Here is a 57,671-nt window from a genome sequence, read left to right as displayed (position 1 = left end):
CCAAACGGGCAGGGAGTCGAACAGGGCCGCCCCCTGAAACAGCATCCCGAACCGCGCCAGAAAGGCGTCCCGATCTCCGGTCTGGCTGACATCCTGCCCATCAACCGTGATCGTGCCTTTTTCGGGCGTGACAAGGCCAAGGATCGTCTTGATCGCGATGGACTTGCCGGTGCCGGAGCCGCCAATGATCACCATCGACGTGCCGCGCGCGACATGCAGATCAACACCGCGCAGAACGTGGTTGTCGCCAAAGCTTTTATGGATGTTGTCGAGTGTGATCATCTGGCGGGGCCTGTGACGGACAAGGAAGAGGGCGCGTTCTGGGTCATACGGAAAAGAACACCCCCGTGAGCACGAAGTTGGCGGCCAGAATCAGCACTGCAGCGGCCTCGACCGACCCCTTGGTCGCCCGGCCCACGCCCTGCGCACCCCGGCCTGAGTTCATGCCGAAGTAGCATCCCATCAAGGCGGCGATGCAGCCGAACACCGCGCCTTTCACAAGGCTGGATGTAATATCCCGCATTTGCAGGAAATCGACCGTGTTCTGGATGTACGCCGCTGCGTTGAAGCCCAACGTGCCCGTGGCGACCGCATAACCACCAAAGATGCCAATCACATCGCCAACGGCCACCAACAGCGGCACAACCAGTGTCGCAGCCAGCACGCGCGGCACTGTCAGGTATTTCATGGGATGGGTCGACAGCGTGACCAGCGCATCGATCTGCTCGGTCACTTTCATCGTCGCAATCTCGGCCGCGATAGAGGAGGTGACGCGTGCGGCGATCATCAGCCCGACAAGCACCGGACCCAGTTCGCGCACCATGCCTATGGCAACGATCTGGGGCACCACAGCCTCGGCATTGAAGCGCGCGCCGCCGGCATAGATTTGCAGCGCCAGTGCGCCGCCCGTGAAAATGGCCGTCAACCCGACGACAGGCAGGGACAACCACCCGATATTCAGCAGGGCCAGGGCCAGCTCGCGTGGATAAAACGGGGGCCGCAACAGGTGGGTGACCGACGTGCCAAAGAACATGGCCACACGGCCCATGGCGGCCAAAAGGCCCAGCGTGGCCCGTCCAAGTGCTGCGATCCAGCTCATCCCACAAGGCTCCGTTGATAGCGCAGGCCAAGCGAGGTCAGGATTTCATAACCAATGGTGCCGGCTGCATCAGCCACCGTGTCGACAGATTGATGACGCCCCATAAGCTGCAATTCGGTGGGATCATGATCCAGTGTCGTAACGTCCGCCGTGATCAGATCCATGGACACACGGCCCACCACGGGGCAGGGCGTGTCGCTTGCAAAAAGCGTCGCCTTGGGACCCATCGCGCGGATCAGCCCGTCTGCATAGCCGCCGGAGACCGTCGCGATGCGGCTGTCCCGCGGGGCAGTCCAAGTGTTGCCGTAGCCGACGCTTTCACCCTGCACGACGTCCCGAACCTGAATGACGGGCAGATCAAGCGTGACCACCGGGGCCGCATCGGCAAAGGGCAGACCGCCATAGAGGCCGATACCCGGACGCGTCATGTCAAAGTGATAGTCCGGGCCAAGTATGGTGCCGCCGGTGGCAGCAAGAGAGCGGGGAATGTCCAAACCGTCAGTCATCGCACGGAACTCGGACAATTGCCTTACATTCATCGGGTGATCAGGCTCATCCGCACAGGCCAGATGCGACATGATCAGCGCTGGACCTTGGGCAATTGCAATGTCGCGTACAGCAGACCATTCGGCGGGCTCCATGCCCAGACGGTTCATCCCGCTGTCCAGTTGAATGCCGAAGGGCGCACCCGGCAACGCCTCGACATGGCGCAGCATCTGGTCAACGGAGTTAAGCAGCGGGGTTAACGCCGCTTCGCGGATCGCGTTGGTATCGCCAACCATGTGCCCGGAAAAGACGTAGATCGCTGGCCCTTGACCAATCGCCCCGCGCAGCGTGTTGCCTTCTTCGGCTGTGGCCACAAAAAAGCTGCGCACGCCAGCGCGTACAAGGGCGCGGCCCACGACAGGCGCACCCAGACCATAGCCATTGGCTTTGACCACCGCACCGGTTTCGCACGCGCTGAGTGCATCAAGGGATTGCCAATTGCGCACAAGCGCGCCGAGGTCGATAGAGAGGGTCGCAGATGTCATGACCGGCTGTTTGGCAGGACGACGCGCATTGGTGAAGAGGAAAATGCGATATGGGCTTAAGGCAGCGCAAAGATGTCGCGATTGCGTTCCCAGATTTCCTCTCCGATCAGGCAGTTATAGGGTGCTGTGGCTTGGGCACGCCACAGACGCGCGGACTGTCCGGCAATTTCAAGGACCAGTTTGCGCCGCACCGCATCCTCAAATTCCGCCCAATCCGTAACGGGCACGACAAAGGCACCGGTGCCGCCAATGACACATGCGGTGTAGTAGGCATCAAGATCGGGAATATTCCACCGGGACGTAAATCCGTCATCTTGGGTCATCAATGGCAGTCCGTTGATCGTGATGCCCCGCGCTAGAACGGCATCTCGGGCCAGGGTGACGGGACGCCCCATGTTGTTCGGGCCGTCCCCTGACACGTCAATAACCCTGCGCAAGCCATCAAATGCGTTCCGGTCAATGCTTTCAGCGGCATGCATCAACGCGCCTGAAATCGAAGTGCGGCGCATCGCATCGTCAAAATGGGCTGTGATCTGACCTGCAATTGCGACTGCATCTTCCGGCGTGGCCAAAACGGTCCAAGGTACAATGATGCGCTGATCATGTGTCCCGGCCCATTCAACATAGGTGATCGCTATGCGTCCGAGAAAACCGCTATTGATGGCGGCCTGTACCTCAGGCGACTGTAAGGCGGTTGCATAACCACGCCGCTGGATTTCAAGCTCGTAAGGCTGCATCGAGCGGCTCACATCAACGGCGAGGAACAGCTCGACATCAACCTCGATCCGCTCCTGCGCATGCACGACCGAGCCAAAACACACCAACAAACCAAGAAGCAAGCGCATGCTGTCACTGTGACGGGCAAGCGTGACTCTGTCCAATCACAACCCGGCCATACAGCTTCTTCTGGCTAAAAATACCTCGGGGACGCCGAAGGCGGGGGCAGAGCCCCTAGAACATTGGTGTCGCGCGCAGCGCGTCCTTGTGATCAGAACCCGGTGTCGCCACCGCCGCCCTGTTGCCAGGGCTGCACAAGGTTGCCGAAACGGGTAAAGCGCCCTTCGAAGCTCAGATCGACGGTGCCGATGGGTCCGTGGCGCTGCTTGCCGATGATGACTTCGGCGCGACCATGCAGGCGCTCCATCTCTTCCTGCCACTTGGCCATCGCTTCCAGATCGTGATCGCCGGGCTTCTCACGTTCCTTGTAGTACTCTTCGCGGAACACGAACATGACGACGTCGGCGTCTTGCTCAATCGATCCCGATTCCCGAAGGTCTGACAGCTGCGGGCGCTTGTCCTCCCGGTTTTCGACCTGACGCGAAAGCTGCGACAGCGCGATGACGGGGATGTTCAGCTCTTTGGCGATGGCCTTGAGGCCCATGGATATCTCGCCGATCTCCTGTACACGGTTTTCGGACACACCGCGCACCAGTTGCAGGTAGTCAACAATCAGCACATCCAGCCCGTGCGTCCGCTTCAGCCGGCGCGCGCGCGCGGACAGCTGGGCAATCGGGATCGCGGCAGTGTCGTCAATATAGAGCGGGCAGGCTTCGAGCTGTTTGGCTGCGTCCACGAAGCGCCGGAACTCGGCCTCGGTCATGTCACCACGACGAATGTTTTCCGAGGGCACTTCGGCAGCCTCGGACAGGATACGCGCCGCGAGCTGCTCCGCGCTCATCTCGAGCGAATAGAAGCCCACAACGCCGCCTTCAATCGCGCCTTCGGCGCCGTCGGGTTTCAGGCCTTTCTTGTAGGCCTTGGCAATGTTGAAGGCGATGTTGGTGGCGAGCGAGGTTTTCCCCATCGACGGACGGCCCGCAAGGATCAGAAGGTCAGACGGGTGCAGACCCCCCAGCTTCTTGTCCATATCGATCAGGCCAGTTGAGATACCCGCAAGTCCGCCTTCCCGCTGATACGCGGCATTGGCGACATTAACTGCATCCGTTACAGCTTTGAGAAAACTTTGAAATCCACCCTCTGATGTGCCCTGTTCCGCCAGCTTGTAAAGCGCCTGTTCGGCCTCTACGATCTGCTCCTTGGGCTCCGAGGCGACATCGACCTTGGCGGCCTTGGCGCTGATGTCGCGCCCCAGTTGGATCAGGTCGCGGCGTACGGCAAGATCATAAATCATCTGCGCATAGTCGCGTACGGCAAAGGCGCTGATGGCGGCCCCGGCAAGGCGGGCAAGGTAGGCCGGACCGCCCAGCTCTTTCAGCCCCTCATCTTCCTCCATGAACGCCTTGAGCGTCACAGGAGAGGCAAGGTTGTTCTTTGCGATCCGAGCCGCCGAAATCTCGAAGATGCGGGCGTGCACCGGGTCATAGAAATGGGTCGGATTGATGATCGATGCGACGCGGTCATAAATGTCGTTGTTGGTCAGGATCGCGCCCAGCAATTGCTGCTCGGCCTCGATCGAGTGGGGCATGGTCTCGGCATCCTGAACCGCAACCCCTGTCGGATTGATTGCTGCAATCTCGTTCATCGCCCCACTCTCTGCTCGTTGTTTTATTGTCCCCGCGTTCCGGGTGTCTTGCCACAAGCGCATAGGCGTTGAAAACCCGGAGCAAGTCTGTGGAAAACCCGGTGGATTCTCCACAATCGTGGTTTACACTTTCCCACATATGGCAATGGCGTCCTGCACGCATACCACATCTGTCCGGCGCCGTGCAAAAGAATCATGGTTTTGCACACTGTTCCACAGCCAGACACCATGTAGAAAAGCTACAAACGGAGCCGTATCGGCAAAGTTCCGTTACGTCCGGGCTGCCTGCCAGCCGCGCGGGTCGTTCAGGAAGTCCTCGACACCGCCCAAAGTCGCCGCATCAAACGCGCCGGACGCCTTGGCCTCGGCCAACACATCCCACCATGTGCACAGGTGATGCAGCGTCACGCCATGATCACCCAATACCTTCTCGGTCTCTGGGAAAATCCCGTAGTAAAAGATAACAGCTGTGTGCGCGCAGGTGGCCCCAGCATCACGGATGGCATCCACAAAGCTCAGCTTTGATCCACCATCGGTCGTCAGATCCTCGACCAGCAAAACGCGCTGACCATCTGTCATGTCCCCTTCGATCCGGGCGCCCTTGCCATATCCCTTGGGCTTTTTTCGAACATAGGTCATCGGCAGGGCCATCCGCTCGGCCACGAAGGCAGCAAAAGGGATGCCCGCCGTTTCGCCACCCGCGATGTTGTCGAACGCTTCAAACCCCGCATTGCGCATAACGGTGACAGTGAGAAAATCCATCAGCGTCGACCGGATGCGCGGGTAAGAGATCAGCTTGCGACAGTCGATATAGGTCGGGCTTGGCAGGCCCGAAGCCAGCGTGAACGGCTCTGCCGCATTGAAATGCACGGCCTTGATTTCCAGCAGCATGCGGGCCGTCAGACGGGCCATTTCTTCGGATGTGGGGTAGCTTGTTGGGATCATGGCGCTTTGCTTTCGGGCTTTGTGCTGCGTGGAGGGGGCGGGAGCCTCCGGCGGGGATTTTCTTGAAACAGGGAAGTTACTGGACGGACCACGTCAGATCGAAACCGGGATCAAAGACGGTGACCGGGCCATCGTCAGTGTCAATTTGGTCAGGCAGCGTAGGGGCGGATTTGGTGAGGGCAATGGTGTCTTCGTTGGCGGGTAGCCCATAGAAGGCTGGGCCGTTGCGCGATGTGAAGCCTTCGAGCTTGTCCAGCGCATCCTCTTCCTCAAACACCTGTGCGAGTATGGGCAGCGTGTTGGGGGCTGTGAAGCAACCCGCACAGCCACATGGCAACAGCTTGTTCTCATCGGTGTGCGGCGCGCTGTCGGTACCCAGAAAGAACCGCGCCTCGCCACTGGTTGCGGCTGCACGCAGCGCCAGTCGGTGCTCCTCCCGTTTGGCAACAGGCAGGCAGTAGTAGTGCGGCTTGATACCCCCGGCCAAGATGTGGTTGCGGTTGATCACCAGGTGATGCGTCGTGATCGTGGCCCCAAGGCTCTCATCCTGTGCGCGGGCGTAGTCGACCGCGTTCGACGTGGTGATGTGTTCCATGACAACGCGCAAGCCGGGTGTGGTGCGTCGGATTGGGTCGAGAACCCGGTCGATGAACACCGCTTCACGGTCGAAGATGTCGATATCATGGTCAGTGACCTCACCATGCACGCACAGTGGCAGGCCAATCTCGGCTATGCGCTCCAGCACCGGGCGCACCTTGTCGAAGTTTGCGACGCCCGAAGCGGAATTGGTGGTTGCCCCGGCCGGATAGAGTTTGACGGCTTTGACCAAACCACTTGCGTGCGCAGCGGCCACGTCATCCGCATCCGTGTCTTCGGTCAGGTACAGCGTCATCAGCGGATTAAAGTCCATGCCGTCGGGAAGGGCGGACAGGATGCGATCGCGATAGGCAGCAGCTTGAGCACCTGTAACAACCGGAGGCACGAGGTTGGGCATGATTATGGCGCGGGCAAAATGTTGCGCGGTCCATGGCAGCACGGCGCGCATCATTGCGCCGTCACGCAGATGCAGGTGCCAATCGTCGGGGCGGGCGATGGTAAGTGTGGTCATGCGCCGCCGTTAGCATGGGCATGACATGGGTTTCTAGTCCTCGGGCTCGGCACTTCTGGCATTTGCGACATTGCGCAGTGCGTCAATCTCGGCCAGGCGGCGCTGGAACCGGGGTGCCCGCTTCATACGCGACACCACGTTGCGCGCCATCATGTAGGTCAGCTCGGTCCGTTCGTTGCGGTCGAGGGCAGCCAGAACACGACGCAGATAGCCCGGATAGGTGCGGCGCGCGCGATAGATCTTGGCGAATTGCAGATCATCCAGCGTGCCTTCGGCGGCCATTTCAAGCAGGTCAGGCAGCACGTTCATGGCCATTAAGTCGCTCTGGATCGTGTCGCCCATATTGCGAAGGCGATATTGGGTTACACCGGCGCGGGTGAACAGGGCGGCGTGCATGGCGTCCAGCCTTTCAACCGGATCGTACAGCACATAGGCTTGCGTACAGGCGTCCAGCATGTCTGGCGCGTAGCCGTAGCGCGATGTGAAGTCGGTGCGCCGCATCTCGATAAATCGGTCGTCCCATTCCGTCACACGCGGATCAAGCGTGGCTTGGGGTTGGATCAAAAGCACCTGCGCCCCCGGTGCGGCTACGGAATAGGCAGCGGCGGCATATCCACATGGACCGGCCCCATAGAACAGCACCGTTTCGAAGTCGTCGAAAAAACCGTCATCGACCAGCTGATCGAACAGACCAATCACGTGCCGGTCGCGAAACCACGTGTCACCGTCCGACGCGATACACAGGTGCGACCAGTCATTGTCGCGCACCATGGACCAGCCCAAAGGCTCGGCCCGCTCTGATAGGGCGCGCATACCCTGTACCGATTCGAAGGTCACGACCAACGTGTCGCCGCGCCGAATGTGCGCTGCGAAATGCTTGCGCCCCAGGGGCTTAAAAAATCCTTGGTCTTCAGCGGCTTGCATCAGGCGTGACAGCCACTCAGCTTTCGGCAGATCGGCCAGATCCGGCTCGAACGGAATCTCTTGGTCCTGCATTGCTCTATCCTCACATCCCGCCTTTGAACCGCGGGTTGAGGATGAGGTACCGCCGCAATGGGGCGAAAATGGGGAAAATTTGAGCGACTATTGCGCCGAGCGACGCGCCTGGTTGGCGTATTGGATCATGAATTGCGCGGCTTTTGGCGGTACGGGGCGTGTGGGTGGCGTCATCAGCAGGCGGCCAAACAGCGCGCGAAACGGTTCTTGTTGCATCAATTCATCGAACCTTGATTTGCGCCACGCTACGGCGTCGTCGTGCAGTTGTGCAAGCACACTGTCAGCCTTCAGGTCGGCCAGATGCGCATCGCGCCGTTCCGCATACCGGCTGATCGTTCGGTCCTCATCCGTACAGAAGTTCCGCTCAACCCAGTAATCGACGCCCAGCAGATCGTCGGAATGCACGGCGCGGCCCCGGTCGGCTTTCAGAACATAGCTTTCCATCGCTCCCAGCGGGTAGTGATTGAGCTGCGCCAACCCGTAATTCGGCTGCCCGTAGTTGGAAAACAGGCGGCGGGTTTTGAACTGTTCCGGCAACGCGCGTCCATGGCTGTCGAACCAATTGGCCTGCGCAAGCTTGCTGCCATCCGCATCGCGCGGGCGATGCACGCCGGGTTTGCGATACGTACCGTCATTCGTATAGAGCGTCTTGAACATGGATGCGCGCCACGGCCAGTGCAGGATCTCTGGTGCAGCCATGGGAAAGGTATCCGTCACCGGTTGGTCCAGATATCGCACCTGACCATTGTTGCCAAAGAGCCGCCAAGTCAGCGTGATGGCCGTGGCCTCGGGCAAGGCAGCGTGCAGGGCGGCCAAGGATCCGTCTCCAGTATGAATGTTGACGAATTCGTCGATATCAAGCGGCAGGATCCAATCCGCTTGTCGGATCTGATCCATCTTGGCGGCGGCCTTGAGAGCCGTGAACTGAATGCCGCCTTTGTCGTAGGGGCCGTCGTTGCGCACATGGCTCAGCCAGCCAAGTGCGGCCAGCCGATCCAGCATGGCATCGGTGCCATCGTCGCAATCATTTGAAAACACAAGGAAATCGTCAAAACCGACAGCCCGGTGATGGGCCAGCCATTCCAGAAGGAACGCAGCCTCGTTCCGGACCGTCAGAAGGGCAAGATGTGTCACTTCAGCGGCCAGGCCCTGCGGAAAGTGACGACTTTTTGCGTGGACAATTTGGGGTAATAGGCCAGACCGGCGCCCATCATTGCACCAAAGACCGCGTTCACACCTTCAGGGCCGATCCATTGCGGATGCAGTTCAATGACGGCGGCGCGCAGGGTGCTCAGGTCCATCTCGGGCAGCAGATCCGCCTCGTCTCCTTCGATGTCACACACCAGAACTGTGGGTTTGATTGCCTTGGTTTGTTGCCCCGCATTCACGACATCTACGGTCTCTGTGCGCACGATGCCCTCGCCATTTGTCTCTTCGACGGACGAAGCCAGGATATTGCCGCGCACATGGAAGTCCTTGGTCCCCTTGCGCTTGCCCAGTATGGCGTGATGCACAGTCGTATTCTCGATCCCATTGGCGTCGTGCACCTGGCGGATGTATGCGGCCAGTGTACTGTTCGCCTCGTAGACATGCACATGCGCCGCTTGGCTTTTCTTGGCCACAAGGGTCGAAATGAAACCAACCCCGCCGCCTAATTCCAGAACGACATCATCAGGCTGGATGACGCGCAACACCGCGTCACCTTCCTTCCTCTCATAAAGGCCGCGCCGCAAGCTGCCCGCAATGCGTGGCTTCAGCACATCCGTATGGCGCGGGAACAACAATCCCCGCGGTGTCGTGATCACGTCATGCTCGATCTGTGCACCATCCATCTCAACTCTCCATGTCGAGGGCGAGGGCATAGGCCACCCGCTCAGTCTCGGTCAGTTTGACCTTAAGGGCCTGATCATACAGGTCTTGGAACTCCGGATTGGCGTGGAGCTCGTCCGCCTTGGTCCGATGCCATGTCAGACCAAATTCGTGCCACTTGCGCAGTTCGGCATCCTGCATCAACGTCTCATATTCGGTGCGCATGCGGGGCAGGTTTCGTTTGATGGTGATGTCGCGGAAATCGGACCAATCCATACGGATCCAATAGTTGATCCCGATGGACCGATCCACGTGCAGCGCACGGCCACGCTGCCGCTTGATCAGAAAGCTTTCTGCGCTGCGCAGGGCATAGTGATTGAGCTGCAGAAGGTCATACCCAATTGATTTCTTTGAGCTTCTCCAGCCGTTTTCGGCGACTTCCTTGGTCATGTCCTTGCCCGAGCCATTCACCCAGTGCACTTTCTTGGCAAATTTGGGGTCCAGCTTGTTCGGCCGGTGGCAGCTGATCTTTTCGTAGGCACCGATGTTCTTGAACATCGTCTTGAAGCCCCAGACCGTGTGCGGCTTCGGGCAGTACTTTGGCGCACAATGATCGAACTGGTCGATGACGAACTCGTCTTTCAACTCGGTCACGCCGTTATGGCCGAACAACCGCCAAGTCATGGCAACATTCGTGGCATCCGGTACTGCGTCAAAGAAATCCTGCAACGTGCCGTTGCCGGTGCGCACATTCATGAACTCATCCACATCAATATGGATGATCCAATCCGCGTTCTTGATCAGAGGCTCTTTCAGTGACTGGTTCAGCGCGTATTGCTGGGGCGAATTGCCCTTCCAGTTGTCGTTGTTGCGGTGCTGGAGTACGCCCATGTCTTGCAAACGATCCAGGATTTCCGACGTGCCGTCTTCGCATCCGTTGGTGTAGATCAGGAAATTGTCGACGCCCATGGCACGATGATAGGCAACCCATTCGACGATATAGGGCGCCTCATTCTTCATGCAGCCGACAATGACATTGCCGGTCGACCCCTTGGGCAGATCGCGCTTGCCGATGGGTGGGTAGGCTGCGGCCAATTCCTCTTCGTTGACGGCGCCCAGCTTGTTGTGCGGTGCAAATGAGGACGTGCGCAGCTTTTCAAAGTTTTGCACGGCCAGCGGTGGCATCAAGGCGCGGGCCGTGTCTGTCAGGCCATCGCTTGGCACAGGGTTCGGCCTCGGTGGTGTGGGGGCAGGGGCTCCGTTCAGGCGGGCCAGATCAGCCGCCTTGGTCTTGCGTTCTTCCTGTGTCGCTTTGTCGATCCGCCACATGAAGCCCAACAGATATTGCGAAGCGCGGAAGCCGCGTGTCGGATCCGCCTCTTCCCAGGCCTTCTTTGCACGCGGTGCTTTGAACAGGCCTGCAGGCAGCCCGTGTGCCTTGGCAATGGCGGTGTTCTGCGTGGCAAAGGTTTTTGAGATGGCGGATAGCGATGCGGGATCAATGGGATCACCGTCCACCTTGATTTCATTCACAAAGGACCGCCACAACTGCCGGGGCAGAATGCGTTTCTCATTCGCCAGCACCTGCAGGATCAGGTCGTTCAACTGCCGACCGCGCGCCAACCACGCCGCAGATGGTTCGAAAGGCACATCCGCCTTCGCAGCCTTGCCAATGGCCGGTTTGATCTGAAATGCCTCACGTATTTCTTCGGTCACCGTTTCGGTGGCAAAGACCTCTGCATCATAGGCCCGGAACGTGAGGGCGCCCTCGCCAAACACAGCGTTCCAGTGCCGTTCCAGGGCGCTGTAGTCCAGCCAGCATGGGGCAGCCTGGCTTTCGATGAACACACCCGCCTGCGGATTGATCCGGGGCGCGGCCGCCAGTGCGTCGGCCCACCATGTCTTACTGCCCGCCAGCTCCAGTTCCTGGGTAAGCGCGACGCCGCGCCCCTCCATGATCTGTTCCCGGTAGTGGCGGGCCAGCAGGTGCGCAGGTTCATCGATATGCGCGATGACGCGAATGTCCTCGGACAAGGGCGCAAGCAGGGCCTTCAATCGCTCAAGTTCGGATTTGGACACCAGGCTCACACCCAGTTGCGACGCGGACAGGATCAGGTGATCGGGTGAAAACTGCGCGACTTCCTTGGCCAGATCAGCCGCGACCGTGTCGTGCAGAACTTTCTGTTTGTCAGCGGTGATATAGCCGCGGTTGTAACGCAATGGATCGACATGGGCGGTCTCTGTCACCGCCATGTATAGGCGTGTGTGGTTCTTGTTTCCGGGGCTGCGCGCATAAAGCACGCCCTTGGTGATCATCTGGTCCCGTTTGGCGGCCAGCACGTTCTGCAGGCGGTCTGCGCCCACCTGTTCCAACCCGATATGCAGGTGGATTCGCATCAGGCAACCTCGTTCAACTTGTTCACATTGGTCCGACCCCACCAGTTCACCGGCAACTCGATGAAACCGCTGATCAGGTCTTTCGCTTCGGGGTCGGCCACGTCGTATTCCAGAAAATCATCATCATCGCGAAAGATCGCACGAAGATGGGCGTAATGCGCTTCGATCCACTGCATCCGCTGGATGCTCGTCTCTCCAAACCCTTCCGGCAGGCCTGGGATGTTGTTGGCGGGCAGGCGCGACGTGCCCAGATCGGACCACGCCAACATGGATTGCGACATCTCGAAAGGATCGCGGTTCGAAGCAAGGAACTTGACGCCGGGATTGTGCTTGCGGATCGCCATGATCAGCCCGAAATCCATTTGTGGCCACAGCGACCGTCCCGCGCGCAGCACACTCATCTCTGAAATCGCGTCGAATTCGGCAAAATACGCGCCCGGATCACCTGTCTCGAAATATCCACGATAAAAAAGATCGGCGACAAATTCATTGTGCAGCTGCGTATTGTTGGTTTGGCGCGGCCGCACGCGATGGTCCGCCACATGCAGCCCCGCCCGACGCAGGGCACGGGCCAGCGTCGTGGTGCCGGTCTTGGGCAGACCAAGGTTCACAACGCGCAAACTCATGCCGCAGGTTCCATCAATCCCAGGTCGATCAACATCGCTTCTTCCTGCGGCGGCAGGGTCGAGGCGCCATGCAACTGTGCCTGCATTGCCTGGTATTCCGGCATTGCCAGCAACTCGTCCCGCTTGGCGATATGCCGCTGCACACAGTCGTCATGCAGCGCACTGATGTCTTTGTCTTTCTTCAGCTCCACCAACGCCTTTTTCAGATCAGGCAAATAGCGCTGAATGCTCTTGTCTTCCCAGGCGGGGTCATTCCGCTCCCGCCAATAAGTATCGTCAAAGGCGCGGTTTTCGCGGTTCACATCGCCCCGGTCATTCTTGACCAGATAGCTATCCAAAGACCGCAAAGCATAATGGTTCAAGGTCGCAAACTCCCGCGCGCCATGGGCAGGAAAGCGGCGAATGCGGCGTGGATTGGCGGCAACAAGGAACTTGTGCGGCACCTTGCGACCCGACCCATCGGTCCACGCAGGCTTGGCTTTGCCCTTCTGGAACGGGCGATGTGCGCCGTAGTACTGCAAGGGAAAGTCGTGACGCACCAGCGACTTGACCTCAATCGCGGCCTCTCCACACCAAAGGTCCGGATTGTGCGAGCGATGGAACTGGCCGATCACCGGCGCATCAACAAACGTGTCGACGCCATCATTGGCAAAAAACTGGAAGGTCACCGAAATTGCCTGCGGATCACCACAGGCCTCGATCAGGGCCGGGATTGTATGATCGCCGACATGGATGTTCAGAAACTCGTCTACGTCCGCAACCCAAACCCAGTCGGCTTCGGTCACGACGTCCTGACGGCGCGCATCCTTCAGCGCCTCCATCTGGTAATTGCGCCCCTCTGCCGGGTTCGGCAAATGCCGACACAACCCGCGATCGGCCAAGGCGTCCAGCAGGGTATCGGTCCCATCGGTACAATCATTGGAATAGAACAGATGATCGGTCACGCCGATCAGGCGGTTGAAGGCAATCCACTCCAACAGAAACGGGCCTTCGTTTTTCACGCAGGTCACTGCCGTAATGCGCATCAAACGCCAGCCTTTCGTGATCGGGTCATTGCCCACCGCCTCTGCATCGGGTCCCGGTGACTTATGCCGCGAACCTCATTCTTAACACGTTAACACCATGCCATTTCCCGCGAATCCCGTCAACGGACAGGACTTTAGGAGGCCTTGACGACACGGCCCAGCGATGCAGGTTGGACGCAAGGAAGGAAACCCGATGCAAACCCCAACTTCTATCGATGCCGTCCAGACCATGCTTGCCGACCAGGGGTATGTCTGCGACCGCGCTCTTGGGACCGTCGTGTTCCTCAGCCTGTCCCTTGGCCGCCCCTTGTTTCTGGAAGGTGAGGCAGGCGTGGGCAAGACCGAGATCGCCAAAGCACTCGCCGCCTCGTTGGGCCGTCGGCTGATCCGGCTGCAATGCTACGAAGGGCTCGATGCGTCCTCGGCCGTCTACGAGTGGAACTTTCCGGCACAAATGGTCGCGATCCGCACAGCGGAGGCATCGGGCGGGGCCGACCGCAAGGCGCTACAAACCGAACTCTTCTCGGATGATTACCTGATCGAACGCCCGCTGCTCGACGCGATGCGGCCCGATGAAAACGGTGCGCCGGTCCTGCTGATCGACGAGCTGGACCGCACGGACGAACCGTTCGAGGCCTTCCTGCTCGAAGCGCTTTCCGACTTCCAAGTTACCATTCCGGAACTGGGCACGATAAAAGCCCCCGAACCACCCATCGTCATCGTCACCTCCAACCGCACGCGCGAAGTGCACGACGCGCTCAAACGCCGTTGCCTATATCACTGGGTCGACTACCCGAATTTTGACCGCGAGATGGAGATCCTTCAGGCCCGCGCGCCAGAAGCGGCAGCCGAACTCAGCCGCGAGGTGGTGGCCTTCGTGCAGCGCCTCCGAACCGAGGATCTTTTCAAAAAACCGGGCGTCGCCGAAACCATCGACTGGGCCAAATGCCTGCTTGCGCTCGATGTACTCACCCTAAGCCCCGAAGTTATCGCCGACACGCTTGGCGCAATCCTCAAATACCAGGACGACATCCAGAAACTGCAAGGGTCGGAGGCCAAACGCCTGCTGGACGAGGCCAAAGCGTCTCTGGAACCGGCATGATCTGATGTCGGTTGCGCCCGTAATCCATATCGGCGGCTGGCCTGGTGCGGGTAAGAAGGCGATTGGACGGCGTGTGGCCGAATGTTTGGGGGGGCGATTGATCCACAATCACCTGATGCTTGATGCCGCGCGAGCACTCTATGCGCGCGATACGCCGGAAAGCATCGCTATGCGCGAAGAAGTCCGAAATCTAATCCTTGCCCATGCGCGTCGGCTGCCGGACGATGTACCCATTGTTCTAACCGACGCTTTGGCGGATGAACCGGCGGCAAAACCCCTTTTCCAACCAACGCTTGATCTGGCGCGCCACCGAAACGCGCCACTGCATCTGTTTGTGTTGGACCTGTCGATTGACGAAAACCAACGTCGTCTGTCGGACCCATCCCGGGCAGGAGGCACCAAGCTGACGGATGGTGAAGTGCTAAAAACCATTCGAAGCCGAGAGAAGTTGTTTATTCCCGCTGCAGCCGTCGTGCTGGACGTCACGAACCTGTCTGCCGACAGCGCGGCAGACAAGATTTGTAGGCATCTGGAGCGTCCGCATGCCTGAATACGCACCACTCGATCTACCCGAAAACCCAAAGCTCGCGGGCAACATCACCCATTTCGCCCGCGCCCTGCGCCGCGCCGGTCTGCCCATTGGCACGGGGCGGGTGATGGACGCCATCACCGCTGTGACCAAGGCGGGCTTCACGGAAAAGCGCGACTTCTATTGGACACTCCACGCCTGCTTTGTCTCAAAGCCGGAACACCGGGCGGTCTTTGCCCAGATTTTCCGCCTCTACTGGCGCGACCCACGCTACCTCGAACACATGATGGCTGCCATGCTGCCTGCCGTGCGGGGCGTACAGGAAGACCGTAGCGCACAAGCCGCTGAGAAACGCGCCGCCGAAGCGCTGCTTGACGGCGCGGGCGACGACATCGACCTGCCAGAGATGGAGGAGGGCGGGACCGAGATCGAAATTGACGCCTCGCTCACCATGAGCAACGAGGAACAGTTCAAAACCCTCGATTTTGAGCAGATGAGCACCGAGGAAATGACGCAGGCCAAGGCCATGCTTGCTCGCATGGCGCTTCCGGTCGATCCCATGCCCACGCGCCGGACGCGGGCCGCAGGTATGGGCCGCATCGACCCCGCCCGCACCTTGCGTGCCGCCATGCGACAGGGCGGAGAGATGCGCGATTTAAAATGGAAAACTCCCAGGGTTCGTTATCCGAACCTTGTTGCGCTTTGCGATATCTCCGGCTCCATGAGCCAGTATTCCCGCGTGGTGCTGCACTTCCTCCATGCGGTGGCGAACGCAAAAGGGGCGGGGTGGGCCAGGGTGCACGCCTTCACCTTCGGTACAGGGCTCACGAACATCACGCGGCATCTGGCACAGCGTGACGTGGATGCGGCGCTGCAAGCCGCAGGGGCGGAAGCGCAGGATTGGGAAGGCGGCACGCGGATTGGGTCCTGCCTTGAAACGTTTAATCGCGACTGGTCCCGTCGTGTGCTGGGGCAAGGGGCTGTGGTTCTGTTGATCACAGACGGTCTCGACCGCGACGACCCGGATGCATTGGCAAAACAGATGGAGCGTCTGCACCTCTCCGCACAACGTCTGATCTGGGTCAACCCGTTGTTAAGATGGGAGGATTTTGCACCTCGTGCCCGTGGAATCGCGGCCATGCTGCCCCACGTGGACAGCTTCCGCGCCGGTCACTCCATAGCGTCCATCGAAGAACTGGCGCAGGTGATTTCCCTGCGCGACGATGTCGGCGACCGCGACCGCTTGCTCCGAATGATCACCGCCTGATCCGGGCCAAGATTTTTCGTACGAAAAGTCTCGCCGTCCCAACAGGGTCACGCGAATGTATCGGCAAAGCTGTTGCGATAGATGTCCGACAATTCCGACAGCGGGGCCGAGCTGTTGCCCATCCACACCGTGTCGCCCGAGAATTTGCCGACGGAAACGATAGGCACGCCCGCCTTGCCGGCGGCGATCATCAAGGCTTCGGCCTTGTCGAAAGAACACGCTACCAGATAACGTGCCTGATCTTCGCCAAAGAAGCTGCCCATCTCGCTGGAGTCGATCCATACGCCCACGTTTGCCGCTTCTGCCAATTCAAAAGCAGCAAGGGCGAGGCCTCCATCACTCAGATCGGTGCATGCGTTGATCAAGTGTCTGTTTTCAAGAATGAAATTGCCATTCCGCTTCTCGGCATCAAGGTCCACATGTGGCGCGTCCCCATCGGTCCGTCCAAACACTTCCGCAAGAATTGCCGACTGACCCAGATGCCCGCCGCAGTCCCCGACCAGCAAGGCAACGTGGCCATCGCGCACGTCGCCCCCGATGATGTTGTCGGGGTGGTCGATCAGCCCAACGGCCCCGATGGTGGGGGTGGGCAGGATGCCGGTGCCGTCCGTCTCATTGTACAGCGACACGTTGCCCGAAACGATGGGCATGTCGAGCGCTTTGCAAGCCTGACCAATCCCGTCGAGCGCCCCCACGAACTGCCCCATGATCTCGGGCTTTTCAGGGTTGCCGAAGTTCAGATTGTCTGTTGTCGCCAATGGCTTGGCGCCCACTGCCGTCAAGTTTCGATAGGCTTCAGCCACGGCCTGCTTACCGCCCTCGACCGGGTTGGCCTTGACGTAACGTGGGGTGACGTCCGACGTGAAGGCAAGGGACTTGTCGGTGCCGTGGACACGCATGATCCCTGCACCCAGACCCGGTGTGCGGGCGCTGTCTGCCATAACCATTGTGTCATACTGTTCAAACACCCACTGCTTCGCGGCGTAGTTGGGGCTGGCCAGCAGCGCCTTGAGCCCGTCGATGGGGTCGATGCTGGGCACGTCGGCCAACTCTTCGGCGGGTGGTGTTGGCATCCACGGGCGGTCGTATTCCGGGGCTTCAGAGGCGAGTTTTGACAGGGGCAGGTCTGCTTTGACGGCACCATCATGTTCGATAAGGAAACGGTCTTCGGCGATTGTTTCACCCACGATGGCGAAGTCCAGATCCCACTTATCGAAGACGGCCTTGGCCTCGGCCTCAAGCTCGGGGTTGAGGACCATGAGCATGCGTTCTTGGGACTCAGACAGCATCATCTCATACGCGGTCATGTTCTCTTCGCGCACAGGCACGTCGTTGAGGTTCAGCTTGACGCCAAGACCACCCTTGTCGCCCATTTCCACCGCGGAACAGGTCAGGCCAGCGGCCCCCATGTCCTGGATCGAGATCACGGCTCCGGTTTGCATCAGCTCTAACGTGGCTTCCATCAGACGTTTTTCGGTGAAGGGGTCACCGACTTGCACAGTGGGGCGTTTTTCCTCGATCGTGTCGTCGAATTCGGCGCTGGCCATAGTGGCCCCACCGACGCCGTCGCGGCCCGTCTTGGCGCCAAGGTAAACGACGGGCATGCCGATGCCCGAGGCGGCGGAATAGAAAATCTTGTCCGCGTCGGCGAGGCCTGCAGCAAAGGCGTTCACGAGGCAGTTGCCGTTATAGGCCGGGTCGAACCGCACTTCACCACCCGCGCAAGGCACGCCGAAGGCGTTGCCATATCCGCCGATGCCTTCAACCACGCCGTGCACCAGCTGGCGGGTCTTGGGATGGTCGGGTTCGCCGAAGGATAGGGCATTCATGGATGCAATAGGGCGCGCACCCATGGTGAAGACATCGCGCAGGATGCCACCCACGCCGGTGGCCGCGCCCTGGTAGGGTTCGATGTAGCTGGGGTGGTTGTGCGACTCCATCTTGAACACAACCGCTTGACCGTCGCCGATGTCGACAACGCCTGCGTTCTCACCCGGCCCACAGATCACCTGAGGACCCGTGGTTGGCAGTTTCTTGAGGTGGATCTTGGAAGATTTGTACGAACAGTGTTCGTTCCACATGGCCGAGAAGATGCCGAGCTCGGTAAAGGTTGGCTCGCGTCCGATGATCTCGAGGATACGGTCGTATTCATCGGGTTTGAGCCCGTGACTTGCGATCAGATCTTCGGTGATTTTCGGTTCTGGCATGTGGTGTCCCCCGGCTTTGGACCGCTCTTTAGAGCAGGGACGGGGCAGGGGAAAGGGTTTGTCCCCGCGGGGACAGCCTGTTCGTTGCGTTTAGAGTATTTTCATCGCTTTTTGATCGTTCCGAGGGATCAATCGCTTAGGTCATCGTGCGGTTGCTTTGCTCGAATTTAACTCTTTTCCGGCAGGCTGGCCCGCGATCGGATGCGGTCGCAGCGAATGACATACACACGGCGAGGGGGACGATACCCAAGGCACGGTCGAGGCTTGCCTGACATGTGATACGCACCATGCGCCCGATAGGGGGAGGGCGTCGTCATTGACGCCCTCTTTGGTCGCTTACCCGAACAGCTCATCTACAGGAGGGCTGGCCACGTTAAAATCAGTTGCCACGATATCGATCAAGTGATCGGTCTCTGTGTGTTTGCGGGTGGACTGAATATCGACGAATTTGTTCGAACCAGCCGCAGCATTGGTGATTTCGTATGTATGCTGCAAGGACTCGTAATAATTTACATCACCAATCGCGGCGTGCATGCCGTAAGACACTGTTGTCCCCGGCGCGTATTTCCCGCCATCGACGGTGTAAGTTTCGCGGACCTCACTGCCGACCGAAAATGAACGTTCTGTTGTGGTGCTGCCGCCTGTTTCTGTTGACGCTTCACCGCCAATTGTAATGTCAACACCAACTCCAAAGGGAGTACCACCAACTTTGACCGATCCGTTGATGGCGAGCTTATTGTTCCAGTTGAATTCCTCGGACGTGGTTATCGTTTCATTCGCTCGAGTAACCCATGTTGTCGAACTTTCACCCTGACCTGTCAGGGTCGTTGTAGACTTTGATGTTGGCACCAGTTTCTTGACGTCGGTCGACTCGACTCCCCGAAACGTTGCTCCCTGCCAGGGCGAGAAGCCGACATATTTGTACGTGTCCGCGATCCCGTCGTTGTTGAGGTCGAGGTTCTGCGAGTTGGTAATATTCATGTCGTTGTAAACCGTGTCGGACACGTCAGAGTAGAAGATGTTTCCGGTTATGCTGTCGAACGAATTCACCGATACCGATTCACTGTTGAACTGGGCTGTTTGATTTTGAACCATGGAGCCGAAATTGTTGTTCATGACGAGTTGTTCGCCAACGGTCCTGGCCTGACCCTCACCGTAGTCCGTTTGAACAGTGTCGTCCTGATCAGAGGTTGCGAGTGCGGCCAGTTCTGCGTCGCTGGCACCACCCTGAACACGGGCTTCGACCTCTGCGCCAAAATCGCCTGCGGATCCGGTGCCAAAGGCTTTGTAGTAAGCCGCCTCGGCCACTTCTTCGACAAGTGTTTCGCGCAGATCTTTGCCTGTCAGGGCATCATTCACGAAAATCTTGCCATCCTTGGTGGCAAAACCTGCGAGGGCAACGCCATCTGTGGTCTGCAAGTTCTCGATAGCGTTGAAGTCGACACTGTCACCAAGCACAGTGCGCGCCTCTTGCACGGTTGATATGTCCGATTTCAGAACTGACTCGATGGCCACACTTGCGTCGGAAAGGATTGCACTCTGTTTTTCGGTCAATTGGGATGTATCAAGTCCACGGGCGCTGAGGGCCGCGTCAAACGCGGAGGTTGCGTCTGTTGCATGTGTGGTGCTCAGAACAGCGGGATCGGAGTGGAATTTGAACTCGTCTTCTGATTTGAGCAAAAGATTATCTAAAGCCACGATGGTACTCCTTTTGAACGTTTTCCAATCCGACAACGGTCGTGTCACCGGATGAGCTTTAGACCTATCGGTTGAGTTTGATCGGGCAATTGATGGGCGCGGGACCGGCAAGTCATTGCGAATGCCATATAATTATGTTGAATGGCGGGCGTTACCTGGGGTTGAAATTCCGTAAGTTACTGGTTTTGCTTGCAACCGGTTGCAGCGGAATTCTACCGACTTTGATTGGAAACTATTGTGGTCCAAGCGCAACCTCGCTGGAATGCGGGGTACTTGGATGACGGCTTGACAGGGGGTCGGTCGAATTGTCGGGTTTGAGCCCGTGATTGGCGATCAGATCTTCGGTAATTTTCGGTTTTAGCATATAGAGTCCCCCATCTTTCGTCCGCTCTTTAGAGCAGGGACGGGGAGCGGAAAGGGTTTGTCTCCGCGTGGACAGTGTGTTTGTTTCGTTTAGCGTATTTTCATCGCTTTTTGATCGTCCTGTGGGATCAACGGCTTGCACCATCGTGCGATCACCTTACCCAAAATTAACCACGTTTTGGCAAGCTGACGCGTGATCGGGTGCGCAAATTCTGCGCACCGCGTTGTCGCATTGTCGGTTGTACTTCCGATTTCGAAAATACCTGCACTCATCAACTCAAGAGATGGACAGTTAGCGTGCGGCTGGCGCCTGGCCCCGATGTCTTTGCTTTGACGCGCAGGCGCCGGGTGTCCGCATCCAGTACGATACCGCCGTCACGTAGGGTGAGCATATCGGTTTTTGTGGTGATGACTATGGTATCGCCCCGCCCGCGGAAGATGGACCCGGCGCGTCGGAGCAGGAACAGGCGTGTGCGATCTTGCTTGATCCGCAAACCATTTGTCAGCCCGATGAAGTCACCGTCCGAGGAATACACGCGAATGCCGCTTTTGCCGTTAATGTTCTCGATCTCTGACGGACTAAGATCGGCTTGGGCAACGGTCGCAATCAGGCCCAGGGAGAGGGCGGCGAGGGTGGTTTTGATGTGTTTCACAACGGGCTCCTATTTTGTCCTGTTGCACCCCAAATGGTAATCTGAGCCCGCGCGTAAAGGCAGTATCACGACCACGTGTCGATCATTGCCTGCAAACACACCCGAATGCGATTTCAGGTGACTGAATAAAATTCAGGACAGGCCCGTATGGAGTCGGCGGATCAATCCCCGGGCTTCTCTGCCGCGGGGGCTTGGTCCGCCACCTCTTGCGCGGCCTGTGTTGCCGCGGCAGCAATCGTGGCCTTGTCCTCATCCGTCAGCTTGTCATGATCCGAGAGGTTTGGGATGGCCACACGCACCTCGCGCCGTGCGAATTCGAGGCCGTTCTCTTCGAACGCCTTGTTGACGCGGTTGTAGATTTCCTTGCGCAGCACGAATTGTGTGCCGGGTTTGGCCATGAACTTGCCCCGGATCACGATACCCACATCGTCAAATTCGAACACGCCCTGCGATTTGAAGGGTTGCAGGAAGTCGTCCTTGAACTGATCCAGGGCCATCATGTCTTGCCCGATCTTCTTGAACAGTTTGCGGACCTTTTCGGGGTCCGTGCCAAAGGGAACGGTGAAGCGCAGCTTCATGATCACCCAGTCGCGGCTGAAATTGGTAATCTTGGGGATTTCGCCATAGGGCAGGGTATGCACGGGGCCCTTGTGGTGGCGCAATTGCATCGACCGGATCGAGATCTTTTCGACCGTGCCCATGGTGCCTTCGACCTCGACATATTCGCCGGTGCGGAAGGCGTCATCGACCAGGAAGAAGATACCCGACACAACGTCTGTCACCAGTTTCTGTGCGCCAAAGCCGATGGCGAGGCCGACGATACCGGCACCTGCGAGCAGCGGCGTCGTGTCCACCCCGATATTGCTGAGCCCCAGCAAGAGGAACAGGACGATGATGGCCGCCTGGCTGACGCCGAGGATCAGGGGCAACACGGTCGACAGGCGGGAACCGCCTTCGCCGCCGCCATCGCCGGTGTCTTCGGTGTCGGGGTCGTAGCCTGATGCGGTTTGCTCTGCCGCCAGTTTGCGGTTGATGATCAGCGAAACAACCTCGTAAACCAGATAGCCGATGGCGATGATCATCAGGAATTCGATCAGGCTGGCTGCGAAGCGTTCACCCACGCCCGCCGAGGCGAGCGTTGTCGGTGTCATGCCCCAGAAGCCTGCGATCGAGATCAGCACGATACCGAACACGATGACCCGACCGATGCGGATGTAGGACCGTTTCGTTGCGACATATGCGCGTTGGGCAACCGCCCCTTCTCCCGTCATGGGCGGGGCCAATCGGCGCACCAGGCCGCGGATTGCCGTGTCCATGGCTGGCGCGAACAGCAGCAGCGTCATCGTTTTGTAGTGTGGTGCGCTGGCCAGCGCCGCGAAGTTGCCATAGCTGACCACAGTGTTGACCACCCACCATGTGCCTATGGCCGTAGCAATGGCGAAATAGGGGAAGGCGCGCGCGATGCGCTCTTCGACCGGGCTGACGTCAGGATCGGCGCCGCGCATCATGCGTACCATGGCGTCGCGGTAGCGCCAGACAATGATCGCCACGTAGACATGGACCGAGAGGTTGATCCAGAAGCCGATGCGGGATTCACCCACTGGCACGCCATTGGCTGCATTAAACGGGATGATGGACGCGCCAAACCCGATCATGAGTGCAAGCCAGAACATGTGGAAGACGATGGCGCGTGCGACCTCGTCCGTGGCGTGCACGATCCGGTAGGCGGGTGCTGTCGGTGCCATGAAAAAGCGCCCGACTGCAATGGCCAACCGGGGCAGGCCGACAAGGTTGAAGCCGAACAGGGTGATGAATGGATGGTAGTAGGGCGGCACAACGAGGTTCGTCAGTGCGATCGCGGCTGAGATAAAGACCCCCACTGCTGCCAATTCGCTAAGCAAGCGGATAAAGAGCAGGGACAGAGTGGACCGCAAGTCAGCATCATGACCTGCCTGTTCGGGCAGGGTCAGCCATTTGCGGATCAGCTGCCGGAACACCAGTTCGATCGCCAGCGCTCCGATCGTGACCAGAACGAAGAAGCCTGCGGTCGCAAGGAGACCATTTGTACCGACGAAGTTGCCGAAATTCGAAAATGCCTTGGCCTGGCTGCTGAACAGGATCGGCACGCGTTCTACCGCATCCATGATAGAGCCGAACGCACCTGTCGTTAGGTGGTACAGGAATTCGCCAATACCGGCGTCTTCCTGTTCCGGAACAGCTTGGGCGTTCAGCTGATCCAGCAGCAATTCACGCACTTGCGTGTCGGACAGGCGCGAGATCAAGGCGTTTGCTGCATCTTCGGTCAGAGGGTCGGGAAGATCTGGGACTGTTTCACTGGAAGTTGAGCTGCTTCCTGTGACGGGCAGGCCTTGCGCGGATGCGCCAACGGCAATGGTCAATGAGAGGACGAATGCCATCGTCCGCAGCAGGAAATTCATCAAACGCATATGCCCCCCGGCGCAAAGTCTTTTTTTCCGGCATGACTGGAAAAGGGATTCGTTGCAACGCGGGGATAAAAAAAGGCCGAGCGCGAAGCTCGGCCAAGTCCAACAGGGAGGTATGAAGATAGCGCGATATGCGCCGTGTATCTTCAGTAGGCGAGGTAGGGATGCGAATGCCCCCGATCAAGGCACTTTCTGCACGCGCAAAGGCATGGCAGATATGCATTTTTCGCATATCTCAGGGATTTTCTTTTTTCCTCAACATCTTACGGTACGCGATGATCTCTTCTTGCACGAAGTCCCGGAAGGCGGCGATCCGCTTGGATTGGCGCAATTCTTCTGGGTACGCCAAAAAAACAGGCACATCAGCAGATTCAATCTCGGGCAGCACGCGGACGAGTCGCGGATCGTCCAGTGAGACGTAGTCGGGCAGGATGCCAAGGCCGAGATCCTGAAGCACCCCCTGCAATACGCCGAAGTAGTTGTTCACTGTCAGAAGGGACCGCACTTCATAGGTCAGCAAGTGCTGCACGAGGCTGCTGCCTGCGCCCACCTGGGCCGAGTTCACGTTCTGGCAGATCAGGCGGTGATGGATCAGGTCTTCCGGCGTGTTGGGTGTGCCATTGGCATCAAGATAAGCCTGTGTGGCAAACACCTGCATCTTGACCGTCATAAGACGCTTTCGGATCAGGTCGGCCTGGCTGGGTTCTTTCATGCGGATGGCCACGTCAGCCTCGCGCATGGGCAGGTCCAGGACGCGCTCTTCGAGCATGAGATCGACGCGGAGGTCCGGGTATTGTTCGTAGAGCTTGACCAGACGTGGGGCCAGCCACAGCGTGCCGAAGCCGATTGTGGTCGTGGCGCGTAGATCGCCAAACACTTCTTCTTCGCTGTCGCGGATGCGGGCGCTTGCCGTGTCGAGCCGCTTGTTCATCGCGGTCGTCGCGTCAAACAGCAACTCGCCTTGTTCCGTCAGGATCAGGCCGCGCGCGTGGCGGTGGAACAGGGTGGCGTTCAGCGATTCTTCGAGCCCGCGGATCTGCCGGGACACGGCGGATTGGCTCAGATTCAGCTTGTCACCTGCGTGAGTCAGGCTGCCCGCGTCTGCGACCGCGTGAAATATCCGTAACTTATCCCAGTCCATTTGCACCACTTTCGTAACGTTTGCGCTACCGTATCCGAAATAGTCTCTTTTCACATCGCTTGCATGACCGGAACCGGGAACGCACGAAAAATTTTCTGGTAAGGTCAGCGTGTGTGACCTATTATTCAACTGAGAATATGCAAGACTGATCACGGCAGGGGAGGCCAGCGATGAGCACGCAGAAGATTTCCTTGAACGACCGGTACGATCTTGAAAAGAGCCCCGTTTTGCTGAACGGCACACAGGCGCTTGTGCGCCTGATGCTGATGCAGAAGGCGCGGGATACCGCTGCGGGGCTAAACACTGCCGGTCTGGTAACAGGATATCGCGGCTCTCCGCTGGGTGCTGTGGACATGCAGATGACACGCGCGCTGAAGCAGCTTGCCGCGCATGACGTGACATTTCAGCCGGGGCTGAACGAGGATTTGGCAGCGACTGCCCTATGGGGCGCGCAGCAGGCCGAGTTGCGGGGCGAGGGCAAGTTCGATGGTGTCTACGGTTTGTGGTACGGTAAGGGGCCGGGGGTAGACCGCTCTGGCGACGCGTTCAAACACGCCAACATGGCCGGATCGTCGAAATATGGCGGTGTGCTGGTCGCCATGGGGGATGACCACACTGGCGAAAGCTCGACCGTGTTACACCAGTCCGAATGGGCGCTGATTGACGCCTACATGCCTGTTGTCTCTCCGGCCGGTGTGCAGGAGATCATGGACTATGGTGTCTATGGCTGGGCGCTGAGCCGGTTTTCGGGGCTGTGGGTTGGTCTGAAGACCATGAAGGACACGGTGGAGGCCACCAGTGTCGTGGATGGCGACCCGCATCGCATGGCCATCAAGGTGCCGGACTACCAACTGCCCGAGGGCGGATTAAACATTCGTTTGGTGGATACGCCGACCGAACAAGAAACGCGGATGATTGACCACAAACGCTTTGCGGCAGAGGCGTTCAGCCGCGCCAACCGCATGGACAAGCGGATGTGGGGCAAGCCCGGAGCCAAGATCGGCTTTGTCGCTGCGGGCAAGAACTGGTTGGATCTGGTCCATGCGCTGAACCTGCTGAACATTGATGAGAACGAAGCCGAGCGGCTGGGCATCACGACCTACAAGGTCGGGCAGACCTTCCCGCTGGACATGCAGGGCTTCCACGACTGGGCCGAGGGCTTGGACCTGATCGTTGTGGTCGAGGAAAAGCGCAAGCTGATCGAGGTGCAGATCAAGGAAGCCATCTTTGACGACCGGCGCGGGCGGCGCGTTTACGGCTGGTACAAGGGGGGTGCCGGTGGCCTGCACCGCGAAGAGCTGTTTCCGACCCGTGGGGCGCTGGACCCGATCCTGATTGCCGAGAAGCTGGGTGGTATTCTTCTGGAGGAAGGCCGCAATACCGATGGGATCAAGGCGGGACTGGCCAAGCTGGACGAGGCGCGCCGGTCAGACAATGCTGAGGATATTGCGGCGCGCTTGCCTTACTTTTGTTCGGGCTGTCCGCACAATTCATCGACCAAGGTGCCAGAAGGATCACGCGCCTATGCGGGCATCGGCTGTCACTACATGGTGCAATGGATGGACCGCGAGACCATCGGCTACACCCATATGGGGGCCGAGGGCGCGAACTGGATCGGCGAGGCGCCGTTTTCGACACGCGATCATGTGTTTCAGAATATAGGCGACGGGACTTATAACCACTCGGGCGTGCAGGCCATTCGCGCAGCTTTGGCTGCCGGAACCAACATCACTTACAAGATCCTGTATAACGACGCTGTTGCCATGACGGGTGGGCAGGGGAATGAGGGTGGCCTTGATCCCTACCGCATCGTCGATGAAGTCCGAGCGATGGGGTGTGAGCATGTCGCCGTTGTCTATGACGAAAAGGAAGACGTGGATGTCTCGCGCTTTCCTACGGGTGTGCCGACCCATGAGCGGGCGGAGTTGCCGCTGGTTCAAGAGCGCTTTGCTAAGACTGAAGGCGTGAGTGCCATCGTTTATGTGCAGACTTGTGCGGCCGAGAAGCGTCGGCGCCGCAAGCGCGGCACCTTTCCGGACATCGACAAGCGTGTGTTCATCAACACGGATGTGTGCGAGGGCTGCGGAGATTGTGGTGTGCAGTCGAACTGTGTCTCCATCGTGCCGAAAGAGACCGAGCTGGGCCGGAAGCGGGCGATTGACCAGTCCTCTTGCAACAAGGATTTTTCCTGCCTCAAAGGGTTCTGCCCCAGCTTTGTGACGCTGGAAGGGGCGCAGGTGAAGAAGGCGGCGACAACCGAGTTACATCTGCCCGACCTGCCGATGCCGGAGCTGCCCGAGATCAAGGGTACGTGGAATGTGGTCATCACGGGCGTCGGCGGCACCGGCGTTGTCACCATTGGTGCGGTCATGGCGCAGGCGGCGCATATCGACGGTAAAGGTGCCGGGATGATGGAAATGGCGGGCCTCGCCCAGAAGGGCGGTGCGGTGCACATCCATTGCCGTTTGGCGAATGATCCTGCGGACATCAGTGCCATTCGGGTTGCTACGGGCGAGTGTGACGCGCTGATTGGCGGCGACCTGGTGGTGAGTGCCGGGGCCAAGATGCTTGGCCTGACCAGCGCTGGGCGCACGGGCGCGGTGGTGAACAGTCACGAGATCATCACCGGGGATTTCACCCGTGATACTGAATTTGCCTTGCCGTCTGATCGACTATCCCTTGCGCTCGAGGCGCGGTTGCGCGACCGGGTAGATATGTTCGATGCGTCCGATCTGGCCAAGGCCACGATGGGCGACAGCATCTTTTCCAACATGATGATCTTCGGCGCGGCGTGGCAGCGGGGCTTGGTGCCGTTGACCCATGACGCCATCGTGGCGGCGATTGATCTGAACGGTGCGGCGGTTGAGCGCAACAAACGCGCCTTTGATATCGGGCGCTGGGCGGTGCTGCATGCGGAAGAGGCTGCGCGGATTGCGGAGCCCAAGGTGATCCAGTTGCCGAAATCGCTGGATGAGAAGATCGCCTTCCGGGCGGATCATCTGGTGAAGTACCAATCCAAGCGGCTGGCGAAACGCTATCGCAAGCTGGTCGACGGTATTGACGATGTCGCTGTCAAAGAGGCGGTGGCCAAGGGCTATCACAAGCTGCTGGCGTACAAGGACGAGTACGAGGTGGCCCGCCTGCATCTGGAAACCGAGGCCAAGGCGCGGGAGCAGTTTGAGGGCGACTTCACCATGAAATTCCATCTCGCCCCGCCGATGTTGTCAAAGGATGGCCCGGATGGGCGGCCTGTGAAGAAGGAATACGGGCCCGGTATGATGCGCAACTTTCGTATGTTGGCGAAGCTGAAGGGCTTGCGGGGAACACCGCTGGACATCTTTGGACGGACCGAAGAACGGCGGATGGAGCGCGCGCTGATCAAGCAGTATGAGGCGGATATGAAGGCGGTCCTGCCCAAGCTGGATGAAGGCACCCGCGATGCGATTGTGGCATTGGCAGCGCTTCCGCTCGACATTCGGGGCTTTGGACCGGTCAAGCAGGCCAACGAGGTGAAGGCGGCCAAGCGGCGTGAGGAGTTGCTGTCCGTTATCCGGGCAGGGGGACCGAGCCAGTCCAAAGCGGCTGAGTGATCGCGTCACACCTGCGTCATATGGGCTAGGCAGGATTATGCTCACCCCGTAAAACGGGTGCTTAGTATCGTCATCAGGCAGAGCACTATGCCCAACCGTCAACAACGCGAGATCACGCGCGAGATCAGCTATTCGCATTCGGCCGAGACCAAGGGCGGGCGGGCGTTGATCCGTATTCTTGAGAACACGACCGGGCGCTTGCGGCTGATCAAGCGGGCGCAGGGCTACGAACACGAAGTGGCGGCGGGCCGTGACTTCTGGGCCGTAATGGTGGAGCGCTATGGGCTATCGCTGAATGTCGTTGCGGGCAGTTTGGACAACATCCCGCGTGACAAACCGCTGATCCTGATTGCGAACCATCCGTATGGCATTCTGGATGGTTTGATGATGGGACATATCCTGTCGACCATCCGGGGTGACTTTCGGATCATGGCGAACTCGGTCTTCAAGAAGGCCGAGGAGTTGAACAAGGTGCTACTGCCAATCAGCTTTGATGACACGCGTGAGGCGATGGCGCTGAACGTGGCGACCCGCAAGGAGGCGTTGCGCTATCTTGGCGACAGCGGAGCGATTGGCATCTTTCCCGGCGGGACTGTCAGCACGGCAGCAAAGCCGTTTTCGCGGCCCATGGACCCCGGTTGGCGCAGTTTTACGGCGCGCATGGTGGCGAAATCCGAGGCGACGGTTGTGCCGCTATACTTCGATGGACACACCAGCCGCATGTTCCAGATTGCCAGCCATCTGCACAATACGCTGCGCCTTGGCTTGCTGATCAAAGAGTTCAAGAAGCGGGTGGATACGCCCGTGGATGTGGTGATTGGGGACCCTATCGGCAGGGATGTGCTTAACCCGATGGCGCAGCACCCCAAACAGATGATGGAATTCCTGCGCAAAGCCACGTATGAGCTGAACCCGAACCCGGTGAAGATATTTGACCTGGGATATGAGTTCGAAGAGCGGCACCGCACCTGAGCCGCGAGAGGCGCGACATGGCAGTTGGTATTTTCGATTCCGGTTTGGGCGGTTTGACCGTGCTGGACGCTGCGCAAAAGCGGTTGCCGGATGTGGATTTCGTATACCTCGCCGACAGTTCCAATGCGCCCTACGGTGTGCGGACGGCCGACAATATCTATGACCTGACGACTGCGGCTGTGCAGCGCCTGTTCGATGCGGGCTGCGATCTGGTGATCCTCGCCTGCAATACGGCCTCTGCAGCGGCTTTGCGCCGGATGCAGGAAAGGTGGGTGCCCTCTGACAAACGTGTACTGGGTGTTTTTGTGCCAATGATCGAAGCGCTGACCGAGCGTCAGTGGGGCGACAATTCTCCGCCGCGCGAGGTCGGGGTGCAGCATGTGGCGCTCTTTGCAACGCCTGCGACCGTGGCGAGCCGCGCGTTTCAGCGCGAGCTGGCCTTTCGGGCGATTGGCGTCGATGTTGAGGCGCAGGCCTGTGGGGGCGTTGTGGATGCCATCGAAGATGGCGACATGATTTTGGCGGATGCGCTGGTGCGGTCCCATGTGGATGCGCTGAAGCGTAAGATGCCCGAGCCGCAGGCTGCCATTCTGGGCTGCACCCACTATCCGCTGATGCAGGACGAGTTTCAGGACGCGCTGGGCGCGGATGTGGCTGTGTATTCGCAAGCCGGTTTGGTGGGCGAGAGCCTGGCCGACTATCTGCAGCGTCACCCTGACAAGATGGGCAGCGGTGCGTCGGGGTATCTGACCACCGGTGATCCCAAGACCGTCAGCCAGCGCGCCACGCAATTCTTGCGACGACAGATCACGTTTGAAGCCGCCTGATCTGACACTTTATTCAAGAAGACCGACATGACCTATAACATCGCTATTCTGGGCGCTTCCGGCTACACGGGCGCTGAATTGATCCGGCTGATTGCTGGGCACTCTTCCATTGAAATCAAGGCTTTGGGTGCGTTCTCTAAAGCTGGGCAGACTGTTGCGCAGGTCTATCCTCACTTACGTCATCTGGATCTGCCGCCCATGGTCGCCTTTGACCAGATCGACTGGGCGGGGATTGACCTGTGTTTCTGTGCCTTGCCGCACAAGACGAGCCAAGAGGTGATCTCGGGCTTGCCGCGCGATCTGCGGATCATTGATCTGAGCGCGGATTTTCGGCTGCGCGACCCGGAGGCCTATCAGAAGTGGTACGGCAACCCGCATTCGGCGGTCGAGATGCAGGGCGAAGCGGTCTATGGCCTGACCGAGTTTTACCGCGATGAAATTACTGCCGCGCGGTTGGTGGCAGGCACGGGGTGCAACGCTGCCACGGGACAGTTTGCGTTGCGGCCATTGATTTCGGCGGGCGTGATTGATCTGGATGACATCATTCTGGACCTCAAGGCGGCCGTGTCTGGCGCGGGGCGGGCGTTGAAAGAGAATTTGCTGCATGCCGAGTTGAGCGAAGGGTATCACGCCTATGCCACGGGCGGCGCGCACAGGCATTTGGGCGAGTTTGACCAGGAGTTTTCCAAGGTTGCGGGGCGGGATGTGCATATCCAGTTCCAGCCGCATCTGATCCCTGCAAACCGGGGGATTTTGGGCACGGCCTATGTGAAGGGCGAGGCACAGGCGATTTATGACACTTTGGCGGCGACCTATGCGGCTGAACCGTTCATCGAAGTGCTGCCGATGGGCGAGGTGCCCAGCACCCGGCATGTACGTGGATCGAACTTCTGCCATATCGGTGTCGCGGCGGATCGTTTGCCTGGGCGGACGGTGGTTGTTGCTGCCCTCGATAATTTGACCAAGGGATCGTCGGGGCAGGCGTTGCAAAATGCCAATCTGATGTTAGGTATTCCAGAGACTGAAGGGCTGTTGGTGGCCCCGTTGTTCCCGTGATGTGAGCCCATGAAAAGTCTGAAGAAGCAGCGCCGGATCCAGATCATCGCCCTCGCGGCGGTCGCACTGACGGTTTCGACGGTGCTGATTGGCTATGCCATGCGCGACGGTATCAACTTTTTTCGGGCGCCCAGTCAGATTATGGCGGAACCGCCTGGCCCGAACGAGGTGTTCCGCATTGGCGGACTGGTCGCTGAAGGGTCGTTGATACGTGGCCAGGGCGAGTCGATTCGCTTTGAAGTGACCGATGGCGGCGCAACGGTGCCCGTTGTGTTTACAGGTGTGTTGCCGGATCTTTTTGAAGAGAACCAAGGCATGGTTGGGACCGGATCGTACATCAACGGCGTATTTGAAGCCTCTGAAATTCTTGCGAAACACGATGAGACCTATATGCCTGCCGAGGTCGTCGATGCGCTCAAGGCGCAAGGTGTCTATAAAGAGCCCGACACGTAGCGTTCGGTCAAGTTAAAGCCCGTTAACCGACATCACAGCAGTCTTCCCATCATATCTACGGGAAGGGCTGGCTGATGCAGAATGTCCGAGACATTGCAGAAGAGATTGTGGGCCGCGAGGGCGGATTCGTGAATGATCCGGATGATCCGGGCGGCGCCACGAAGTTTGGTGTCACGATCCACACAATGGAGCGCTTGGGTCTTGATCTGGACCGGGATGGCGATGTGGATGTGCGCGATGTGCGCCGTCTGAGCCGTGCGCAAGCGGTGGATATTTTCGTAACGCATTACTTCGAGCGGCCACGAATTGCAGCATTGCCGGAACCACTGCACGCCACCGTCTTTGACATGTATGTCAACGCCGGTGCCAATGCGATCAAGATATTGCAGCGTTTGCTGAATACGATCGGGCATGCCGTTGTGGTGGATGGGGCGCTGGGGCCTCAGAGCATCGGGGCCACACGCGCAGCCTATGACGCCGCCCCTGATCACCTGGTTGATGCTTACGGGATTGCGCGGCGCAACTATTACTTCCGCATCGCTGACAATCGGCCCGCCAGCCGCAAATACGCGCGCAGCCGTGCAGGCGGGAAGGGCGGCTGGATCAAGCGGGCCGAGGAGTTCATCGCGCCGCGCTTTCATCTGACGGACACACAGTTTCGGGAAAGGGTTGCGGCATGGGGTTGATGCAGGAGTTGTTTGCGCTGCTGTTTGGCGGTGATCGTAATGTGGTGAAGGACACGGTTGAGGTGTTCCGGGAGAATGCCGAGGCTGGGTCGGCGCGGGCGCACGAGGTTCAAATTCAGGCGATGCGCGAGTTGGGGGCCGAGTTTGCGGTGCCGCGCGTGGGTGTGTTTGATCGGGTGATGGATGGGATCAACCGCTTGCCGCGCCCGGCACTGGCCCTTGGCACGTTGGGATTGTTCGTGTCGGCCATGGTGGCGCCCTTGTGGTTTGCGGAACGTATGCAGGGTATTGCGCTGGTGCCGGAACCGCTGTGGTGGCTCTTGGGGGTGATTGTGTCCTTTTATTTCGGAGCCCGCCATCAGGTGAAGGCGCAGCAGTTTCAGCGCGAGATCGTGCAGACGATGGCGCATGTTCCGCAGGTGATGGAGAATGTCTCGGCTCTGCGAAAGATGCGTCATGACGGGATTGGCGCGGCTGCGACGGACGGTGATGCGCGGCTGACTGTCGCGTCGTTGGCGCGGGGCGAGAATGCGGCACTTGACGAGTGGCGTGCTGCGGCGTGATCCAAAGGCCGCTTGCGCGACGACATTCTTCAGGGGCTCTGCCCCCGCCTGCGGCGTCCCCGTGGTATTTATTGTCAGAAGAAACGCAGTTTCTGGCGATGTCGTGATGCGACATAAACGGCATACCCATTGGCGGCGGGCATAGGGCGTCATATAACCGAGACATGATTACAGAGCTCGGTCACTTCGCCCTCGTCCTCGCCTTTCTGATTGCCATTGTTCAGGCCGTTGTCCCGTTGGTCGGCGCATGGCGGCGCGATGCGCGCTGGATGGCGGTTGCGGAACCGGCGGCGTCGGCGCAGTTCCTGCTGATTGCCTTTTCCTTTGCGGCACTCATGTGGGCGTTCATCGTCTCGGATTTCTCTTTGCGGCTGGTGGTGCTGAACAGCCATTCCGCAAAGCCGATGCTCTATAAAATCTCGGGCACATGGGGGAATCACGAGGGGTCCATGCTGCTTTGGGTGCTGATCGTGGCCCTGTTCGGGGCGATGGCCGCGTGGTTTGGGGACAATCTGCCGCCCACGTTGCGCGCACGGGTGCTGGCGGTCCAGGGGGCGATTGGTGTGGCTTTTCTTGCCTTCATTCTGTTCACCTCGAATCCGTTTCTGCGTTTGGCCGTGCCGCCCTTTGACGGGCAGGATTTGAACCCGCTGTTGCAGGACCCGGGTTTGGCGTTCCATCCGCCATTCTTGTACTTGGGCTATGTCGGGCTGAGCATGGCGTTTTCTTTTGCCGTGGCAGCGTTGATCGAGGGCCGCGTAGATGCGGCCTGGGGACGCTGGGTGCGACCCTGGACGCTGGCGGCCTGGGTTTTTCTGACCATTGGAATCGCGCTGGGATCCTGGTGGGCCTATTACGAGCTGGGTTGGGGCGGCTTCTGGTTCTGGGACCCGGTCGAGAATGCATCTTTCATGCCATGGCTGCTGGCGGCAGCGCTGCTGCATTCAGCCATCGTGGTTGAGAAACGCGAGAGCCTGAAATCATGGACCATCCTGCTGGCGATCCTTGCCTTTGGGTTTTCGTTGATCGGCACGTTTATCGTGCGCTCTGGCTTGCTGACCTCGGTCCACGCCTTTGCCAATGATCCCGAGCGTGGTGTGTTCATCCTGATGATCATGGGCTTTTTCATGGGAGGCGCGTTGCTGCTGTTTGCACTGCGTGCGGGTACCATGGAGGCGCGGGGCGTGTTTGGCATGGTCAGCCGCGAAAGTGCACTGATTGCCAACAACCTGCTGCTTGCGGTCAGTTGTTTTGTGGTTTTCGTAGGTACGATGTGGCCGCTGGTGGCCGAGATGTTTTTTGACCGGAAGTTGAGTGTCGGTCCGCCTTTCTTCAATATGGCGTTTACGCCTTTCATGGTGATACTCGGTTTGATCTTGCCGATCGGCGCGATGATCCCGTGGAAGCGGGGGCAGATCTCGAAAGCGGTACGGCCGCTGCGCTATGTCTTTGTATTGGCCTTGGCCTTTGGTGGGTTGGCCTGGGCGATGAACACGGGCAAGCCGTTGACTGGCCCACTGGGTGCGTTCCTTGGCGCGTGGCTGGTGATGGGGGCAATGGTCGATCTTGCGTCTCGGACTGGGAAGAAATTTGATTTTGGCCGGCTCTGGCGCCTTCCGCGGGCGGATTGGGGCAAGACGGTTGCCCATGCAGGCTTGGGTGTCACGATGATTGGTGTTGCGGGCCTGACGGCTTGGCAAACCGAAGACATCCGTGTCGCCCAGATTGGGGAGCAATTCAATGTCGGTGGATATGATTTGACCCTTGATGCCGTCGAGGATGTGGAAGGACCGAACTACCTGTCCACGATGGCCTCTATCACGCTGTCACGAAACGGGAGTGAGATTGCGCAGCTGCGCCCCGAGAAACGTATCTATCCGGTGGCGCAGATGCCCACGACCGAAGCCGGGATCGATTATGATCTGGCTCGGGATGTGTATGTTGTGATCGGTGACGCCCAGCAGGGCGGCGGTTGGGCTGTGCGGACCTATATCAAGCCGCTGACCAACTGGATCTGGATTGGTTGTGCGCTCATGTCCCTGGGAGGGCTCTTGTCACTGAGCGACCGACGCTTCCGTGTGGCCGTTGGGGCGCGCAAGGTTCAGGCGGTGCCTGCGGAATGAAGCGGCTTGTCGTTCTTTTCTGGATGGTTCTGAGCACGGCGGCGCTGGCACTTGATCCGTCGGAAATGCTTGAAGACCCCGAGCAAGAGGCACGCGCCCGTTCGTTGGATCATGCGCTGCGCTGCGTGGTTTGCCAGTCCGAATCCGTTGCATCGTCGAATGCACAGTGGGCCATTGATGCGCGGCAGGTCATTCGCGAGCAGGTGGCGGAGGGACAGAGCAACGCGCAGATTGTTGATTTCTTTGTCGAACGCTACGGAGAGTTCGTGTTGATGACGCCCCGCACATCCGGGTCCAACTGGATGTTGTGGGCGGCTGGGCCGCTGATGTTCCTTTTGGCCGCTGGCATCGGTTTTGGCTATTTGCGCGGGCGCAGTCGTGCGCCTGTCACCACAGAAGCCGGGTTGAGCGATGAGGAAACCCGTCGTTTGCGCGAGATTATGGACGAGTGACCGCGCGTCGGGGCTTTTCTAAACTGATCGGTTTGATATTGAGGATCGGAACCTGAAGGGACACCGGCCATGAATTACGAGACGCTCACCTACGCAATGGAAGATGGCGCGGCGATCATCACGCTGAACAGGCCCGACGTGATGAATGCGCTGACGACGCAGATGCGAGCGGAGATCGAGGTGGCCGTTACCCATGCAGGCAAGACGGCGCGCGTTGTGGTGTTGACCGGTGCCGGGCGTGCCTTTTGCTCGGGTCAGGATTTGGGGGATCGCGCCAATGCGTCCAACCTGGATTTGGAACGCACATTGCGCGACGAATACACACCGATGTTGAATGCGATTGTTGACTGTCCCGTACCCACCGTGGCTGTGGTCAATGGTGCGGCCGCCGGGGCAGGGGCGAACCTTGCATTGGCATGCGATGTGGTGATCGCATCAGAGAGCGCGTATTTTCTGCAAGCCTTTACCCGGATCGGCCTGATCCCGGATGCGGGGGGGACCTATGTGCTGCCGCGTACGATGGGTATGGCCAAGGCCATTGGGGCCGCGCTGTTTGCCGAAAAGATTACGGCCCGCCAAGCGGACGCATGGGGCATGATCTGGGAAGCCGTGGCGGATGAGGGGTTCGAAGAACACTGGAAGGCGCGTGTCGCGCATCTGGCGAATGGTCCGACCAAGGCCTTTGCCGCCGCCAAGCGCGTGATCCGCGCAAGCTGGGGCAACGACCTTGAAGCGCAGATGGCATCAGAAGCGTCCGAGCAGGGCGATTGCGGTCAAAGCCGTGACTTCCGTGAGGGCGTGCTGGCCTTTGTCGAGAAGCGCAAGCCGAGTTTCGAGGGGCGCTGACCCGCGCGGGATCAGCACCCCCGCGGGTCAGAACCGTTGTGTTGGGGTCGAGAACCGAGACAGGGATACCGGCGATAAAGCCGATGTCGTCCGTTGACAGAGATCCTGCTGCCCCGTTCACAATCGTAACAGGTTGACCATTCAGGGCGACAATTGCGTCGTCACCTGCTGTCAGGACAGAAACGCTTGCTGGTGTCGCGGCATCTGGATCATCCAGAATGAAGATAAAGTCTTCTCCAGGGACATAGTCCGTGATCGTGCTCGGGCCCTGATCTCCTGACAGGGCGTCAGCGAAAATCCCGAACTCATCCTCGCCCTCGCCACCGGTTGCGATATCTCCGCTTCCGATAAGCAAAGCGTCATTGCCGTCCCCGCCGTTCAATGTATCGACGGCGTTGTCTTCCGCGTCAGCCACGCTGAGCAGGACGTCGTCCAAGTCTTCTAGCCCGGCGGCTTCGACAAAGCTCAGCGTCCCATCCCGCAAACCGGCCAATTCAAATTCTGACAGGTCGATCTCGGCCAAGTCGCCGCCCATGATCAAGTCAGTGCCGCCGCCGCCCTCAAGTGAATCGGCGCCGGTACCGCCAACCAACGTGTCTTCTCCGAACCCGGCCGCAATGGTGTCACTGCCGTCGCCGCCTTCAAGCCAGTCCCGACCGAGACTACCGGTCAGCCTGTCATCGCCGCCGCGACCTTGTGCAAAGTCGTCGCCCTGGCCGCTGGCAATTGTATCATCGCCTCCGCCGCCGATGATCACATCGTCATCCGCTTGACCCAGAAGTTGGTCATCACCAGCGTCGCCTACAATGCGGTCGTCACCTGCGCCGCCTTCGATCGTGTCCGAAGATGCATCACCGTTGATTAGGTCTTCACCACCGCCGCCGATCAGAAGGTCCGTCCCTTCTGTCCCGTTGATGATCTCTGAATCTTCGGTGCCGGTGACTTCTACACCGTCTGGATCTGTGACCGAGTTGCTTGAACTGTCGTCGTCATCATCCACAAGACTAACAATCAGGCCAATGCCCAGCAACGTCAGAAGAGTAAAACCAATTACCATAACAACACCCCCCAGTGTTTTGTCTTTTTTGGAGCGGTGGTGCGTCTTCTGTCAAGCAGATATGAGCATTGTCGACGGCGACGAAACGATGCGGCAAAACAGATTGAATTGACCGAAAAAAAGCCCCGCACTGGGCGGGGCTTTTCCTTGGATCAGCGGTTTTCGATGTCCACGTAATCGCGGGACGTTTCGCCCAGATACAACTGGCGCGGGCGGCCAATCTTGTTCTGCGGATCTGCGATCATTTCTTTCCACTGCGAGATCCAGCCCACCGTCCGCGACATCGCAAAGATTGGTGTGAACATCGACGTGGGGAAGCCCATCGCTTCGAGGATAATGCCGGAATAGAAGTCCACGTTCGGGAACAGCTTCTTCTCGGCGAAGTACGGATCCTCCAGCGCCTGTTTTTCAAGTTCCTTGGCGACTTGCAGGATCGGGTTGTTGTCGACCCCCAAGAGCTCCAGAACCTCGTCGGCCGACTGCTTCATCACCGTCGCACGGGGATCGAAGTTCTTGTAGACGCGGTGGCCGAAACCCATCAGGCGGAACGGATCGTTCTTGTCCTTGGCACGGGCAATGAATTCGGGGATGCGGTCGACACTGCCGATTTCCTTGAGCATCTCGAGGCAGGCCTGGTTTGCACCACCATGGGCAGGGCCCCAGAGGCAGGCTATACCAGCTGCGATACACGCAAACGGGTTGGCACCCGAGGACGACGCCAGACGCACGGTTGAGGTCGAGGCGTTCTGTTCGTGATCGGCATGCAGGGTAAAGATACGGTCCATGGCGCGGGAGAGGATCGGGTTGACCTCATAGTCCTCGGCGGGGACGGCAAAGCACATGCGCAGGAAGTTCGACGCATAATCCAGATCGTTGCGCGGATAGATGAACGGCTGGCCGATCGAGAATTTGTAGGCCCAGGCCGCAATCGTCGGCATCTTGGCGATCAGGCGGATCGAGGCGACCTCGCGCTGGTGGGCGTCGTGGATGTCGGTGCTGTCGTGGTAGAAGGCCGACATCGCCCCAACCACGCCGGTCATGATCGCCATAGGGTGCGCGTCCCGGCGGAAGCCGCGGTAGAAATACACCATCTGCTCGTGCAGCATGGTGTGGTTTGTCACGAGGCTTTCGAATTCTTCCAATTGTGCGGCTGACGGCAATTCACCGTAGAGCAGCAGGTAGCACACTTCGAGATAGTGCGATTTGCCAGCCAGTTGATCAATGGGATAGCCACGGTGCAGTAGCACGCCCTTGTCCCCGTCGATGAAGGTGATGGTGCTGTCGCAGCTTGCGGTCGAGGTATAGCCGGGGTCATAGGTGAACACACCCGCCTGGCCATAGAGTTTGCGGATATCCAGCACATCGGGGCCCGCGGTGGGCGAGTGGATTGGCAGATCGAAGCTGTCGTCACCAATTGTCAGGGTTGCGGATTTTTGGGTATCGGCCATCAGGGTCGTTCCTTTCGTCGCGTGGCGGGCATGCCCGCCTTGGGCCGCGGTAGACCCGCGTGCCCATCGTTAGACTGCGCACCATGAACGATTGATGAACCTCGTCAGGCGGCAGCATCCTCAAGCCTTGCAAGGGTTTCTTCGCGCCCCAGCACCAGCATCATGTCAAAGACCGAAGGCGTTACGGCCCGACCCGCAAGGGCGGCCCGCAACGGGCCTGCCAGCTTGCCGAATTTCGTGTCCTGTGACGCAGCAAAATCGTTCAGGACCGCCTCCAAACTGTCACGGGACCAAGTAACGGTTTGCAACTGCGGCGTCAATTGCGACAGTATACTACGGGATACCGTATCAAGCGCTTTTGATGCCTTTTCATCCGGTGCGATTGGCCGCTCTGTCAGAACAAAATGCGCTTTTTCAAGCAGTTCTGGCAAGGTCTTTGCCCGTTCCTTGACGTGGGGTAGCGCGTTCAACAACCCATCTTTCTGCGATTGTTTCAGAGGTTCCTTGCCCGCAGCCTTCAAAAAGTTCTCAATTTCTTGCTGCAACGCAGCGTCTTCGGTCTGCGCGATGTGCTGACCGCTGAGGTTTTCAAGCTTCTTTACGTCGAAGCGGGCGGGGCTTTTCCCGATGCCGCCAAGGTCAAACCACTCCTTTGCCTGCGCATCGGTAAAGAACTCGTCGTCGCCGTGGCTCCATCCCAGGCGAGCAAGGTAATTGCGCATACCGGCGGCGGGATACCCCATGACCTGATACTCTTGCGCACCAAGCGCACCGTGCCGTTTCGACAATTTTTTACCGTCTGGCCCGTGGATGAGTGGGATATGCGCCCAGACGGGAACATCCCAGCCCATGGCATCATAGATCATCATCTGTCGGGCGGCGTTATTCAGGTGGTCATCGCCGCGGATCACGTGCGTGACCCCCATGTCGTGATCATCCACCACGACGGCAAGCATGTAGACGGGCGTGCCGTCAGCGCGCAGCAGAACCATGTCGTCCAACTGGTCATTCCGAATGGTCACATCGCCTTGCACTTCGTCACGGATCACGGTCGCGCCTTCCTGAGGCGCCTTGATCCGAACAACGAACGGCGTATCGGGGTGTGTGGCAGGGTCAGCGTCGCGCCAGGGTGAACGGAAAAGGGTCGATTTGCCTTCGGCCCGCGCGGTTTCGCGGAAGGCTGCAATCTCTTCCTGCGTCGAGAAGCATTTGTACGCTTTGCCTTCTGCCAGAAGCTGATGCGCGACCTCTGCATGGCGGTCAGCGTTTGCGAACTGGCTGGTCGCCTCGCCATCGTGGTCAAGCCCGAGCCACGCCATCCCATCGAAGATTGCTTGTGTTGCTTCCGGGGTGGAGCGCGCGCGATCGGTATCTTCGATCCGTAGCAGGAAGGTTCCGCCGCGCCCCCGCGCGTACAGCCAGTTGAACAGCGCCGTGCGTGCACTGCCGATGTGCAGGAACCCCGTGGGTGAAGGGGCAAAGCGGGTGACGACGGGTTGTGACATGGTGTGTGTTTACCTTTGTTTAACCACGGTGGGTCTACGGTTTGCGCTCCTGATACTCACCATGGGCGAGAGGGGCAAGCATGGGGCATGGCCTGGGATTTCGCCACGTGATGCTGATCCAGCGCGGCCACCTGTTTGGATGGTGCCCGGTTGGAATGGCCTGTGGAATTGCGCTGTTTTTCGGACTGCGGTTTGAGCCATCTGTTGCCTTGATCCTGAGTGTCGGTTCTGTGGGGGCGGGTGCTGCGTTTGTCTCTCGGCGCATCGGCGAGGCGATGTCGCCTATATTCGTGTTTCTGACCATGATTGCTCTCGGCTTTGTGCTGGCCGGATGGCGGGCGCATTCCGTGGCTGGTCCGGTGCTGGACTGGCGCTATTACGGGCCGGTTGAGGGACGTATTGTCGGTATGGATCGCAGTGCATCTGATGCTGTGCGCCTGACCCTGGATCACGTCAAGCTGGACCGCGTTGCCCCGTCCGAGACACCAAGGCGGGTGCGCATTTCGTTGCACAGCAAATCTGGTCTGGGTGTTGTGCCGGAACCTGGTTTGCGGGTGATGACAACTGCGCATCTCGGGCCTCCGGGTGGACCGGTGGAGCCCGGAGGTTTCGATTTCCAACGCCATGCGTGGTTCGCAGAACTGGGTGCAGTCGGTTACACCCGCGTGCCTTTGCTTGCGATAAGCATGGCGGAATTCGATCTGCGCCAGACCGTCTTCCGTATCCGCATGTCGGTTTCGACTCATGTGCGGGCGATCCTGCCCGGGGATGTGGGCGGGTTCGCGGCGGCTGTGACCACGGGGGACCGCAGTGGGATCAGTCAGGATGCCTTGCAAGACCTGCGCGCTTCGAACACGGCGCACTTGCTGGCGATTTCGGGGCTGCATATGGGCCTGCTGTCGGGCTTTGTGTTCGGCTTGTTGCGCCTGCTCTTTGCTTTGATTCCCCATGTCGCGCTGTACTGGCCTGCCCGGAAAATGGCTGCGGTGGGCGCTTTGATTGCAGCCTCGGTCTACCTTGCGCTGTCGGGGGGAAACGTCGCGACTGAGCGTGCCTTTGTCATGGTGGCAGTGGCTCTTTGCGCCGTACTGGTCAACCGACGTGCCCTCAGCCTTCGGGCGGTGGCCATGGCCGCGTTGATTGTTCTGACACTGCGGCCGGAAGCATTGATGGGCCCCGGTTTCCAGATGTCCTTTGCCGCCACCACCGCGCTTGTCGCCGTCTTTGGCTGGATCCGTGATCTTGACTGGTCGCTTGGCCCGAAATGGTTGCAGCCTGTTTTGGGGGTCGTGATCTCTTCGGCTGTGGCAGGGCTTGCAACAGCGCCGATTGGTGCCGCGCATTTCAACACGATGGCGCATTACGGGCTGATTGCGAACCTCGCAAGTGTGCCACTCATGGGCACGCTTGTGATTCCGGCGGCGGTTTTGGCGCTGGTGCTGGCACCTGTTGGCCTTGATGGCATCGGTTTGTGGTTGATGGGGCTGGGATTGCGTTGGATTCTTTGGGTTGCCGATACAGTGTCCGGGTTGGAGGGGGCACAGGGTTACGTGGCGGGGCCGGGTCCAGCCGTGTTGCCCTTGATGGCTTTGGGCATGCTCTTTGTGATCCTTTGGCAGGGGCGCGTGCGCTTTGCAGGGGGTGCCGCCGTCGCTCTGGCTTTCCTGCTTTGGCAAACGGGATCGCGCCCACAGGTGCTGGTGGCTGATACCGGCGGTATCGTGGGTCTCATGACCGATGAGGGACGCGCATTAAGCAAAGCGAAGGGCGCGGGGTTTGTCGCGCGCAACTGGTTGGAAAACGATGGCGAGGGGATTGGTCAGGAAGATGCCGCAGCGCGATGGAAGGAGGGGAGCGGCCCCCGGATCGTGCACCTGAGCGGCAAACGCGCGGCTGCGGGATTTACTGGGTGCGCGAAGGGTGACATTGTTGTCAGCAACACGGAGTTGGTGGATGCTGCAAACCTTCCGTGTCTTGTGCTGTCCCCACCCATTCTGCGGCGCACCGGCGCCATTGCGTTTGTGGAAACCGGGGGCGGCTTGCGTATTCGCACAGCGCGTGACGTTGCCGGGGATCGCATGTGGTCGGGCTGGACGAAAACTCCGCCACCCGAACTGACAAGGCTTTTCGAAAACAATTGGGCTGTTGCGGCAAACAAGTAGGGCGGACCATTGGTCCGCCCTACGACACATATTCTGTGCGATGATCACAATGAGTAAGGCGCACGTGTTGTGCGCACTTGTTCAATAAGTGCGGATCAAACCAACGAGCCGCCCTTGCACCTTGACCTGTCCCACGGGGAAAACACGTGTCTCATAGGCCGGATTGGCCGCTTCAAGCGCAATCGTATCACCCTTGCGCATGTAGCGCTTCAATGTTGCCTCGTGGTCTTCGACAAGCGCCACAACGATGTCGCCGTTGTCCGCCGTTGATGTTTCGCGAATGACCACGACATCGCCGTCATTGATGCCTGCATCGATCATCGAGTCGCCCTTGACCTCAAGCGCATAGTGATCGCCTTGTCCCGAAAGCATCTGTCCGGGCACAGCCACGGAGTGCGAGACCTCTGATATTGCAGAGATTGGCACCCCGGCGGCAATCCGGCCCATAACAGGCAAATTTATCGCGTCTGCGGTCTCAACAGGACGGGCAGCAGCCGGGGGCGGCGCGTCAGGTTTGTCGCCATCGATGACCCGGGGCTGGAAGCCGCTCGGGGCACCGCCCAGACTTTCAGGCAGCCGCACAACTTCGATGGCACGGGCGCGGTGGGCGAGGCGGCGAATGAAGCCGCGTTCCTCAAGCGCCGTGATCAGGCGGTGGATGCCCGACTTGGACCGCAGGTCCAACGCCTCTTTCATCTCGTCAAAGCTGGGGGGAACCCCGTCGCGCTGCACCCGTTTATGAATGAATTCGAGCAGATCCAGCTGCTTCTTTGTCAACACTGTTCGTCCTCCAAGCCCATTTTGTTTGGGTTTGTTCTACGGACGTTCCCCTTTTGTGTCAACGGGTCAGGTCAAATCAACCACATCCACCAGATCACCGGCGTTGCGGGGCGGATCATTTGGCGCGCGCACGATAAGGGCATTTGCGTTGGCCAGCACACTTAACAATGAACTGTCCTGCAGCCCGGCATCTTCTACGGCACCATTCCGGACCCGCCCGCGCATGTAATGCTCGCGTGGGCCATTTGCGCCAAGCGGCGCAGAGAGCGGCATCAGTTGACGTGTGGCGGGAGCCCGGCCCAACCCTTGCATTGCGCGGATCATCGGAGCCAGAAAAACAGTACCACACACCATGGCGGACACTGGATTTCCCGGAAGGCCAACCATGGGCGTACCGTACAACCGTCCCGCCATCAGTGGTTTGCCCGGGCGCATCGCAACCTTGTAGAAACTGCGCTCCATACCCAACTCGCCCGCAACATGGCCAACAAGGTCATGGTCACCGACCGATGCGCCACCAATGGTGACGATCAGATCAGCGCCCTTTGCCAGGCTGAACACGGTTGTCAGGGATGCGGCGCTGTCACGTGCAATCGGCAATAGGCGGGGTATCGCCCCAAGCCGTCTAAGCATCGCAGCCAGGCCGAACGTGTTCGATGCGATAATCTGATCCGGGCCGGGGTCTTCGCCAGGCATAACCAACTCGTCACCTGTTGCGATCAGTGCCACGACCGGTGCGCGCCGAACGGGAACTTGCGGCAAGTTCATCGACGCCAAAAGCGCAATGTCGGCCGGGGCGAGGATGCGGGGAGTGTCCAGCTTGTCCCCTTCAGCGAAGTCGATGCCGGCGGGGCGGATGTTGTCCTTGGCGCCGGGATCATCCGTGATCGTGATCAGATCACCGCTGCGCGTGACATCTTCCTGGATCACAATCTTGTCCGCGCCAGCAGGGACAGGGGCACCGGTAAAGATGCGTACGGCTTGTCCAGCGCCGACCGTTCCGGTCCAACCGTGCCCGGCGGCGGCTTCGCCAACCACTTTGAACTGCGCATGCAAATCTGCCTCGACCGCTTTGAGCGCGTAGCCGTCCATTGAAGATGCAGCAAAGGTCGGCTGGGTGCGCCGCGCCGAGACAGATTCCGCCAGAACCCGACCATCCGCTTCCAGAAGAGGCACATGTTCAACCGGCATTTCGTCTGCAAGGTCGAACAGGTTTTCCAGCGCTTGGGTGACGGTGATCATGTCGCTTCGTAGCGCCCTGACTTTCCGCCATCTTTCAGAACGACGCGCAGACCACCAATCTCCATGCCTTTGTCGACGGCCTTGGCCATGTCATAAACGGTCAGGGCGGCGGTGGAGGCAGCGGTCAGTGCTTCCATCTCGACCCCCGTTTGGCCGGTTGTCTTGACGGTTGCCGTGATACGCAGACCCGGCAGGTCAACGTCAGGGGTCAGATCGACGGACACCTTGGTGATGGGCAGAGGGTGGCACAGGGGGATCAGATCAGCGGTGCGCTTGGCCCCCATAATCCCAGCAAGGCGCGCAACGCCGATGACATCGCCCTTTTTGGCTCGTCCTTCGGTAATGATATCAAAGGTTTCCGACATCATCTTCACCCATGTCTCGGCTACGGCGATGCGGTCGGTGACATCCTTGTCCGAGACATCGACCATATGCGCCGCACCCTGATCGTCGAAATGTGTCAGTGCCATTACATGCCCCCTCCGGCAGTGAGCGGGTTGGCAAGCAAGGTTCGCGTGGCAGCGGCCACGTCGTCCTGCCGCATCAGGCTTTCGCCGATCAGGAAGGTTCGAGCGCCGTACATAGCCAGATCAGCGAGGTCGGCCGGTGTGTTGAGACCACTTTCGGCCACGATGGTCCGATCGGCGGGCACCTGTTTGGACAGGGTACGGGTGGCGTCGAGCGTCACCTCGAATGTCTTGAGGTTGCGGTTGTTGATGCCCATGAGCGGGCTTTTCAAAGCCGCAGCACGCTCAAGCTCTTCGGCGTCGTGCACTTCCAGCAGTACGTCCATGCCCCATTCAAACGCCGCTTCTTCCAGCTCGTGGGCCTGTGCATCGCTGACGGACGCCATGATGATCAGGATGCAATCGGCCCCAAGTGCGCGCGCCTCGGCCACCTGATAGGTGTCGTACATGAAGTCCTTGCGCAAAGCGGGCAGGGCGCAGGCGTCACGGGCTTGTGTCAGGAATTCTTTGGCGCCCTGAAAACTTGGGGTGTCCGTCAGGACCGACAGGCATGTGGCGCCGCCGTCTTCGTAGGCTTTGGCGAGCGCTGCGGGATCAAAATCCGCCCTGATCAGCCCTTTGGATGGGCTGGCTTTCTTGATCTCGGCAATCAGGCCATAGGCTTCGCGGTTGGCAACCTGCAGAGCCTTCGCAAATGGACGTACAGGGGATGCGTCGCGCGCTTCCGCTTCCACGGCTTCAAGCGGTTTGGACGCCTTATCGGCTGCCACCTCCTCAAGCTTGTAGGCTTTGATTTTGTCGAGGATCGTATCTGTCATTTGTTGCGCTTTTTTCTGGCGTTGGGTCCGAGGGTCGGCCCCTCGCGCTCCCCGGAGTTTACTTGGCAAGATGAAAGAGCATCAACCCGCTTGCGTGATCTTTGCGACCATATTGATCTTGTCGCGTGCGGCGCCGCTGTCGATGCTTTCCGCGGCGCGTGCGGCCCCTTCCTTCAAGTCAGTGACGGTGCCGGCAACTTTGAGTGCTGCCGCGGAATTCAGAAGGACAGCGTCGCGATAGGCGCCCGGCGCCCCGTCCAGCAGGGCTGCGAACGATTTGGCATTCTCTTCCGGCGTGCCGCCTACGATCGCCTCGAACGGATGGGTGGGCAGGCCTGCTTCTTCCGGGTGCACTTCAAAATCGGTGACTGTGCCATGGGACAGTCCGGACACCCAGGACACGCCTGTGATCGTCAGTTCATCCGTGCCATCCGAACCGTGCACCAGCCATGCAGCTTCGGAACCAAGCTGACCGAGTGTTTCGGCCATGGGACGGATCAGATCGCGCGAAAATGCCCCCGTCAGTTGTCGTTCGACGCCCGCAGGATTTGTAAGCGGGCCGAGGATGTTGAAGATTGTGCGCGTGCCAAGCTCGGCCCGTGTTGGCATCACGTGGGCGATGGCGGGGTGATGCATGGGGGCCATCATAAAGCCGATGCCCGCGCCCTTGATCGCTTTTTCAACGACGTCGGGGCCGACCATCACATTGATACCCATCTGGGTCAGTGCATCCGCCGCTCCGGATTTGGAACTTAGGTTGCGGTTGCCGTGCTTGGCAACTGTTACACCTGCGCCCGCCACGACGAACGCTGTGGCGGTCGAGATGTTCAAAGTGCCCTTGCCATCCCCGCCTGTGCCAACGATGTCCATTGCCCCGTCAGGCGCTGTGACTGCATTGCACTTGGCGCGCATGACTGCTGCGGCTGCTGCGTATTCATCGACGGTTTCGCCGCGGGTGCGCAGGGCCATAAGAAGCCCGCCGATCTGACTGGGTGTTGCTTCGCCGTCAAACAGGATCTGGAAGGCGGCTTCGGCTTGTTCGCGCGACAGGGGACCGTTGGCAGCCGCATCAATGAGCGGTTTTAGTGCGTCACTCATGCTGTCACCGGCATCAGATCCAGGAAGTTCTGCAGCATCGCGTGCCCATGTTCCGAGCGGATCGATTCCGGGTGGAATTGAACGCCATGGATCGGCAATTCCTTGTGGGCGAGGCCCATGATCGTGCCGTCTTCGAGCGCGCCGGTGATTTCCAGCTCATCCGGCAGGCTGTCCCGGTCGACGATCAGCGAATGATAGCGGGTTGCTTCGAACGGGCTGGGCAGCCCTTTGAACACTGAACGATTGTCGTGGTGCATGGTGCCCATCTTGCCATGCACGATCTCGTCCGCGCGCACGACCTTGCCGCCAAAGGCTTGCCCGATGGTCTGGTGACCAAGGCATACACCCATAAGGGGGGTGCGTGTTTCAGCAGCGGCCGCGGTGAGTGCAAGGCAGATACCCGCCTGATCCGGCGTTGCGGGGCCGGGCGACAGAAGAATGCCCTCGGGCTTGAGTGCCATCGCATCTTGCACATTCAGGGCGTCATTGCGGTAGACATGAACATCCGCCCCCAACGATCCCAAATAATGGACGAGGTTGTAGGTAAAACTGTCGTAATTGTCGATCAGCAGCAGCATGGGCGTATTCGATGTTCCAAGGGCGGGCGTTGGCCGGTATAGTTGCGCCATACATGTTCAGGCTTGCCCGCCAGCGTCAAGAGGTGGGCGGCCTTCGAACAGGCACGAAGAGCAGGCTGTGGCACATCGCAAAGCGAGGTCACAGCGGGACAGGCAAAGAGGTCAGATATGGCACGGGGTTTTCTGAGCGGCATTTTGTGGGGTGGCGTGGTGAGCGTTGCAGGCGCGGCGGCCTTGTCTATTGCCAGTGACGGCCCGACGGCGCCAGATGCAGTCGTGCGCGCACCGCAGGGTGTTGACGCACCTCAGGAAGGCACAGGCGAGACGCCGCAGACCCGTGGCGATGCCGATCTGGTCATGGATGGTGACGCGCCACAAATCGACAGTCCGGAGGCCGATGACCTGACTGCCGCAGAAGCGGCGGGTGCCGATACACCATCCGTACCGCAAACCGGCCAGGCGGAAGGGCTGGCTGATCCGGCCGAGGTTGGCGAAGGCGCAACTGTCGCAATCGACACGGATGCTCCGGTGCAGCCCAGCCCACAGGGCGAAGCGCCGCAAGCGCCCGTCGGTGAGACAGAGCTGTCCATTTCAACAGATCCCGCGCAGCCACCTGCGCCGCAGGTTCCCGATGCGCCAACCGCGTTTGCCGAAGATGCACCGGCAATCACCGACGGCACAGACACACCAACCGCCGAAGCTGCCGCGCCCGAAGCGCCAGATGTTGCGCCAGCGCCGGACGTTCCCGACGGGGTCGATACACCCGCTGATCCAGAAACAGCACCTGAACGGTCTGCAGCACTTCCCTCGGCGCTGGATCCAGAGACTGATATTGCACGGCCCACGATTGGGCGCCCTGCCACGTCCCTGGTTGATCGCGCTCCCAGTGCGGAGGAGCCGCTTGCAGAGACGGACGAGGTGGCAAATGGTGCAGCGGCAGATGGGCCTCCGATCCAGATTTATGCTGCGCCTTTCGAGAACCCTGAAGACAAGCCCTTGATGTCCATTGTCTTGATTGATGAGGGCGCAGATCTGACCGGCGGCAGCGTTGGCCTCGCTGCTTTGCAGAGTTTTCCCTATCCGCTGACATTCGCGGTGAAGGCGTCGCTGCCCGATGCAGCAGAGCGGGCCGCCGAGTACCGCGGACAAGGGTTCGAGGTTGCGGCGCTTTTGGATCTGCCTGCGGGTGCAACGGCCTCTGATACCGAGGTGACGCTTTCGGCGGCCATAGATGCCGTGCCGGAAGCTGTTGCAGTGATGGAAGGGACAGGCACAGGTCTGCAAGAAACACGCGACGCGTCTGACCAGGTGGCTGCGGCTGTTTTGGCATCCGGTCACGGATTGATCCTGCAATCCAAAGGGTTGAATACGGCGCAAAAGCTGGCCGCGCGCGACGGTGTGCCGACGGGGTTGGTGTTCCGCGACTTTGATAGCGCGGGCCAGACGCCCACAGTCATCCGCCGGTTTTTGGATCAGGCAGCTTTCCGTGCGGGGCAAGAGGGCGGTGTGATCATGGTGGGGCGGGTGCGCCCCGATACAATCTCGGCCCTGCTGTTGTGGGGCTTGCAAGACAGGGCAGAGCGCGTGGCGCTTGCGCCGGTGTCATTTGTTCTGCAGTTACTTGCCGAACAACCGCAATAGTGCTCAGATAATCTCATCCTCGTCAAAGAGTGGGTCGGTTTCCAATTGGGCTGTCATTGCCTCGACCGTGTCTTCGTCTGCCGTAGGACTGATCTCGGCCAGATGAAACACGGCGTCCCCCTCGTTCACGATGGGCAAAACGGCGCGTCCGATCAGGATGCCGGGCGACGGGGCAACGAGCTCGGTTTCCGTCGACCCGGATGGATCGGAAATAGCCGCCAGAACCTCGTTTTCGTCGACAACGTCGCCCTCTGCCCGAAAGGTCCGCAGCAGACCGCCGGATGGCGCGCGCAGCCAGGTTGATCCATTGCAGGTCAATGATGGGGTCCGTAGGTGTGCGATGCCCTTGGCGGCCAACATGTCTTGGTCGCGCATGACGCGGAGGATGCCCGCAACACCTACGCGGACAGAAAACTCATCAAAGCGCAGGCCTTCACCTGCTTCGTAAAGCAGAACCGGCGTTCCACGCTCGGCCGCCTCGCCACGCAATGACCCCTGGCGCAGGGACGACGTCAGAATGACAGGCGCACCAAAGCTGCGCGCCATTTTCGCGGTGATCGGGTCGCCAGGTGTGATGCGGATTTGCGGCAGATTGGTGCGATGAACGGCTGCTGAATGCAGGTCGATGCCGAAATCGCAGCGCAGAACCACATCATTCAGAAAGATGTGGGCCAAGCGCGATCCAAGGGATCCGCTCGCACTGCCGGGAAAACAACGGTTCAGGTCGCGGCGGTCTGGCAGATAGCGGGATCGCGCCAGAAAGCCGAATGCATTTACGATCGGAACAACCAGCAGAGTCCCCCGCAATTTGTCGAGCTGCGATGTGCGGAGCAGACGGCGTACAATTTCTACCCCGATCACCTCATCCCCATGTACAGCGGCGCTGACGAACATGGTTGGGCCTGGGCGTTTGCCTTGCAAAACCTCGACCCGAAGGGAAACCGGCGTGTGATCCGGCAAATCCGAAACGGGCAGGGCTACCGATGCGCGGCTGCCTGCTGCAACACTTGTGCCGCCCAGCTCGAACGCGTCACGCGGCATCAGCTCTGACCCATTGCCACGCGAGTCTGTGCGTCACTGATTGCCGCCGCCAAAGCGCGCAGCATCCGCTGCCGCACGCCGGATGGCGCCAGACTTGTGCACTGTTTCCATGAATTCGGCCTCGGGATCGCTGTCATAGACAACGCCGCCACCGGCCTGGATATACAGCTTCTGGTCCTGAACAACCGCCGTGCGCAGGGCGATGCACATATCCATATCGCCGCCCGCACTGAAATAGCCGACACCGCCGCCATAAACCCCGCGCTTTTCCGGCTCCAATTCGTCGATGATTTCCATCGCTCTCACCTTGGGTGCGCCAGATACGGTTCCAGCGGGCATCCCGGCAAAGAACGCATCAAGCGCGTCTTTGCCCTCGGCCAGTTCGCCCACGACGTTCGAGACGATGTGCATCACGTGGCTGTAGCGTTCGACGATGAATTCTTCGGTCGGGCGGACGGTGCCAATCTTGGCCACACGGCCCACGTCGTTGCGGCCGAGGTCCAGCAGCATAAGGTGCTCTGCCAACTCTTTCTTGTCGGCCAGCAGATCGGCTTCCAGTTCCTTGTCCTTTTCAGGTGTGTCCCCGCGGGGACGGGTGCCTGCAATCGGGCGGATTGTGACTTCGTTTCCGAACACGCGGACCAGGATTTCGGGGCTTGCGCCGACGACCTGAAACCCACCGAAGTTGAAGTAAAACATGAAGGGCGACGGGTTCGTGCGCCGCAGCGACCGGTAGAGTGCGAAGGGAGGCTCCCGGAACTCTTGCGTCCAGCGCTGCGCCGGTACGACCTGGAAGATGTCGCCCGCCTTGATGTAGTCGCGCGCCTTTTCCACTGCGGCCTTGTAGCCGTCCTTGGTGAAATTCGATACCGGTTCGGCTTGCGGGCTTGCGTCCCCCAGATCACGGGTTTCGACCGGCATTGCGCGTTCAAGATCGCGGACCGCGTCCATCACCCGTTCCGCCGCCTGTGCATAGGCAGCGCGGGCCGATTGGCCGTCACTGACCCATGCGGGGGACACGACGGTTACCTCACCCTTGACGCCATCCAGCACAGCGACGACGGATGGGCGCAGCATCAGTGCGTCGGGCAATCCCAGCGGATCAGGGTTCACATCGGGCAGGCGTTCAACCAGCCGGATCATGTCGTAGCCGAGATAGCCAAACAAACCTGCGGCGGCTTGTGGCAGATCGTCGGGCAGGTCGATGCGGCTTTCTTCGATCAAAACGCGCAACGTATTCAGCGGGTTGCCATCGAGTGGCTCAAAGGCGTCGGTGTCGTAACGGGCCATGCGGTTGATGGATGACTTCTCGCCATCGCAGCGCCAAATCAGGTCCGGTTTCATCCCGATGATCGAGTATCGCCCACGCACCTCACCGCCGGTGACGGACTCAAGTACAAAGGCATCTTTCTGAGCACCCGTTAGCTTCAGCATGAGAGACACAGGCGTGTCCAGATCTGCCGCCAGCCGGGTGTAAACCACTTGGTTCTGGCCCTCCGCATAGGCTGCGGCAAAGCTGTCGAAATCGGGAACCAGTGCCATCAGGGGAAGTTCACGTGCACGGCGTCCAGTGCCTGCTGGTTGATTTGCGTTCCCGCGCGCAGCACAACGTCTTCACCAAAGATGTTGAAGATTTCACCGGCAAGGAGCTGGCCCATTTCGGCGCTGAGCGCTTCGGTTTCCGCCTGCACTTCCGGTGTGTCAGTGGTTTCGTTGATTGCGTCGAGGCGCACAACCAGCACCGCGCCATAGCCCGGGATGATGCGAACGTCGCCGGGCTCCATCTCGAACACTGCGGGCATGAACGCGGGTGGCGTGCCCTGCACAAACGCGCTGCGATCCAGATCGGTTTCAACGATGGAGTCCAAGGATTGGCTGGCAAAGCTTTCGCCAGCTTCCAACGCGGGCAGCAGGGCTTCGGCCTTTTTGGTCAAGCGGGCTTCGGTCTGCTCCGCTTCCCAGTTCCCTTGAACGTTCAACTTCGCTTCTTCAAACGGGGCAGGGCGTGGCGGAAGCAGTTCGTCCATCCGCATGGCGACGATGCCACCGTCGTCCAGTTGGACGATTTCGGGGAAGTCGTCTTGGGTCAGTTCCACCGCCGCATCGCGGAAACCATCGTAGGCTGCAATGCCTTCGCCCATGACCGGGAACCAGTCGATGGTTCCCAGCTGCATATCTGTTTCCGCATCCAATTCTTCGAGCGTGGCACCTCCGGCCAACAGGTTGTCGAACTCTTCGGCCAGAACGGCGACCTGCCGCCGTGCGGCGTCCAGCGCCAGTTCCTGGCGCAGTTGTGGCTCGGCATCCTCAAAGCTGGTGGTCTGAGCAGGCAGGACCCCGTTCACACGGAACAGCGCCGGGCCAAGCGCTGACGGAAGGGGTCCAACGACATCTCCGACCTCGGCATTGAAAACAGCTTCACCCGCTGCGTCCAGTTGAAGCCGGTTCACGTCGCCCATGTCGACATCAGCCAATTCCAACCCGCGTTCCGTCACCAGTGCTTCAAACGTGGTGCCGTCCACCTCGAGCTGCGCCGCCGCGCGTTCGGCCGCATCTGCATCAAGATAGACCAGACGTTCAACGAGGCGCCGCTCGGGCTGGTTGTATTGATCCGCCCGCGCGTCGTATTCGGCGCGCAGGGTGCTTTCCTCGACCTCCATCGAGTCCAGGATCATGTCGGGCAGCAGTGCTGCATAGGTGATGCGCTTGGTTTCGGGCAGTTCGTAGTCGTCAAGGTTGTCGTCGTAATACGCGCGCAACACCTCGTCCGAGGGTGCGGGCAGTGCCGTTTCAAGGTCGGCCTGACCCAGACGCACCCATGTGAAGTCGCGGGTTTCACCAAGGAAGGACACGAGCGTGCGGGCATATGTTTCAGGCATGCTGACACCCGAAACGATGGCACCTTGCAGGATTGAGCGGGACACTTCCTCGCGCAGTTGATTTTCGAACTCCGACTCGCTGGTGCCTTGCTGATCCAAGGTGAAGCGATAGGCGTCGCGGTCAAACGAACCATCAAGGCCACGGAAGGCCGGAATGTTCAGGATTTCGTCTCGGATCGTTTCGTCACCCACGCTCAGGCCCATTTCACCTGCTTCGTGGTCCAGCGCACGGGCGCGGACCAGACGGGCCAGAACGGCCTGGTCCAGTCCAATGGCTTGTGCACGGGCAAAGGTCAGTGGGCTGCCCGTCTGTTGCCCGACCGCCTGCATTTCGCGCTGCAGCGTGTTGGCGTAGGTTTGCACGTCGATATGCCTGTCGCCGACCTTGCCCACGGTGCGGATCGTACCGCCCAGACCATCAAGACCGAAGCCGAGGCTGAGACCGACGAATAAAAGGCCCAGAAGGATCCAAACGGCGATTTTCGAGATGGATGTTTTGCTCTTGGCCATGTGCGCCTTCTAACGGGTGTCGTTGCGGTTGAGGATGTCTAACGGCACTGCCTGAGACGGGCAAGAGCGCGTAGGATTCAAAGGGTCAGGGCTGACAGCCTTGTGTAGAGGTCATTTATGCCGCTGGCGTCGAGATTGGCGAATGCGATGCGCAATTGTTGGCGTCCGTCGACGGCATCGTCGGGCCAGAACATTGTACCGGGTAGGCATAGGATGCCCGCCTCCTGCACCAGTTTCGGGGCAAGCTCGGCCGACGACATATCGAACGGGTGCTTCATGTAGGCGAAATAGGCGCCCAACCCCATAAGCTCCCAACCTTTGTCCGCCAACACAGGAAACCCATCGGTAATGGCCGTGCGACGAACGAGGATTTCGTTCCGTTCTCCGGCGACCCAATTGCCAAGGTTCTCAAGCCCCCAAAGGGCAGCGTATTGCCCGATCTGGCCGGGACAGATGGCGACCGTATCAAGGAACTTCTCGGCCTCGGCCAAACGCGCAGGGGACGCGACCAATGCGCCGACCCTGTGACCGGTCAATCGGTATGTCTTGGAGAAAGAATAGAGATGGATGAACGTCTCGTCCCAGCCATCCTGCTGGAAAAGGGTATGGGGCGCGCCGCTGCGGCTGTCAAAGTCGCGATAGGTTTCGTCGACGATTAGGGTAATTCCGCGCGCCTTTGCCAATTCGAAGAAATCCAGCACGAGTTTGTCGGGGTATTCGACACCTGCCGGATTGTTCGGCGTGACCAGTGCGATGGCGCGTGTCCGGTCTGTGATCAAAGCCTCTGCTGCGGCGACATCCGGCAACATACCGTTCCCGACAGGCAGCGGCACGGAGGCGACCCCGCTCATGTCCAACCACATTTTGTGATTGAAATACCATGGGGTTGGCACGATAACTTCATCCCCTTCCTCGCACAGCGTTGCGATTGCCGCGGCGAAGGCCTGATTGCAGCCGGAGGTGATGGCGATGTTTTCTGCCGTCGTGCGCGCGTCATAGTGCCGGTTGATCTGGTCAGACAATCCGGCGCGCAGGGCCGTCATGCCTAGAACCGGACCGTAGAGATGCGCGTCGTCCTTGGTGAGAGCCGCATCGGCCATGGCTTGGCGCAGGGCATCCGGTGGAGGATCGACCGGAGCGGCCTGGCTCACGTTGATCAGCGGACGGTCTTCAGGGAAATTGACGCCTTCAATCCAGCGCCGCGCCTCCATCACCGGAGGAGCGAATGTGGATGCGGTGCGCGTCAGGGTCATGAGGTCGCTCGTTTTGAAAGCACCGGAGTCTCCGGCGGTAGTTATCTGGCAAGATGACGGAGATTAATCGGTGCCGCGATATGGTTCGACATATTGCAGCGCCATGTCCCATGGGAAAAATATCCATGTGTCCTGGCTGACGCCGGTTATGAACGTATCAACCATCGGCTCGCCCTTGGGCTTGGCGTAGACAGTGGCAAAATGCGCCTTTGGGTAGTGATCGCGCACCACTTCGAGGGTGCGGCCAGAGTCGACCAGATCATCAATGACAAGGATGCCTGTGCCATCCCCCATCAGGTTTGCGTCAGGTGCTTTCAGGACTTCAACTTCGCCCTGGCTTTGGTGATGGTAGGATTTGACGCTGATCGTATCCACAGTGCGGATATCCAACTCGCGACTGACGATCATCGCCGGTGCCATGCCGCCACGCGTAATCGCCACCACGGCGCGCCAGGCACCGTTGTCCGGTCCTTGCCCGTCAAGGCGCCACGCCAGCGCCCGGCTGTCGCGGTGGATTTGATCCCAGCTGATGTGGAACCCTTTTTCATGGGGGAGGCGGTCTGCCATTGGTTATTTCTCCAGGATCAGGCGCAGGCCAAGCGCGCCAAGCAGTGTAGCCGCGATGCGGTCGAAAACGGGTTTGAGGCTGACATAGCCGCGTCGAATGTGCGGCGTGCTCAGAGCAAGGGCGAGAAGAGTATAAAACGCCAGTTCAAGTAGCCAGTGGTTCAGGACGATCGCCACGATATCAGCCGCCGCTAGGCCTTTGGGAAAGACAACGACGATCACAGCCGCCGCAAACAGCATCGATTTCGGGTTGCCCAAATTCAAAAGCATTCCGGACAAGATCGCTTGTCCGCGCGGTTTCGGTGCATCCCCAAGCGGGTCGCGCGAATGTCGCCACGTTTGGATGGCAATCCAGATCAGGTACAGCGCCCCTCCGATCTTGAGCACGGTGTAAGTCCATGGAAAGAACGTGAACACAGCCTCAAGTCCGAGCAATGCCGCGAGGGTCCACATCGCGGCCGCGGTGCCAAGACCAATGCCGGTGGCAATCCCGGCGGCTCGGCCGCCTGTCACGGTTGCCTTGGTAATGAACAACATGGCTGCTCCGGGTGAAAGCAAGGCAGCCAGCAGGATGGTATTGAAGGCAACAAGCTCTGCCAGTGTCAGGCTCATCCGTTACCCTTTTTCGATGTCAGGCGCGTCGACCGCCTTCATGCCGACCACGTGGTAGCCCGCGTCGACGTGAAGATTTTCGCCGGTCGTGCCAGACCCCAGATCGCTGAGCAGGAACAGCGCCGATTTGCCGACATCATCGATGGTCACATTTCGCCGCAGGGGCGAGTTGTACTCGTTCCACTTCATGATGTAGCGGAAGTCGCCGATGCCCGAGGCTGCAAGGGTCTTGATCGGTCCAGCGCTGATCGCATTGACGCGAATGTTGTCCTTGCCCAGATCCTCGGCCAGATATTTGACCGACGCCTCAAGTGCGGCCTTGGCGACACCCATGACGTTATAGTGCGGCATGACCTGTTCAGCGCCGTAGTAGGTGAGGGTCAGGGCGCTGCCCCCATCTGTCATCATCTTTTCGGCCCGCTGCATTACCGCGGTGAATGAATAGACCGAGATATCCATCGTCAGTGTGAAATTGCCGCGGCTTGTGTCAACATAGCGGCCGCGCAACTCATTCTTGTCCGAGAAGCCGATGGCGTGGACGATGAAGTCCAGTTTGTCCCAACGCTCTTTCAGTGCTTCGAATAGGGCATCAATCGATGCCTCATCGCCCACGTCGCAAGGAAGCACGATGTCGCTGCCCAGTTGAGCGGCCAGCGGATCGACGCGCTTCTTGAGCGCATCACCTTGATAAGAAAACGCAAGTTCGGCCCCAGCCTCGCTGAGGGTCCGTGCAATACCCCATGCGATGGATTTATCATTGGCGAGACCCATGATCAGACCTCGCTTGCCCGTCATCAGATCGCTCGCCATGTCGCTACCCATCCCGTCCCTCGTTATTGGCTTTATGTCTGGCGGCCAGCTTTATGCCATTGCCCAACACGCATCAAGAGAGGGTGCGGCAGTTGAACCTGGTTGCGTGCAGGGCTAGCTGTTTCAAAACACGACAGGAGACAGATATGGCAGACCGAGCGGGCAAATTCGCTGGTGAGAACCCTTTTGATATTGTTCGTGCATGGATGGCCGAGGCGGAAGAGGCGGAGCTGAACGATCCGAATGCCATCGCGCTCAGCACCGTGGACGTTGACGGCTTGCCCAATGTCCGCATGGTGTTGTTGAAGGATGTCGAGGATGACGCCTTTGTCTTCTATACAAATTACACCAGCGCGAAGGCGGCAGAGCTGGATCAGGCGGGCAAGGCCGCCTTTGTGATGCATTGGAAGTCGCTGCGGCGGCAAGTGCGGGTGCGCGGTATTGTCGAGAAAGAGGAGGGAGCGAACGCCGACGCCTACTATGCGTCCCGGTCATTGAAATCACGCCTTGGGGCATGGGCGTCAGACCAAAGTGCGCCGCTGGACAGTCGTGCCGCGCTGATGGCTACGGTGGCGAAGGTGACGGCGCAGCACGGCACCAATCCATCCCGCCCCCCGTTTTGGGGCGGCTACAGGATCACACCGGTTGAGATCGAGTTTTGGGCGGACGGCGCGTTTCGATTGCATGATCGCTTCTGCTGGAAGCGTGAAAAA

At 59.5% G+C, this 57,671-nt stretch carries 50 protein-coding genes and 1 pseudogene (2 of these 51 cut by a window edge); 16 read left to right on the top strand and 35 right to left on the bottom strand.

The annotated features are described in order from the left end of the window. The 13 genes from ACZ1HN_RS16070 to ACZ1HN_RS16010 form a co-directional block, all read right to left on the bottom strand. On the bottom strand, window positions 1-282 hold the start of the coding sequence (locus ACZ1HN_RS16070) for an ABC transporter ATP-binding protein (protein ID WP_299597321.1). 468 nt of this gene lie to the left of the window's left edge; 282 of the gene's 750 nt are visible here — the first part of the coding sequence; the start codon lies at window positions 280-282; its stop codon lies beyond the left edge, outside the window. 43 nt (window positions 283-325) lie between these two features. Further along, window positions 326-1,099: an MlaE family ABC transporter permease gene (locus tag ACZ1HN_RS16065; protein WP_299200513.1), complete on the bottom strand. Its 774-nt coding sequence runs from the start codon at window positions 1,097-1,099 to the stop codon at window positions 326-328. Next, on the bottom strand, window positions 1,096-2,130 hold the full coding sequence (gene alr, locus ACZ1HN_RS16060; protein WP_472728228.1) for an alanine racemase: 1,035 nt from the start codon (window positions 2,128-2,130) through the stop codon (window positions 1,096-1,098). Before alr ends, ACZ1HN_RS16065 begins: the two co-directional genes overlap by 4 nt. A 56-nt stretch (window positions 2,131-2,186) precedes the next feature. Then, window positions 2,187-2,975, bottom strand: a complete 789-nt coding sequence (locus ACZ1HN_RS16055; RefSeq protein WP_472728227.1) for a DUF1194 domain-containing protein — start codon at window positions 2,973-2,975, stop codon at window positions 2,187-2,189. 143 nt (window positions 2,976-3,118) lie between these two features. Continuing rightward, on the bottom strand, window positions 3,119-4,612 hold the full coding sequence (locus ACZ1HN_RS16050; RefSeq protein ID WP_299597309.1) for a replicative DNA helicase: 1,494 nt from the start codon (window positions 4,610-4,612) through the stop codon (window positions 3,119-3,121). A 270-nt stretch (window positions 4,613-4,882) separates the two neighbouring features. Then, window positions 4,883-5,557 carry an orotate phosphoribosyltransferase gene (locus ACZ1HN_RS16045; protein WP_472728226.1) on the bottom strand — a complete coding sequence of 225 codons (675 nt, stop codon included), beginning with the start codon at window positions 5,555-5,557 and terminating at the stop codon, window positions 4,883-4,885. 76 nt (window positions 5,558-5,633) lie between these two features. Continuing rightward, the gene (gene pyrC / locus ACZ1HN_RS16040) at window positions 5,634-6,665 is read right to left on the bottom strand and encodes a dihydroorotase (protein ID WP_472728225.1); all 1,032 of its coding nucleotides are present in this window, start codon (window positions 6,663-6,665) and stop codon (window positions 5,634-5,636) included. A 33-nt stretch (window positions 6,666-6,698) separates the two neighbouring features. Further along, entirely contained in the window at window positions 6,699-7,661 is a 963-nt protein-coding gene (locus ACZ1HN_RS16035) for a phosphoadenosine phosphosulfate reductase (protein ID WP_472728224.1), read from the bottom strand. Window positions 7,662-7,748: 87 nt separating this feature from the next. Further along, window positions 7,749-8,795 carry a glycosyltransferase family 2 protein gene (locus ACZ1HN_RS16030; RefSeq protein ID WP_472728223.1) on the bottom strand — a complete coding sequence of 349 codons (1,047 nt, stop codon included), beginning with the start codon at window positions 8,793-8,795 and terminating at the stop codon, window positions 7,749-7,751. Next, window positions 8,792-9,493: an FkbM family methyltransferase gene (locus ACZ1HN_RS16025; protein ID WP_472728222.1), complete on the bottom strand. Its 702-nt coding sequence runs from the start codon at window positions 9,491-9,493 to the stop codon at window positions 8,792-8,794. Before ACZ1HN_RS16025 ends, ACZ1HN_RS16030 begins: the two co-directional genes overlap by 4 nt. A gap of 1 nt (window position 9,494) precedes the next feature. Next, a complete protein-coding gene (locus ACZ1HN_RS16020; protein WP_472728221.1) occupies window positions 9,495-11,867 on the bottom strand; it encodes a glycosyltransferase family 2 protein in 2,373 nt (790 codons plus the stop codon). Beyond that, window positions 11,867-12,493: a sulfotransferase gene (locus tag ACZ1HN_RS16015; protein WP_472728220.1), complete on the bottom strand. Its 627-nt coding sequence runs from the start codon at window positions 12,491-12,493 to the stop codon at window positions 11,867-11,869. The genes ACZ1HN_RS16020 and ACZ1HN_RS16015 overlap by 1 nt, the downstream gene beginning before the upstream one ends. Then, entirely contained in the window at window positions 12,490-13,518 is a 1,029-nt protein-coding gene (locus ACZ1HN_RS16010) for a glycosyltransferase family 2 protein (RefSeq protein WP_472728219.1), read from the bottom strand. The genes ACZ1HN_RS16015 and ACZ1HN_RS16010 overlap by 4 nt, the downstream gene beginning before the upstream one ends. Before the next feature lie 193 nt (window positions 13,519-13,711). Here ACZ1HN_RS16010 and ACZ1HN_RS16005 point away from each other — a divergent pair, with 193 nt between their 5' ends. The 3 genes from ACZ1HN_RS16005 to ACZ1HN_RS15995 are packed head-to-tail and all read left to right on the top strand — an operon-like array spanning window position 13,712 to window position 16,416. Beyond that, window positions 13,712-14,620: an AAA family ATPase gene (locus tag ACZ1HN_RS16005; RefSeq protein WP_472728218.1), complete on the top strand. Its 909-nt coding sequence runs from the start codon at window positions 13,712-13,714 to the stop codon at window positions 14,618-14,620. Between the two features lie 4 nt (window positions 14,621-14,624). After that, the gene (locus tag ACZ1HN_RS16000; RefSeq protein ID WP_472728217.1) at window positions 14,625-15,170 is read left to right on the top strand and encodes a P-loop nucleotide/nucleoside kinase family protein; all 546 of its coding nucleotides are present in this window, start codon (window positions 14,625-14,627) and stop codon (window positions 15,168-15,170) included. Further along, window positions 15,163-16,416: a vWA domain-containing protein gene (locus tag ACZ1HN_RS15995; protein WP_472728216.1), complete on the top strand. Its 1,254-nt coding sequence runs from the start codon at window positions 15,163-15,165 to the stop codon at window positions 16,414-16,416. The genes ACZ1HN_RS16000 and ACZ1HN_RS15995 overlap by 8 nt, the downstream gene beginning before the upstream one ends. 47 nt (window positions 16,417-16,463) lie before the next feature. Here the strand turns inward: ACZ1HN_RS15995 and purL are convergent, their stop codons facing one another. The 6 genes from purL to ACZ1HN_RS15965 form a co-directional block, all read right to left on the bottom strand. Continuing rightward, window positions 16,464-18,623 carry a phosphoribosylformylglycinamidine synthase subunit PurL gene (purL, locus tag ACZ1HN_RS15990; RefSeq protein ID WP_472728215.1) on the bottom strand — a complete coding sequence of 720 codons (2,160 nt, stop codon included), beginning with the start codon at window positions 18,621-18,623 and terminating at the stop codon, window positions 16,464-16,466. Window positions 18,624-18,959: 336 nt separating this feature from the next. Next, window positions 18,960-20,321: a hypothetical protein gene (locus ACZ1HN_RS15985; RefSeq protein WP_472728214.1), complete on the bottom strand. Its 1,362-nt coding sequence runs from the start codon at window positions 20,319-20,321 to the stop codon at window positions 18,960-18,962. Between the two features lie 232 nt (window positions 20,322-20,553). Next, on the bottom strand, window positions 20,554-20,685 hold the full coding sequence (locus ACZ1HN_RS15980) for a hypothetical protein (protein ID WP_472728213.1): 132 nt from the start codon (window positions 20,683-20,685) through the stop codon (window positions 20,554-20,556). A 271-nt stretch (window positions 20,686-20,956) separates the two neighbouring features. Then, the gene (locus ACZ1HN_RS15975) at window positions 20,957-21,337 is read right to left on the bottom strand and encodes a hypothetical protein (protein WP_472728212.1); all 381 of its coding nucleotides are present in this window, start codon (window positions 21,335-21,337) and stop codon (window positions 20,957-20,959) included. A gap of 161 nt (window positions 21,338-21,498) precedes the next feature. Continuing rightward, window positions 21,499-23,784, bottom strand: coding sequence for a mechanosensitive ion channel domain-containing protein (locus ACZ1HN_RS15970; protein ID WP_472728211.1), 2,286 nt, complete (start codon window positions 23,782-23,784; stop codon window positions 21,499-21,501). Between the two features lie 232 nt (window positions 23,785-24,016). Next, the gene (locus ACZ1HN_RS15965) at window positions 24,017-24,922 is read right to left on the bottom strand and encodes a LysR family transcriptional regulator (RefSeq protein ID WP_472728210.1); all 906 of its coding nucleotides are present in this window, start codon (window positions 24,920-24,922) and stop codon (window positions 24,017-24,019) included. A gap of 170 nt (window positions 24,923-25,092) precedes the next feature. Here ACZ1HN_RS15965 and ACZ1HN_RS15960 point away from each other — a divergent pair, with 170 nt between their 5' ends. The 10 genes from ACZ1HN_RS15960 (at window position 25,093) to ACZ1HN_RS15915 (ending at window position 36,490) form a co-directional block, all read left to right on the top strand. Further along, window positions 25,093-28,512 (top strand): indolepyruvate ferredoxin oxidoreductase family protein, encoded by a 3,420-nt coding sequence (locus ACZ1HN_RS15960; RefSeq protein ID WP_472728209.1) that lies wholly within the window; start codon window positions 25,093-25,095, stop codon window positions 28,510-28,512. Between the two features lie 87 nt (window positions 28,513-28,599). Further along, entirely contained in the window at window positions 28,600-29,484 is an 885-nt protein-coding gene (locus ACZ1HN_RS15955; RefSeq protein WP_472728208.1) for a lysophospholipid acyltransferase family protein, read from the top strand. Window positions 29,485-29,501: 17 nt separating this feature from the next. Next, a complete protein-coding gene (locus ACZ1HN_RS15950; protein WP_299768473.1) occupies window positions 29,502-30,311 on the top strand; it encodes a glutamate racemase in 810 nt (269 codons plus the stop codon). Window positions 30,312-30,338: 27 nt separating this feature from the next. Next, window positions 30,339-31,367 (top strand): N-acetyl-gamma-glutamyl-phosphate reductase, encoded by a 1,029-nt coding sequence (gene argC / locus ACZ1HN_RS15945; protein ID WP_472728207.1) that lies wholly within the window; start codon window positions 30,339-30,341, stop codon window positions 31,365-31,367. 9 nt (window positions 31,368-31,376) lie between these two features. Continuing rightward, complete coding sequence (ccmE, locus tag ACZ1HN_RS15940) at window positions 31,377-31,820, top strand: cytochrome c maturation protein CcmE (RefSeq protein WP_299200365.1); 444 nt, start codon at window positions 31,377-31,379, stop codon at window positions 31,818-31,820. A 74-nt stretch (window positions 31,821-31,894) separates the two neighbouring features. Next, a complete protein-coding gene (locus ACZ1HN_RS15935; RefSeq protein ID WP_472728206.1) occupies window positions 31,895-32,506 on the top strand; it encodes a holin-associated N-acetylmuramidase in 612 nt (203 codons plus the stop codon). Continuing rightward, the gene (locus tag ACZ1HN_RS15930) at window positions 32,497-33,069 is read left to right on the top strand and encodes a holin family protein (RefSeq protein ID WP_472728205.1); all 573 of its coding nucleotides are present in this window, start codon (window positions 32,497-32,499) and stop codon (window positions 33,067-33,069) included. Before ACZ1HN_RS15935 ends, ACZ1HN_RS15930 begins: the two co-directional genes overlap by 10 nt. A 164-nt stretch (window positions 33,070-33,233) precedes the next feature. After that, the gene (locus tag ACZ1HN_RS15925; RefSeq protein WP_299200341.1) at window positions 33,234-35,192 is read left to right on the top strand and encodes a heme lyase CcmF/NrfE family subunit; all 1,959 of its coding nucleotides are present in this window, start codon (window positions 33,234-33,236) and stop codon (window positions 35,190-35,192) included. Further along, entirely contained in the window at window positions 35,189-35,644 is a 456-nt protein-coding gene (locus tag ACZ1HN_RS15920) for a cytochrome c-type biogenesis protein (protein ID WP_299200333.1), read from the top strand. The genes ACZ1HN_RS15925 and ACZ1HN_RS15920 overlap by 4 nt, the downstream gene beginning before the upstream one ends. A gap of 69 nt (window positions 35,645-35,713) precedes the next feature. Continuing rightward, window positions 35,714-36,490 carry an enoyl-CoA hydratase-related protein gene (locus ACZ1HN_RS15915; RefSeq protein WP_472728204.1) on the top strand — a complete coding sequence of 259 codons (777 nt, stop codon included), beginning with the start codon at window positions 35,714-35,716 and terminating at the stop codon, window positions 36,488-36,490. A gap of 535 nt (window positions 36,491-37,025) precedes the next feature. Here ACZ1HN_RS15915 and ACZ1HN_RS15910 read toward each other — a convergent pair. The 3 genes and pseudogenes from ACZ1HN_RS15910 to gltX form a co-directional block, all read right to left on the bottom strand. Continuing rightward, window positions 37,026-37,547 (bottom strand): annotated as a pseudogene (locus ACZ1HN_RS15910) (calcium-binding protein); the annotation flags it as partial. A gap of 152 nt (window positions 37,548-37,699) precedes the next feature. Then, window positions 37,700-38,995, bottom strand: coding sequence for a citrate synthase (gene gltA, locus ACZ1HN_RS15905; protein WP_299200312.1), 1,296 nt, complete (start codon window positions 38,993-38,995; stop codon window positions 37,700-37,702). A gap of 104 nt (window positions 38,996-39,099) precedes the next feature. Beyond that, window positions 39,100-40,500 (bottom strand): glutamate--tRNA ligase, encoded by a 1,401-nt coding sequence (gltX, locus tag ACZ1HN_RS15900; RefSeq protein WP_472728203.1) that lies wholly within the window; start codon window positions 40,498-40,500, stop codon window positions 39,100-39,102. Between the two features lie 80 nt (window positions 40,501-40,580). Between gltX and ACZ1HN_RS15895 the strand changes: the two genes are divergently transcribed. Then, window positions 40,581-42,662 (top strand): ComEC/Rec2 family competence protein, encoded by a 2,082-nt coding sequence (locus tag ACZ1HN_RS15895; RefSeq protein ID WP_472728202.1) that lies wholly within the window; start codon window positions 40,581-40,583, stop codon window positions 42,660-42,662. An 81-nt stretch (window positions 42,663-42,743) separates the two neighbouring features. On the opposite strand, the gene lexA is transcribed toward ACZ1HN_RS15895, so the two are convergent. The 6 genes from lexA to ACZ1HN_RS15865 all read right to left on the bottom strand — a co-directional run bounded on the left by lexA (window position 42,744) and on the right by ACZ1HN_RS15865 (window position 47,645). After that, entirely contained in the window at window positions 42,744-43,442 is a 699-nt protein-coding gene (gene lexA / locus ACZ1HN_RS15890; RefSeq protein ID WP_299200288.1) for a transcriptional repressor LexA, read from the bottom strand. 66 nt (window positions 43,443-43,508) lie between these two features. Continuing rightward, window positions 43,509-44,684, bottom strand: coding sequence for a molybdopterin molybdotransferase MoeA (locus tag ACZ1HN_RS15885; RefSeq protein WP_472728201.1), 1,176 nt, complete (start codon window positions 44,682-44,684; stop codon window positions 43,509-43,511). Next, a complete protein-coding gene (moaC, locus tag ACZ1HN_RS15880; RefSeq protein ID WP_472728200.1) occupies window positions 44,681-45,154 on the bottom strand; it encodes a cyclic pyranopterin monophosphate synthase MoaC in 474 nt (157 codons plus the stop codon). Before moaC ends, ACZ1HN_RS15885 begins: the two co-directional genes overlap by 4 nt. After that, on the bottom strand, window positions 45,154-45,969 hold the full coding sequence (trpC, locus tag ACZ1HN_RS15875; protein WP_472728199.1) for an indole-3-glycerol phosphate synthase TrpC: 816 nt from the start codon (window positions 45,967-45,969) through the stop codon (window positions 45,154-45,156). The genes moaC and trpC overlap by 1 nt, the downstream gene beginning before the upstream one ends. Window positions 45,970-46,050: 81 nt before the next feature. Next, window positions 46,051-47,067: an anthranilate phosphoribosyltransferase gene (gene trpD / locus ACZ1HN_RS15870; protein WP_472728198.1), complete on the bottom strand. Its 1,017-nt coding sequence runs from the start codon at window positions 47,065-47,067 to the stop codon at window positions 46,051-46,053. After that, window positions 47,064-47,645 (bottom strand): anthranilate synthase component II, encoded by a 582-nt coding sequence (locus tag ACZ1HN_RS15865; protein WP_472729337.1) that lies wholly within the window; start codon window positions 47,643-47,645, stop codon window positions 47,064-47,066. Before ACZ1HN_RS15865 ends, trpD begins: the two co-directional genes overlap by 4 nt. Before the next feature lie 168 nt (window positions 47,646-47,813). Between ACZ1HN_RS15865 and ACZ1HN_RS15860 the strand changes: the two genes are divergently transcribed. Then, the gene (locus tag ACZ1HN_RS15860) at window positions 47,814-49,286 is read left to right on the top strand and encodes a divergent polysaccharide deacetylase family protein (protein WP_472728197.1); all 1,473 of its coding nucleotides are present in this window, start codon (window positions 47,814-47,816) and stop codon (window positions 49,284-49,286) included. A gap of 3 nt (window positions 49,287-49,289) precedes the next feature. Here the strand turns inward: ACZ1HN_RS15860 and ACZ1HN_RS15855 are convergent, their stop codons facing one another. The 7 genes from ACZ1HN_RS15855 to fabI form a co-directional block, all read right to left on the bottom strand. Then, window positions 49,290-50,327: a succinylglutamate desuccinylase/aspartoacylase family protein gene (locus ACZ1HN_RS15855; protein ID WP_472728196.1), complete on the bottom strand. Its 1,038-nt coding sequence runs from the start codon at window positions 50,325-50,327 to the stop codon at window positions 49,290-49,292. Window positions 50,328-50,360: 33 nt separating this feature from the next. After that, window positions 50,361-51,869, bottom strand: a complete 1,509-nt coding sequence (gene trpE, locus ACZ1HN_RS15850) for an anthranilate synthase component I (protein WP_472728195.1) — start codon at window positions 51,867-51,869, stop codon at window positions 50,361-50,363. Continuing rightward, window positions 51,869-53,716 (bottom strand): peptidylprolyl isomerase, encoded by a 1,848-nt coding sequence (locus ACZ1HN_RS15845; RefSeq protein WP_472728194.1) that lies wholly within the window; start codon window positions 53,714-53,716, stop codon window positions 51,869-51,871. Before ACZ1HN_RS15845 ends, trpE begins: the two co-directional genes overlap by 1 nt. Window positions 53,717-53,793: 77 nt before the next feature. Continuing rightward, the gene (locus ACZ1HN_RS15840) at window positions 53,794-54,969 is read right to left on the bottom strand and encodes an aminotransferase (RefSeq protein WP_472728193.1); all 1,176 of its coding nucleotides are present in this window, start codon (window positions 54,967-54,969) and stop codon (window positions 53,794-53,796) included. A 63-nt stretch (window positions 54,970-55,032) separates the two neighbouring features. Further along, window positions 55,033-55,536: a xanthine phosphoribosyltransferase gene (gpt, locus tag ACZ1HN_RS15835; RefSeq protein WP_299552696.1), complete on the bottom strand. Its 504-nt coding sequence runs from the start codon at window positions 55,534-55,536 to the stop codon at window positions 55,033-55,035. 3 nt (window positions 55,537-55,539) lie between these two features. Further along, window positions 55,540-56,148 carry a LysE family translocator gene (locus ACZ1HN_RS15830; RefSeq protein ID WP_472728192.1) on the bottom strand — a complete coding sequence of 203 codons (609 nt, stop codon included), beginning with the start codon at window positions 56,146-56,148 and terminating at the stop codon, window positions 55,540-55,542. A 3-nt stretch (window positions 56,149-56,151) separates the two neighbouring features. Continuing rightward, window positions 56,152-56,958, bottom strand: coding sequence for an enoyl-ACP reductase FabI (gene fabI, locus ACZ1HN_RS15825; protein WP_472728191.1), 807 nt, complete (start codon window positions 56,956-56,958; stop codon window positions 56,152-56,154). Window positions 56,959-57,011: 53 nt separating this feature from the next. On the opposite strand from fabI, the gene pdxH reads away from it, so the two are divergent. Next, on the top strand, window positions 57,012-57,671 hold the 5' portion of the coding sequence (pdxH, locus tag ACZ1HN_RS15820) for a pyridoxamine 5'-phosphate oxidase (RefSeq protein WP_472728190.1). Its footprint extends 39 nt past the window's final position; the window shows 660 of its 699 coding nt (coding positions 1-660); its start codon is at window positions 57,012-57,014; the stop codon falls past the right edge of the window.

This window comes from Tateyamaria sp. GN1-10 (genome assembly GCF_055693845.1).
Note: the sequence above shows the minus strand (reverse complement) of the source record. Positions and strands in the feature narration are given on the sequence as shown.

Excerpts from the sequence above, each read along its gene's own strand:
- ACZ1HN_RS16065 (WP_299200513.1), bottom strand. The coding sequence starts at position 1,099 with ATGAGCTGGATCGCAGCACTTGGACGGGCCACGCTGGGCCTTTTGGCC.
- alr (WP_472728228.1), bottom strand. The coding sequence starts at position 2,130 with ATGACATCTGCGACCCTCTCTATCGACCTCGGCGCGCTTGTGCGCAAT.
- ACZ1HN_RS16055 (WP_472728227.1), bottom strand. The coding sequence starts at position 2,975 with ATGCGCTTGCTTCTTGGTTTGTTGGTGTGTTTTGGCTCGGTCGTGCAT.
- ACZ1HN_RS16050 (WP_299597309.1), bottom strand. The coding sequence starts at position 4,612 with ATGAACGAGATTGCAGCAATCAATCCGACAGGGGTTGCGGTTCAGGAT.
- ACZ1HN_RS16045 (WP_472728226.1), bottom strand. The coding sequence starts at position 5,557 with ATGATCCCAACAAGCTACCCCACATCCGAAGAAATGGCCCGTCTGACG.
- pyrC (WP_472728225.1), bottom strand. The coding sequence starts at position 6,665 with ATGACCACACTTACCATCGCCCGCCCCGACGATTGGCACCTGCATCTG.
- ACZ1HN_RS16035 (WP_472728224.1), bottom strand. The coding sequence starts at position 7,661 with ATGCAGGACCAAGAGATTCCGTTCGAGCCGGATCTGGCCGATCTGCCG.
- ACZ1HN_RS16025 (WP_472728222.1), bottom strand. The coding sequence starts at position 9,493 with ATGGATGGTGCACAGATCGAGCATGACGTGATCACGACACCGCGGGGA.
- ACZ1HN_RS16020 (WP_472728221.1), bottom strand. The coding sequence starts at position 11,867 with ATGCGAATCCACCTGCATATCGGGTTGGAACAGGTGGGCGCAGACCGC.
- ACZ1HN_RS16015 (WP_472728220.1), bottom strand. The coding sequence starts at position 12,493 with ATGAGTTTGCGCGTTGTGAACCTTGGTCTGCCCAAGACCGGCACCACG.
- ACZ1HN_RS16010 (WP_472728219.1), bottom strand. The coding sequence starts at position 13,518 with ATGCGCATTACGGCAGTGACCTGCGTGAAAAACGAAGGCCCGTTTCTG.
- ACZ1HN_RS16005 (WP_472728218.1), top strand. The coding sequence starts at position 13,712 with ATGCAAACCCCAACTTCTATCGATGCCGTCCAGACCATGCTTGCCGAC.
- ACZ1HN_RS16000 (WP_472728217.1), top strand. The coding sequence starts at position 14,625 with ATGTCGGTTGCGCCCGTAATCCATATCGGCGGCTGGCCTGGTGCGGGT.
- ACZ1HN_RS15995 (WP_472728216.1), top strand. The coding sequence starts at position 15,163 with ATGCCTGAATACGCACCACTCGATCTACCCGAAAACCCAAAGCTCGCG.
- purL (WP_472728215.1), bottom strand. The coding sequence starts at position 18,623 with ATGCCAGAACCGAAAATCACCGAAGATCTGATCGCAAGTCACGGGCTC.
- ACZ1HN_RS15980 (WP_472728213.1), bottom strand. The coding sequence starts at position 20,685 with ATGCTAAAACCGAAAATTACCGAAGATCTGATCGCCAATCACGGGCTC.
- ACZ1HN_RS15970 (WP_472728211.1), bottom strand. The coding sequence starts at position 23,784 with ATGCGTTTGATGAATTTCCTGCTGCGGACGATGGCATTCGTCCTCTCA.
- ACZ1HN_RS15965 (WP_472728210.1), bottom strand. The coding sequence starts at position 24,922 with ATGGACTGGGATAAGTTACGGATATTTCACGCGGTCGCAGACGCGGGC.
- ACZ1HN_RS15960 (WP_472728209.1), top strand. The coding sequence starts at position 25,093 with ATGAGCACGCAGAAGATTTCCTTGAACGACCGGTACGATCTTGAAAAG.
- ACZ1HN_RS15955 (WP_472728208.1), top strand. The coding sequence starts at position 28,600 with ATGCCCAACCGTCAACAACGCGAGATCACGCGCGAGATCAGCTATTCG.
- ACZ1HN_RS15950 (WP_299768473.1), top strand. The coding sequence starts at position 29,502 with ATGGCAGTTGGTATTTTCGATTCCGGTTTGGGCGGTTTGACCGTGCTG.
- argC (WP_472728207.1), top strand. The coding sequence starts at position 30,339 with ATGACCTATAACATCGCTATTCTGGGCGCTTCCGGCTACACGGGCGCT.
- ccmE (WP_299200365.1), top strand. The coding sequence starts at position 31,377 with ATGAAAAGTCTGAAGAAGCAGCGCCGGATCCAGATCATCGCCCTCGCG.
- ACZ1HN_RS15935 (WP_472728206.1), top strand. The coding sequence starts at position 31,895 with ATGCAGAATGTCCGAGACATTGCAGAAGAGATTGTGGGCCGCGAGGGC.
- ACZ1HN_RS15930 (WP_472728205.1), top strand. The coding sequence starts at position 32,497 with ATGGGGTTGATGCAGGAGTTGTTTGCGCTGCTGTTTGGCGGTGATCGT.
- ACZ1HN_RS15925 (WP_299200341.1), top strand. The coding sequence starts at position 33,234 with ATGATTACAGAGCTCGGTCACTTCGCCCTCGTCCTCGCCTTTCTGATT.
- ACZ1HN_RS15920 (WP_299200333.1), top strand. The coding sequence starts at position 35,189 with ATGAAGCGGCTTGTCGTTCTTTTCTGGATGGTTCTGAGCACGGCGGCG.
- ACZ1HN_RS15915 (WP_472728204.1), top strand. The coding sequence starts at position 35,714 with ATGAATTACGAGACGCTCACCTACGCAATGGAAGATGGCGCGGCGATC.
- gltA (WP_299200312.1), bottom strand. The coding sequence starts at position 38,995 with ATGGCCGATACCCAAAAATCCGCAACCCTGACAATTGGTGACGACAGC.
- gltX (WP_472728203.1), bottom strand. The coding sequence starts at position 40,500 with ATGTCACAACCCGTCGTCACCCGCTTTGCCCCTTCACCCACGGGGTTC.
- ACZ1HN_RS15895 (WP_472728202.1), top strand. The coding sequence starts at position 40,581 with ATGGGGCATGGCCTGGGATTTCGCCACGTGATGCTGATCCAGCGCGGC.
- ACZ1HN_RS15885 (WP_472728201.1), bottom strand. The coding sequence starts at position 44,684 with ATGATCACCGTCACCCAAGCGCTGGAAAACCTGTTCGACCTTGCAGAC.
- moaC (WP_472728200.1), bottom strand. The coding sequence starts at position 45,154 with ATGGCACTGACACATTTCGACGATCAGGGTGCGGCGCATATGGTCGAT.
- trpC (WP_472728199.1), bottom strand. The coding sequence starts at position 45,969 with ATGACAGATACGATCCTCGACAAAATCAAAGCCTACAAGCTTGAGGAG.
- trpD (WP_472728198.1), bottom strand. The coding sequence starts at position 47,067 with ATGAGTGACGCACTAAAACCGCTCATTGATGCGGCTGCCAACGGTCCC.
- ACZ1HN_RS15865 (WP_472729337.1), bottom strand. The coding sequence starts at position 47,645 with ATGCTGCTGCTGATCGACAATTACGACAGTTTTACCTACAACCTCGTC.
- ACZ1HN_RS15860 (WP_472728197.1), top strand. The coding sequence starts at position 47,814 with ATGGCACGGGGTTTTCTGAGCGGCATTTTGTGGGGTGGCGTGGTGAGC.
- ACZ1HN_RS15855 (WP_472728196.1), bottom strand. The coding sequence starts at position 50,327 with ATGCCGCGTGACGCGTTCGAGCTGGGCGGCACAAGTGTTGCAGCAGGC.
- trpE (WP_472728195.1), bottom strand. The coding sequence starts at position 51,869 with ATGGCACTGGTTCCCGATTTCGACAGCTTTGCCGCAGCCTATGCGGAG.
- ACZ1HN_RS15845 (WP_472728194.1), bottom strand. The coding sequence starts at position 53,716 with ATGGCCAAGAGCAAAACATCCATCTCGAAAATCGCCGTTTGGATCCTT.
- ACZ1HN_RS15840 (WP_472728193.1), bottom strand. The coding sequence starts at position 54,969 with ATGACCCTGACGCGCACCGCATCCACATTCGCTCCTCCGGTGATGGAG.
- gpt (WP_299552696.1), bottom strand. The coding sequence starts at position 55,536 with ATGGCAGACCGCCTCCCCCATGAAAAAGGGTTCCACATCAGCTGGGAT.
- ACZ1HN_RS15830 (WP_472728192.1), bottom strand. The coding sequence starts at position 56,148 with ATGAGCCTGACACTGGCAGAGCTTGTTGCCTTCAATACCATCCTGCTG.
- fabI (WP_472728191.1), bottom strand. The coding sequence starts at position 56,958 with ATGGCGAGCGATCTGATGACGGGCAAGCGAGGTCTGATCATGGGTCTC.